The sequence below is a fragment of the Terricaulis silvestris genome, from assembly GCF_009792355.1.
GTDB classification, from domain to species: Bacteria; Pseudomonadota; Alphaproteobacteria; order Caulobacterales; family Aquidulcibacteraceae; genus Vitreimonas; species Vitreimonas silvestris.
On the sequence record NZ_CP047045.1, the window covers coordinates 107,905 to 164,046 of the forward strand.

The 56,142-nt window shown below is 62.2% G+C and carries 53 protein-coding genes, 1 tRNA gene and 1 pseudogene (2 of these 55 cut by a window edge); 34 read left to right on the plus strand and 21 right to left on the minus strand.

What is annotated here, in order from left to right:
* Together DSM104635_RS00580 and DSM104635_RS00585 are read left to right on the plus strand one after the other, a co-directional pair.
* Positions 1 to 1,245: the 3' portion of an elongation factor G gene (locus DSM104635_RS00580; RefSeq protein ID WP_158764318.1), read on the plus strand. Its footprint begins 756 nt before the window's first position; 1,245 of the gene's 2,001 nt are visible here — the last part of the coding sequence; its start codon lies off the left edge, out of view; its stop codon occupies positions 1,243 to 1,245.
* 143 nt (positions 1,246 to 1,388) lie between these two features.
* Positions 1,389 to 4,199 carry a M16 family metallopeptidase gene (locus DSM104635_RS00585; RefSeq protein ID WP_158764319.1) on the plus strand — a complete coding sequence of 937 codons (2,811 nt, stop codon included), beginning with the start codon at positions 1,389 to 1,391 and terminating at the stop codon, positions 4,197 to 4,199.
* Here DSM104635_RS00585 and DSM104635_RS00590 read toward each other — a convergent pair.
* The 12 genes from DSM104635_RS00590 to DSM104635_RS00645 all read right to left on the minus strand — a co-directional run bounded on the left by DSM104635_RS00590 (position 4,196) and on the right by DSM104635_RS00645 (position 17,153).
* The gene (locus DSM104635_RS00590) at positions 4,196 to 4,984 is read right to left on the minus strand and encodes an alpha/beta hydrolase (RefSeq protein WP_158764320.1); all 789 of its coding nucleotides are present in this window, start codon (positions 4,982 to 4,984) and stop codon (positions 4,196 to 4,198) included. The genes DSM104635_RS00585 and DSM104635_RS00590 overlap by 4 nt on opposite strands.
* Positions 4,981 to 5,265, minus strand: a complete 285-nt coding sequence (locus DSM104635_RS00595; RefSeq protein ID WP_158764321.1) for an Lrp/AsnC ligand binding domain-containing protein — start codon at positions 5,263 to 5,265, stop codon at positions 4,981 to 4,983. Before DSM104635_RS00595 ends, DSM104635_RS00590 begins: the two co-directional genes overlap by 4 nt.
* 21 nt (positions 5,266 to 5,286) lie before the next feature.
* On the minus strand, positions 5,287 to 5,679 hold the full coding sequence (locus tag DSM104635_RS00600; protein ID WP_158764322.1) for a RidA family protein: 393 nt from the start codon (positions 5,677 to 5,679) through the stop codon (positions 5,287 to 5,289).
* Positions 5,676 to 6,092: an acyl-CoA thioesterase gene (locus DSM104635_RS00605; protein ID WP_158764323.1), complete on the minus strand. Its 417-nt coding sequence runs from the start codon at positions 6,090 to 6,092 to the stop codon at positions 5,676 to 5,678. Before DSM104635_RS00605 ends, DSM104635_RS00600 begins: the two co-directional genes overlap by 4 nt.
* The gene (locus DSM104635_RS00610) at positions 6,089 to 7,666 is read right to left on the minus strand and encodes an AMP-binding protein (protein ID WP_158764324.1); all 1,578 of its coding nucleotides are present in this window, start codon (positions 7,664 to 7,666) and stop codon (positions 6,089 to 6,091) included. The genes DSM104635_RS00605 and DSM104635_RS00610 overlap by 4 nt, the downstream gene beginning before the upstream one ends.
* Position 7,667: 1 nt before the next feature.
* Positions 7,668 to 8,486 carry an enoyl-CoA hydratase family protein gene (locus tag DSM104635_RS00615; RefSeq protein WP_158764325.1) on the minus strand — a complete coding sequence of 273 codons (819 nt, stop codon included), beginning with the start codon at positions 8,484 to 8,486 and terminating at the stop codon, positions 7,668 to 7,670.
* Entirely contained in the window at positions 8,483 to 8,941 is a 459-nt protein-coding gene (locus DSM104635_RS00620; RefSeq protein WP_158764326.1) for a MarR family winged helix-turn-helix transcriptional regulator, read from the minus strand. The genes DSM104635_RS00615 and DSM104635_RS00620 overlap by 4 nt, the downstream gene beginning before the upstream one ends.
* On the minus strand, positions 8,941 to 9,693 hold the full coding sequence (locus tag DSM104635_RS00625) for an SDR family NAD(P)-dependent oxidoreductase (protein WP_158764327.1): 753 nt from the start codon (positions 9,691 to 9,693) through the stop codon (positions 8,941 to 8,943). Before DSM104635_RS00625 ends, DSM104635_RS00620 begins: the two co-directional genes overlap by 1 nt.
* Positions 9,690 to 12,032, minus strand: coding sequence for a bifunctional salicylyl-CoA 5-hydroxylase/oxidoreductase (locus tag DSM104635_RS00630; protein ID WP_158764328.1), 2,343 nt, complete (start codon positions 12,030 to 12,032; stop codon positions 9,690 to 9,692). The genes DSM104635_RS00625 and DSM104635_RS00630 overlap by 4 nt, the downstream gene beginning before the upstream one ends.
* Before the next feature lie 116 nt (positions 12,033 to 12,148).
* Positions 12,149 to 15,238, minus strand: a complete 3,090-nt coding sequence (locus DSM104635_RS00635) for an efflux RND transporter permease subunit (protein ID WP_158764329.1) — start codon at positions 15,236 to 15,238, stop codon at positions 12,149 to 12,151.
* 6 nt (positions 15,239 to 15,244) lie between these two features.
* Positions 15,245 to 16,558 carry an efflux RND transporter periplasmic adaptor subunit gene (locus tag DSM104635_RS00640; protein ID WP_158764330.1) on the minus strand — a complete coding sequence of 438 codons (1,314 nt, stop codon included), beginning with the start codon at positions 16,556 to 16,558 and terminating at the stop codon, positions 15,245 to 15,247.
* Positions 16,551 to 17,153 carry a TetR/AcrR family transcriptional regulator gene (locus DSM104635_RS00645; RefSeq protein WP_158764331.1) on the minus strand — a complete coding sequence of 201 codons (603 nt, stop codon included), beginning with the start codon at positions 17,151 to 17,153 and terminating at the stop codon, positions 16,551 to 16,553. The genes DSM104635_RS00640 and DSM104635_RS00645 overlap by 8 nt, the downstream gene beginning before the upstream one ends.
* Positions 17,154 to 17,331: 178 nt before the next feature.
* On the opposite strand from DSM104635_RS00645, the gene DSM104635_RS00650 reads away from it, so the two are divergent.
* From DSM104635_RS00650 to DSM104635_RS00735, 18 genes are all read left to right on the plus strand, one after another.
* Positions 17,332 to 18,777 carry an efflux transporter outer membrane subunit gene (locus DSM104635_RS00650; protein ID WP_158764332.1) on the plus strand — a complete coding sequence of 482 codons (1,446 nt, stop codon included), beginning with the start codon at positions 17,332 to 17,334 and terminating at the stop codon, positions 18,775 to 18,777.
* Positions 18,778 to 18,860: 83 nt separating this feature from the next.
* Positions 18,861 to 19,229, plus strand: a complete 369-nt coding sequence (locus tag DSM104635_RS00655; protein WP_158764333.1) for a BlaI/MecI/CopY family transcriptional regulator — start codon at positions 18,861 to 18,863, stop codon at positions 19,227 to 19,229.
* A complete protein-coding gene (locus DSM104635_RS00660; RefSeq protein ID WP_158764334.1) occupies positions 19,219 to 20,697 on the plus strand; it encodes a M56 family metallopeptidase in 1,479 nt (492 codons plus the stop codon). Before DSM104635_RS00655 ends, DSM104635_RS00660 begins: the two co-directional genes overlap by 11 nt.
* Positions 20,698 to 20,732: 35 nt before the next feature.
* Positions 20,733 to 22,262, plus strand: a complete 1,530-nt coding sequence (locus DSM104635_RS00665; RefSeq protein ID WP_158764335.1) for an FAD-dependent oxidoreductase — start codon at positions 20,733 to 20,735, stop codon at positions 22,260 to 22,262.
* Positions 22,259 to 22,582 (plus strand): hypothetical protein, encoded by a 324-nt coding sequence (locus DSM104635_RS00670; RefSeq protein WP_158764336.1) that lies wholly within the window; start codon positions 22,259 to 22,261, stop codon positions 22,580 to 22,582. The genes DSM104635_RS00665 and DSM104635_RS00670 overlap by 4 nt, the downstream gene beginning before the upstream one ends.
* 62 nt (positions 22,583 to 22,644) lie before the next feature.
* Positions 22,645 to 22,734, plus strand: a tRNA-Ser gene (locus DSM104635_RS00675).
* A 93-nt stretch (positions 22,735 to 22,827) separates the two neighbouring features.
* A complete protein-coding gene (locus tag DSM104635_RS00680) occupies positions 22,828 to 24,597 on the plus strand; it encodes a site-specific integrase (protein WP_158764337.1) in 1,770 nt (589 codons plus the stop codon).
* A 13-nt stretch (positions 24,598 to 24,610) separates the two neighbouring features.
* On the plus strand, positions 24,611 to 25,066 hold the full coding sequence (locus tag DSM104635_RS00685) for a hypothetical protein (protein WP_158764338.1): 456 nt from the start codon (positions 24,611 to 24,613) through the stop codon (positions 25,064 to 25,066).
* A 238-nt stretch (positions 25,067 to 25,304) separates the two neighbouring features.
* The gene (locus DSM104635_RS00690; protein WP_158764339.1) at positions 25,305 to 25,811 is read left to right on the plus strand and encodes a hypothetical protein; all 507 of its coding nucleotides are present in this window, start codon (positions 25,305 to 25,307) and stop codon (positions 25,809 to 25,811) included.
* Complete coding sequence (locus DSM104635_RS00695) at positions 25,812 to 26,423, plus strand: AICE-type RepA C-terminal domain-containing protein (RefSeq protein ID WP_158764340.1); 612 nt, start codon at positions 25,812 to 25,814, stop codon at positions 26,421 to 26,423.
* A gap of 164 nt (positions 26,424 to 26,587) precedes the next feature.
* Complete coding sequence (locus tag DSM104635_RS00700) at positions 26,588 to 27,133, plus strand: hypothetical protein (RefSeq protein WP_158764341.1); 546 nt, start codon at positions 26,588 to 26,590, stop codon at positions 27,131 to 27,133.
* A 154-nt stretch (positions 27,134 to 27,287) separates the two neighbouring features.
* Positions 27,288 to 27,746, plus strand: coding sequence for a hypothetical protein (locus tag DSM104635_RS00705; RefSeq protein ID WP_158764342.1), 459 nt, complete (start codon positions 27,288 to 27,290; stop codon positions 27,744 to 27,746).
* 347 nt (positions 27,747 to 28,093) lie between these two features.
* The gene (locus DSM104635_RS00710; protein ID WP_158764343.1) at positions 28,094 to 28,876 is read left to right on the plus strand and encodes an enoyl-CoA hydratase-related protein; all 783 of its coding nucleotides are present in this window, start codon (positions 28,094 to 28,096) and stop codon (positions 28,874 to 28,876) included.
* A gap of 42 nt (positions 28,877 to 28,918) precedes the next feature.
* A complete protein-coding gene (locus DSM104635_RS00715; RefSeq protein WP_158764344.1) occupies positions 28,919 to 29,494 on the plus strand; it encodes a TetR/AcrR family transcriptional regulator in 576 nt (191 codons plus the stop codon).
* A 23-nt stretch (positions 29,495 to 29,517) separates the two neighbouring features.
* Positions 29,518 to 30,306 carry a crotonase/enoyl-CoA hydratase family protein gene (locus DSM104635_RS00720; RefSeq protein WP_158764345.1) on the plus strand — a complete coding sequence of 263 codons (789 nt, stop codon included), beginning with the start codon at positions 29,518 to 29,520 and terminating at the stop codon, positions 30,304 to 30,306.
* 90 nt (positions 30,307 to 30,396) lie between these two features.
* A complete protein-coding gene (locus DSM104635_RS00725; protein ID WP_158764346.1) occupies positions 30,397 to 30,831 on the plus strand; it encodes a hypothetical protein in 435 nt (144 codons plus the stop codon).
* A 300-nt stretch (positions 30,832 to 31,131) separates the two neighbouring features.
* Positions 31,132 to 31,662 carry a hypothetical protein gene (locus DSM104635_RS00730; protein WP_158764347.1) on the plus strand — a complete coding sequence of 177 codons (531 nt, stop codon included), beginning with the start codon at positions 31,132 to 31,134 and terminating at the stop codon, positions 31,660 to 31,662.
* A gap of 290 nt (positions 31,663 to 31,952) precedes the next feature.
* Positions 31,953 to 32,303 (plus strand): hypothetical protein, encoded by a 351-nt coding sequence (locus DSM104635_RS00735; RefSeq protein ID WP_158764348.1) that lies wholly within the window; start codon positions 31,953 to 31,955, stop codon positions 32,301 to 32,303.
* 613 nt (positions 32,304 to 32,916) lie between these two features.
* Here the strand turns inward: DSM104635_RS00735 and DSM104635_RS00740 are convergent.
* The gene (locus tag DSM104635_RS00740; RefSeq protein ID WP_158764349.1) at positions 32,917 to 33,351 is read right to left on the minus strand and encodes a hypothetical protein; all 435 of its coding nucleotides are present in this window, start codon (positions 33,349 to 33,351) and stop codon (positions 32,917 to 32,919) included.
* A 421-nt stretch (positions 33,352 to 33,772) separates the two neighbouring features.
* On the opposite strand from DSM104635_RS00740, the gene DSM104635_RS00745 reads away from it, so the two are divergent.
* The 5 genes from DSM104635_RS00745 (at position 33,773) to DSM104635_RS00765 (ending at position 38,520) form a co-directional block, all read left to right on the plus strand.
* Positions 33,773 to 34,225, plus strand: a complete 453-nt coding sequence (locus DSM104635_RS00745) for an EF-hand domain-containing protein (protein ID WP_158764350.1) — start codon at positions 33,773 to 33,775, stop codon at positions 34,223 to 34,225.
* A 246-nt stretch (positions 34,226 to 34,471) separates the two neighbouring features.
* Positions 34,472 to 35,227, plus strand: a complete 756-nt coding sequence (locus DSM104635_RS00750) for a hypothetical protein (protein ID WP_187448160.1) — start codon at positions 34,472 to 34,474, stop codon at positions 35,225 to 35,227.
* Positions 35,228 to 35,898: 671 nt separating this feature from the next.
* The gene (locus tag DSM104635_RS00755; protein WP_158764351.1) at positions 35,899 to 36,447 is read left to right on the plus strand and encodes an outer membrane protein; all 549 of its coding nucleotides are present in this window, start codon (positions 35,899 to 35,901) and stop codon (positions 36,445 to 36,447) included.
* A 14-nt stretch (positions 36,448 to 36,461) separates the two neighbouring features.
* Positions 36,462 to 37,844, plus strand: a complete 1,383-nt coding sequence (locus DSM104635_RS00760) for a class I adenylate-forming enzyme family protein (RefSeq protein ID WP_158764352.1) — start codon at positions 36,462 to 36,464, stop codon at positions 37,842 to 37,844.
* A 487-nt stretch (positions 37,845 to 38,331) separates the two neighbouring features.
* Complete coding sequence (locus DSM104635_RS00765) at positions 38,332 to 38,520, plus strand: hypothetical protein (protein WP_158764353.1); 189 nt, start codon at positions 38,332 to 38,334, stop codon at positions 38,518 to 38,520.
* A 132-nt stretch (positions 38,521 to 38,652) separates the two neighbouring features.
* Here DSM104635_RS00765 and DSM104635_RS00770 read toward each other — a convergent pair whose 3' ends face one another.
* Positions 38,653 to 39,330 carry a hypothetical protein gene (locus DSM104635_RS00770; protein ID WP_158764354.1) on the minus strand — a complete coding sequence of 226 codons (678 nt, stop codon included), beginning with the start codon at positions 39,328 to 39,330 and terminating at the stop codon, positions 38,653 to 38,655.
* Positions 39,331 to 39,796: 466 nt separating this feature from the next.
* Between DSM104635_RS00770 and DSM104635_RS00775 the strand changes: the two genes are divergently transcribed.
* Positions 39,797 to 40,576, plus strand: coding sequence for a hypothetical protein (locus DSM104635_RS00775; protein ID WP_158764355.1), 780 nt, complete (start codon positions 39,797 to 39,799; stop codon positions 40,574 to 40,576).
* Positions 40,577 to 40,709: 133 nt separating this feature from the next.
* Here DSM104635_RS00775 and DSM104635_RS00780 read toward each other — a convergent pair whose 3' ends face one another.
* A complete protein-coding gene (locus DSM104635_RS00780; protein WP_158764356.1) occupies positions 40,710 to 41,378 on the minus strand; it encodes a thioredoxin domain-containing protein in 669 nt (222 codons plus the stop codon).
* A 189-nt stretch (positions 41,379 to 41,567) separates the two neighbouring features.
* On the opposite strand from DSM104635_RS00780, the gene DSM104635_RS00785 reads away from it, so the two are divergent.
* Positions 41,568 to 41,999: a hypothetical protein gene (locus DSM104635_RS00785; protein ID WP_158764357.1), complete on the plus strand. Its 432-nt coding sequence runs from the start codon at positions 41,568 to 41,570 to the stop codon at positions 41,997 to 41,999.
* An 868-nt stretch (positions 42,000 to 42,867) separates the two neighbouring features.
* On the plus strand, positions 42,868 to 43,329 hold the full coding sequence (locus tag DSM104635_RS00790; RefSeq protein WP_158764358.1) for a YybH family protein: 462 nt from the start codon (positions 42,868 to 42,870) through the stop codon (positions 43,327 to 43,329).
* A gap of 160 nt (positions 43,330 to 43,489) precedes the next feature.
* Here DSM104635_RS00790 and DSM104635_RS00795 read toward each other — a convergent pair whose 3' ends face one another.
* Positions 43,490 to 44,833, minus strand: a complete 1,344-nt coding sequence (locus DSM104635_RS00795; protein WP_228445783.1) for a hypothetical protein — start codon at positions 44,831 to 44,833, stop codon at positions 43,490 to 43,492.
* Between the two features lie 102 nt (positions 44,834 to 44,935).
* Positions 44,936 to 45,349: pseudogene (locus tag DSM104635_RS20125) on the minus strand (adenylate/guanylate cyclase domain-containing protein); the annotation flags it as partial.
* 398 nt (positions 45,350 to 45,747) lie between these two features.
* On the opposite strand from DSM104635_RS20125, the gene DSM104635_RS00800 reads away from it, so the two are divergent.
* The 4 genes from DSM104635_RS00800 to DSM104635_RS00815 all read left to right on the plus strand — a co-directional run bounded on the left by DSM104635_RS00800 (position 45,748) and on the right by DSM104635_RS00815 (position 51,121).
* Positions 45,748 to 46,323, plus strand: coding sequence for a hypothetical protein (locus DSM104635_RS00800; protein ID WP_158764360.1), 576 nt, complete (start codon positions 45,748 to 45,750; stop codon positions 46,321 to 46,323).
* A 1,034-nt stretch (positions 46,324 to 47,357) separates the two neighbouring features.
* Entirely contained in the window at positions 47,358 to 47,738 is a 381-nt protein-coding gene (locus DSM104635_RS00805; protein WP_158764361.1) for a hypothetical protein, read from the plus strand.
* A 124-nt stretch (positions 47,739 to 47,862) separates the two neighbouring features.
* Positions 47,863 to 50,505, plus strand: a complete 2,643-nt coding sequence (locus DSM104635_RS00810; RefSeq protein WP_158764362.1) for a hypothetical protein — start codon at positions 47,863 to 47,865, stop codon at positions 50,503 to 50,505.
* Positions 50,506 to 50,905: 400 nt separating this feature from the next.
* Entirely contained in the window at positions 50,906 to 51,121 is a 216-nt protein-coding gene (locus tag DSM104635_RS00815; RefSeq protein WP_158764363.1) for a (4Fe-4S)-binding protein, read from the plus strand.
* A 139-nt stretch (positions 51,122 to 51,260) separates the two neighbouring features.
* On the opposite strand, the gene DSM104635_RS00820 is transcribed toward DSM104635_RS00815, so the two are convergent.
* The 3 genes from DSM104635_RS00820 to DSM104635_RS00830 all read right to left on the minus strand — a co-directional run bounded on the left by DSM104635_RS00820 (position 51,261) and on the right by DSM104635_RS00830 (position 54,272).
* Entirely contained in the window at positions 51,261 to 52,325 is a 1,065-nt protein-coding gene (locus DSM104635_RS00820; protein ID WP_158764364.1) for an endonuclease/exonuclease/phosphatase family protein, read from the minus strand.
* A gap of 1 nt (position 52,326) precedes the next feature.
* Positions 52,327 to 53,373, minus strand: coding sequence for a hypothetical protein (locus DSM104635_RS00825; protein WP_158764365.1), 1,047 nt, complete (start codon positions 53,371 to 53,373; stop codon positions 52,327 to 52,329).
* A 191-nt stretch (positions 53,374 to 53,564) separates the two neighbouring features.
* Positions 53,565 to 54,272 (minus strand): hypothetical protein, encoded by a 708-nt coding sequence (locus DSM104635_RS00830; protein ID WP_228445785.1) that lies wholly within the window; start codon positions 54,270 to 54,272, stop codon positions 53,565 to 53,567.
* Between the two features lie 495 nt (positions 54,273 to 54,767).
* Here DSM104635_RS00830 and DSM104635_RS00835 point away from each other — a divergent pair, with 495 nt between their 5' ends.
* Positions 54,768 to 54,986: a DUF4279 domain-containing protein gene (locus tag DSM104635_RS00835; protein ID WP_158764367.1), complete on the plus strand. Its 219-nt coding sequence runs from the start codon at positions 54,768 to 54,770 to the stop codon at positions 54,984 to 54,986.
* 156 nt (positions 54,987 to 55,142) lie between these two features.
* A complete protein-coding gene (locus DSM104635_RS00840) occupies positions 55,143 to 55,502 on the plus strand; it encodes a hypothetical protein (protein WP_158764368.1) in 360 nt (119 codons plus the stop codon).
* A gap of 638 nt (positions 55,503 to 56,140) precedes the next feature.
* On the opposite strand, the gene DSM104635_RS20130 is transcribed toward DSM104635_RS00840, so the two are convergent.
* On the minus strand, positions 56,141 to 56,142 hold a 2-nt sliver of the coding sequence (locus DSM104635_RS20130; protein WP_158764369.1) for a phytase. It continues 220 nt past the right edge of the window; just 2 of its 222 coding nucleotides fall inside the window; its start codon lies beyond the right edge, outside the window; its stop codon straddles the right edge of the window (only 2 of its three bases are visible, at positions 56,141 to 56,142).

Sequence of the window (56,142 nt, forward strand, 5' to 3'; positions counted from 1 at the left end):
CGGCTGTTGAAGGCGTTCCGCCACGATACGCCGGCGCCGCAATACGCGGCCGAACGCTTGGGGCTGAAAGGCGTGGGCGCGTACGTGATGAAGATCTCGCACGCGGGGCAGGCGGGCAAGCTCGCATACTCGCGTGTGTTCGGCGGCAAGCTTTCCGAGTCCGATCAAGTTGCCCTGAGCGATGGCTCGTCTGGCCGGGCGGCGGCGCTGTTTTCGGTCAGTGGCGCGCAGACGAAGAAGATCGCGACGGCGCCGGAAGGCGATGTGGTTGCGATCGGCAAACTCGACCCCGTCGCGGCGGGCGACATTCTGGTCGCCAGTGGCAAGGCCGAGGCGATCAAGATCGAGCGCAAGAAACGTTTTCCTGTCTATCAGCTCGCCATCGCCACCAAGGACCGTAAGGACGACGTCCGGCTTTCCGGTGCGTTGCAGAAACTTGTGGAGGAGGATGCCGGCCTCGAAGTCGTGCACGATCAGGTCACGCATGAAATCCTGCTGCAAGGGCAGGGCGAGCCGCATCTGCGTTCGGTGATCGATAGACTCAAAGGGCGCTTCGGCGTGGATGTGTCTTCGACGCGGCCTTCGACGCCGTACAAGGAAACCATCCGCAAGAGCGCCGAGAAGCGCGGACGTCACAAGAAGCAGACCGGTGGTCACGGCCAGTTCGGTGATTGCGTCATTCAAGTGAAGCCGCAACCGCGCGGGCGTGGCTTCGAGTTTGTCGATAAGATCACCGGCGGCGCCATTCCGCGGCAGTGGATTCCGGCGGTGGAAGGCGGCGTCAAAGACGCGATGGCGAAGGGGCCGATTGGCTTTCCGGTCGTCGATGTGTCGGTGACGTTGATCGACGGCTCGTTCCACGCCGTCGATTCATCGGAGCATTCGTTCCACTCAGCGGGCCGCATCGGCATGAACGACGCGCTGGCGGAGTGCGAGCCGGTGTTGCTGGAGCCCATCGAGAAGCTTTCAATCCACACACCGAGCTGGGGCACGCCGAAGATCAACTCGGCGGTGTCGAGCCATGGCGGACAAATCCTCGGCTTCGAGCCGCGCGATGGCTGGAACGGTTGGGATCGCGTCGATGTGTACCTGCCGCATGCGGAGCGGCAGAACTTCATCATCGAGCTGCGTTCATTGACTCAAGGCTTGGCGACGTTCGAGGCGTCGTTCGATCACATGGTCGAAGTCACCGGCCGCCGCGCCGAAGACGTTGCGAAACGCGCCGCGCAGCAGGCCACGACCTAATGCGCTGACCCGCGCCGGTTAGGGCCGGCGCGGGTCCCTCGCGGCGTCGCTGAAACGGCGTCGCTCGTCGCTCTTTTGTGTCAAGCGGCTGGACATTGCCGCCGCGCGCGTGTGGTTTGGCCCCTCAAACTCGGGAGTGGGCGATGAGATCATTCGCGGCGATGGTTGGCGCGTTGGCGCTGGCGGCCTGTGCGACAGCAAGCGTGGACGGGCCTGCGAGTTCCGCACAACCGGCGTCGGTCGCTGAGCTGATGCAAGATGTGCAGCTCGGCTACGAGACGTTCACGCTGGACAACGGCTTGACCGTCATCGTGCACGAGGACCGCAAGGCGCCGGTCGTGGCGGTGGCGTCGTGGTTCAATGTCGGCTCCAAGGATGAGCCGCAGGGCCAGACTGGTTTCGCGCACCTGTTCGAACACATCATGCTGTTCAACGGCACCGAGCACATTCCGAACCTGATCGTGCCGCTCCGCGAAGTGGGCGCCACCAATTGGAACGGCACCACCTGGTTCGATCGCACCAATTATTTCGAAACGGTGCCGACGCAGGCGCTCGATCTCGCGCTCTACATTGAGAGCGAGCGCATGGGCTATCTGCTCGGCGCGCTGACGCAGACGAGCCTCGATGCGCAACGCGGCATCGTGCAGAACGAAAAGCGCCAGGGCGACAACCAGCCGTATGGTCTGAGCGAATACGCGCAGCTTGAAGCGCTGTTTCCCGATGGCCACCCATATCGCCACTCCACCATCGGGGCGATGGCGGACCTGGACCAAGCGTCGTTGGAAGACGTGCGCCAATGGTTCCGCGACAATTATGGACCGAACAACGCGGTTCTGGTGTTGAGCGGAGATATCGATATCGCCGAGGCGCGGCCTTTGGTGCAGCGCTATTTCGGCGCGATCCCGCGTGGCGCGCAGAACGTCCCAGCGGACGCCGATGTGCCGACGCTGCCGGCCGCGATCAACGAAGTGCTGCACGATCGCGTTTCCAACACGCGCATTGAGCGCAGCTGGGTGGTGCCGGGGCAGGGCCATGCGGATGAAGTCGATCTCGCCATCGCAGGCCAAGTGCTAGGCGGACTGGCTAGCTCACGGCTCGATCGCATCTTGGTGCGCGATGAGCAGACGGCTGTTGCCGTGACCGCTGGTCTACAGCCGTTTCAGCGGCTGAGCTTTTTCAGCGTCACGGTGGACGTGAAGCCTGGCCAAGACGCTGACGCGGTAACGCGACGGCTCGATGAGATCATGGCGGACTTCATCGCCAACGGACCGAGCGAGGATGAAATCCAGCGCGTCGCCACCACGCAGATCGCGCAAAGCACGTTCGCGATCGAGCAGATCGGCGGGTTCACCGGCGCCACTTGGGTGCTGGCTGACGGCCAGATCATGACCGGCGACCCCGCCTATTTCCGTCGCAATCTACTTGAGTACGGCGAAGCGACGCCCGCAAGCGTGCGGGCGGCGATGCAACGTTGGCTGACACGGCCGGCGCACACCTTGCGCACCGAACCAGGCGAGCGCGAGCCCTACGAAGAATCCGTGGCCACGCGCCGTCCGCCGCCGGACACATCGCCGCCGACGGCGCAGCCGCGCGATCCGATGCCGGCCGTCGGCGAGATCGCGGATCTCGATTTCCCGAGCGTCGAGCGCGCTACGCTCTCGAACGGCATCGAGGTGGTGTATGCCAACCGCACTTCCATTCCGGCCACTTTGGTCGCGATCGATTTCGACGCTGGCGTCGCCGCCGATCCGCAAGGGGCCTTCGGCACGCAACGCCTGATGTTGGCCGCGCTCGATACCGGCGCCGGCGGGCGCGACGCAATGCAAATCGCCGAGCAACAGGAACGCATCGGCGCAACCATTGCGTCAGCAGGTACGCTTGATCGCACCTCGGTGACGCTCACGGCGCTCTCGGCCAACTTGCCGCTGGCGCTCGACTTGTTCTCCGACATCGTGATCCGACCCGATTTCGCCGACGCGGAAGTGTCGCGGCTGCGCAATCAGCAGCTCGCGGCGGTCTCCGCCGAATTGACCCAGCCAAACGGCCTCGCGCAGCGCGCTTTGCCGCCTCTCATCTACGGCGCCAACCATCCGTACGGCCGCGCGGCTTCGGGGGTCGGCACCGCGGAATCCGTGGGCGCACTGGATCGCAACGCGCTCGTGGCGTTCCACCAGACTTGGGTGCGGCCTGAAACGGCGCGCATCTTCGTTGTCTCGGATCGTCCGCTCGCGGAAGTGCGCCGTTTGCTCGATGCGCGCTTCGGCCAATGGCGCGGTTCGACGACGGTTGCTGCGGGGCGCAAGGACTTCACCGCGCCGATCCCGGAGCCTCGCTCACGCATCATCGTAGTGGATCGTCCGCAATCGCCGCAATCGGTGATCTATGCCGGCAACGTCCTGCCGATCAGCGGCACCGATGATACGCTGACGCTGGCGGCTGCGAATGAAGTGCTCGGCAACAATTTCCTATCGCGCCTCAACACTGAGATCCGGGAGCGCCGTGGTTGGTCGTACGGCTTGGGTGGCAATGCGCAGCTGCGTGAATATCGGATGCCGTATATCATCAACGCGCCGGTGCAATCGGACCGCACCGGTGATTCCATCCGCGTGTTGATCGAGCAGATCAACGCGTTCAATGGCGCTAACGGCGTGACCGAGGCGGAGCACACGCGCACCATCAACGGCAACATCCGCCAGTTGCCGGGTGCGTTTGAGACGGCTGGGGCTGTGCTGAACGCACTTCGCCAGAACGATCTCTACAACCGCCCTGACACGTACTGGGAAAGCGTTGCGGCTCGCTATCGCGCGATGACGGCAGCCAACATGGATTCCGCTGCGCGCGCAGTGGTCGATCCGCGGCGGTTCGTCTGGGTTGTGGTCGGCGACGCGTCGGTGGTGCGGCCCCAGCTGGAAGGATTGGGCTTGCCGATCGAAGTGGTGCAGCCTGCGAGTTAGCGGGCGGCGTCCACCAGTTGCTTCAAGCGTTCACACATCGCGCTGCTCGGATCGACGAGCGGCGCGATGACGGTGAAGTGGTTGGCGCCGTCGATTTCTTCGTAGCGCGTGTTCACGCCGTCCTCGCCCCAGGCCGTGACGATCGCAGCACTCTGGCGCAAGAACTCGCTCGATTCATCGGCGCCGACGACGGCGTCTAGCGTTTTACCTTCCGGTGCAGGCCAGAATATCGGACTGTACGCTGTTGCCCGCTCGGGAGTGAGTTGCAGTTTCTCGTTGAGACTTGTTTCGATCAGCGGCGAAAGTTCAAAGAGCCCCGAAATTGAGTAGGCGGCGGGGACGTAATCCTCCGAGGCGAGCATACAAACGGCTAGGTGCCCGCCCGCTGAGTGTCCGCTGGCAATAATCGGCGCGCGCACTGCTTCATGAAGCGAGATACACGCATGCCGCAATTGGCGGATGATGTCGCCGATCGCAACGGCGGGACATAGATCGTAGCTCGGTACGGCGACGGTGATGCCTAGTTGGTTCAAGCCGCGCGCGTGGATGCTGTGAAAACTCTTGTCTAGCGCCTGCCAGTAGCCGCCGTGGATGTACATGACGACGGGGCCTTCGCCGGCCTCGAACAGATCGATGCTGTGGCGTTCGCCGTCCCCGTACGCGATCATGCGCGGTGGCTTGATTTCACGATACGCAGCGGCGTCGCGCGCCCAGCTTGCGATGATCGCCGCGGAGTCGGGGACGCGGGCGCGGTTGTTGTATTGTTTTTCGAGGTCGAGGCTCATTCCGTGTCGGGATAATCAAAGCCCGGCCATTTGGAGCCGTAAATTTGATAGCCGAGGATGGTGTAGGTTTGCGCCACGTTCGGGTGCGCGCGGATGGTGTCGGCGACGACTTTCTGGATCGTGTTGAGATCGGGGTGCTCAATGCGCACGAGCAAATCCCATTCGCCCATGATCGAATAGATATCCATGATCTTGTCGCTGCCGTCCCGGAGCGCGTTGCCGACGGCCTCGGGCGACGCGCCGTGGACGCGGACGAAGGTGAAGAGGCTGTGGTCTGCCATCGCGGAACTCCTCAACGCACTCTAGCGCGGCACGACGGCGGTTGTCTCGATTTCGATGAGCGCGGCGTCTTCGATCAGCGCCTTCACTTCGACGACTGCCATCGCGGGGTAGTTCTTCCCCATCTTGTCGCGCCAGATCGCGCCGATCTCGGCGAGCGATGCGAGGTAGGCGCGCTTGTCGGTGATGTACCAGGTCATGCGCGCCACATGTTCGGGGCCGGCATTGGCCTCGCGGAGAACGGCGAGCGTGTTGTCGAGCGTTTGTGCGAATTGCGCGGGCAGGGTTGTCGCGCCGAACTTGCCCTCGGGCGTCCACCCGATCTGGCCGGCGACGAACACGATGCGGCCCTCCGCTTCGATGCCGTTGGCATATCCCTTGGGCCTCGGCCAACCTTCGGGGAGCAGCGTTCTCATGCCTCGATCCCCGCGAAGTTGGCGACGGCGTCGCGCAGGTCGCTCGGCCACGGCTCGGCCTTCATCGTCGCAAGATCGGTGAACACGATGGTCTGATCGAAACGCGCCACCGCGCGATCGCCGACAGCGGCGAGGTGTTTCAGATTGAGCGATGACGTGCCGATCGCCTCGACGCCAAGACTTTGGCGTAGCGTATCGCCCATGCGTACAGGCGCGACGAACTCGGATTCAAACCGCACAGTCGGCACGCCCTTGCGCTGATCGACGTGCAGCGACTTGAACGAGTGGCCGAGACTGGCGAACCAATCCTCCACCGTTTCATTCACCAGCGCGAAGAAGCGCGGGTAGAACATGATGCCGGCGGTGTCGCAGTGTTCGAAGCGTACGATGATGTCGCGTGTGAACGGGTTCATGAAGGCTCGCGGAGTTTGAAACGCTGCAGCTTGCCGGTGTGTGTCTTCGGCAGCTCAGCGACGAATTGGATCGCGCGTGGGTATTTGTAGGGCGCGATGGTTGCCTTGACGTGATCCTGCAGAGCGCGCTCGTCGGCGCTTACGCCGGGTTTGAGCACGACAAACGCTTTGACGATCTGCCCGCGCTGTTCATCCGGCGCGCCGATCACGGCGCATTCGGCGACGGCGTCGTGGGTGAGCAGTGCATTCTCTACTTCCGGTGCCCCGATATTGTAGCCGGACGAGATGATCATGTCGTCGGCGCGCGAGACGTACCAGAAATAGCCGTCGGCATCGCGGCGATAGATGTCGCCGGTGACGTTCCAGCCGTTGGCGACATAGTTCTTCTGCCGCTCGTCCGCGAGATAGCGGCAACCCGTTGGCCCGCGGATGGCGAGGCGGCCTTCGCCTTCGCCATCAAACGGCTCGTCGCTGTCGCTGAGCAGCGTCGCTTCGTAGCCGGGCACAGCCTTGCCGGTGGCGCCGGGGCGAATGTCGTCGGCGCGTGCGGAGACGAAAATGTGAATCATCTCGGTCGAGCCGATGCCGTCGATGATGCGGATGCCCGTGCGCTCGAACCATTGGTCCGATGTGGCGCGCGGCAGATGCTCACCGGCGGAGACGCAGGTGTGGAGCGAGGCGAGCTTCGCCATGTCCTGCTTCATCAGCGCGCGATAGCCGGTGGGGGAGGTGAAGAGCGTTGTGGCTTTGTGCTGCGCGATGGTGTCGGCGAGAACGTCGAAGCCGGGCTTGTCGCAGATCACCGTTGCGGCTCCGGCGCTTGCCGGGAAAATTACGCCGGCGCCGAGTCCAAACGTGAACGCCAACGGCGGCGTACCGATGAATATGTCGGCGGGCTTTGGTTGCAACACATGGCGCGAGAAGGTTTCGGCCATTGCCGCGATATCGCGATGGAAGTGAACACACCCCTTTGGCGTGCCGGTTGTGCCGGAGGTGAAGGCGATGAGCGCGGGATCGTCGGCGGCGGTTGGGACCGCGTGAAAATCGTTAGGCGCATTCGCCATGCGCCGCTCTAAGTCATCGGTGGAGATGATGTGCTTCAACGGCGGCGCATCGGCGCGCGCTTGCTCAAGCTCCGTGGCGCGATGCGAGTCCACAATGGCGTGGGAGATCTGCGCCTTGTTGAGGATCAGGGCGAGTTCGTGAGGACGCAGCATGGGCATCGTGCCGACAGCGACTCCGCCCGCGCGAAACACGCCCCACCAAACGGCGATCGACAATCGGGTGTTGGAAGAGTGGATGAGGACGCGGTTGCCGGGGACGAGCCCGTACTCGTGCATCAACACATGGGCTATGCGAGACGCTTCTCGCAAAAGCATCTCGTAGGTGAGCGTGGCCGATGAAAACAGCACCGCGTTTCTGGCGCCGTGGCCGCTGGCGATCGCCGCGTCGAGGATGCTGCTCGCGTTGTAGCGCGACGGAAATTGCAACTCCGGCAGTGTAAACCTGAACTCCGGCCATTGATCTCGGGGCGGGAGATTGTCGCGGACGAAAGTATCGACGTGCACGCTCATCTCAGTCGCCCCCGAACACCGGTTTCTGCTTCGATGCGAAGGCGACGTAGGCGCGCTCGAAGTCCTTCGTTTGCATGCAGATGGCTTGCGCCTGGGCTTCAGCTTCGAGCGCCTGCTCGAGGCTCATACTCCATTCCATGTTGAGCTGGTTTTTGGTCATGGAGTGCGCAAAAGCGGGGCCATTGGCGAGATCGCGCGCGAAAGCTTGTGCTTCGGTGAGCGGCGTTTCGGTGAGCTTATTGAAGAAGCCCCACGCAGCGCCTTCCTCGGCGCTCATGGAGCGGCCGGTGTAGAGCAGCTCACTCGCGCGGCCGTGGCCAATGATACGCGGCAGGATTGCGCACGCGCCCATATCGCAGCCAGCGAGGCCGACGCGCGTGAACAGGAACGCGGTCTTGGCATTTGCCGAGGCATAGCGGATGTCGCTCGCCATCGCGAGAATGGCGCCGGCGCCGGCGCAGACGCCTTCGACGGCGGCGACGATCGGCTGCGGGCTGGCGCGCATGGCTTTGACGGCGTCGCCGGTCATGCGGGTAAAGCGCATCAGCTCCGGCATGGTCATCTTGGTCAGCGGCGCGATGATGTCGTGCACGTCGCCGCCCGAGCAGAAATTGGCGCCTGCGCCGGTGATGACGATGGCGCGGCAATCGTCGGCGTAGCTCAGGCGGCGGAAGAGATCGCGAAGTTCGGCGTAGCTTTCGAACGTCAGCGGATTTTTGCGTTCGGGACGATTGAGTGTAACGGTTCCGACGCGATCCTCGACGCTCCAGAGGAAATGCTCGGCGCGGTAATCGGCGCTCTTCCAGGCATCGTTGATCACGGCGCCGCTCCCTTTGTCAGCTTGCGGCGGATGGACGATTTGGCGCCGTCCAGCAGCCGCGTCAGCGCTTGTTTGTCGGTTTGCGTGAGTTCGCCCAACAGCGAATCGACGCGCGCTGCGTGCGCTTTGGCCATTTGCTTAAATACGCTTTCGCCGCGTTTGGTCAATCGCACGCGCTGGATGCGGCGGTCGCTCTTGTCCGCCTCGGTTTCGATCAGGCCGTCTTCGTTCAAGCGCGTTCGCAATTGCGTGACGTTGCCGTTGGACACGAGTAGGTATTGCGACACCTCGCCCAGTGTGAGCGCGCCATGTCGGTCGAGTGCGGAGAGAAAATCGAAGCGCGCAATGGTGCTGTCGAAGCGCGCGCGGAAGAGGGCGTCGACTTCGCGCTCGATCAGCCGGCTCGTGGTCAGCAACCGAAGCGAGAGCCGGACGGTGTCGCGCGCGTCGGCCATCAGATTTCGCCGCCCGACATCGGAATTGCAGCGCCATTGGTGGCCGCCGCTCCGTCACTGCAGAGCCAGGCAATGGCGCTCGCGACTTCGTCGGCGGTGATCAACCGGCCTTGCGGGTTGCCGGCGTAGAGCGAGGCGCGCGCTTCGTCGCCGCTGAGCTTGGTTTTCGCCGCGATGTTCTCAACGGCGCGCGTGACGATATCGGTTTCGACATAGCCGGGGCAGATGGCGTTGACGGTGACGCCGTGCTTGGCGGCTTCTTTTGCCAATGCGCGCGTCATGCCGACCATGCCGTGTTTGGAGGCGCAGTAGGCGGCGATGTACGCGCTGCCCATCAAGCCGGCGATCGAGGCGACGTTGACGATACGGCCCCACTTGGCGTCGTACATATCCGGCAAAGCTGCGCGCGTGCAGAGGAATGCGCCGGTTAGATTGATTGCCAGCACTTCGTTCCAGGCCGCGAGCGATGTTTTGTGCAGTGGCGCCGATGGCGTGATTCCGGCATTGTTGATGAGAATGTCGATGGCGCCGTAGCGGTCGCGCGCCTGGGCGAAGGCAGCTGTGACGGATGCTTCGTCGGCGACGTCGCAGACGACGCCTTGCGCGTCCTCAAATGCTTCCGCCGCGCCTTGCACGCGTGCGCCGTCGCGTCCGACCAGCGTGAGCCGCACGCCAGTTTTTGCCGCGAGGGCGCGCGCCGTTGCCAACCCGATGCCGGTGCCGCCGCCGGTGATGAAAGCGTGTTTGGTCATGCTTGCTCCGCGGCTTTGCGTGCGAGATTGCGCTGCATTTGCTGCTGGCCGGGCCGATACTGCTTTGGGCCAGCGAGGCCAGCATAGCCCAGCTCCGCGGCGGCGCGCAGCGACCAGTTCGGATCCATCAGGTGCGGTCGCGCCAGTGCGCACAGATCGGCGCGGCCGGCGGCGAGGATCGAGTTGACGTGATCGGGCTCAAAGATGTTGCCAACGGCCATCGTCTTCACCCGCGCTTCGTTGCGAATGCGGTCGCAGAATGGCGTTTGGAACATGCGGCCGTAAACGGGACGTGCGAGTGGCGTGGTTTGGCCGGCGGAAACGTCGATCAGATCGGCGCCGGCGTTGGCGAAGGCCTGTGCGATGGCGACGGAATCTTGGGTGCTCAAGCCCTCATCGTGCCAATCGGTGGCGGAGATGCGGACGCTCATCGGCTTGTGCTTCGGCCAAGCGGCGCGCATCGCTTCGAACACTTCAAGTGGGAAGCGCAGTCGGTTTTCAACGCTGCCGCCATACGCGTCGGCGCGTTGGTTGCTGATCGGCGTGAGGAACGAAGAGAGCAGATAGCCGTGGCCGCAATGCAGTTCTAGCATGTCGAAGCCGGCTTCCTCGCCCAAGAGTGTGGCGCGGACGAAATCGGCTTTGACTCGCTCCATGTCGGCGCGCGTCATCTCGCGCGGGGTGGCGTTGCGATCCGACCAGACGATGGCCGAGGGGCCGATGATTTCCCAATTGCCCTCAGTCAGCGGCTGATCGGCGAAATCCTCTTCCCACGGCACGCGGGTCGAGCCCTTGCGGCCGGCGTGCGCGAGTTGCAGCGCGAATTTTGCGTTGGTGTGCGTGTGCACGTAATCGACGATGCGCTTCCAGGCCGCGACGTGCGCGGGCTTGTACATGCCAGCGCATCCGGGCGTGATCCGTGCGTCTGCGGAGACATCGGTCATTTCGCTGAAAATGAGCCCGGCGCCGCCGCCGGCGCGGGCGCCGTAGTGCACAAGGTGGAAGTCGTTCACTTCGCCGTCGACGGCGGAGTACATGCACATCGGCGAAACAACCACGCGGTTGGCGATCTCCATCTCGCGGAGTTTTAGAGGGACGAACATTGGGGGAGTTGGAGCGCGCGCCTTCAGGCGCGCATCGGTGCTAGCCGCTGCGTCGTTGGCGCCAGGCGGGCCTGAAGGCCCGCGCTCGGCGGCGCCAGCGAACCAAGATTCCACGCGATTGAGGAAACCGTTATCGCGCAAGCGCAGGTTCTCGTGGCTGACACGCTGGCTGCGGGTGAGCAGGGAATATGCGAACTGCAGCGGTTGTAGATTGGCGTAACGATCGATGTTCTCGAACCACTCAGTTGAGTTACGCGCGGCGTTCTGGAGCTTCAGCACCTCGACTTGCCGTTCGGCGTGGTACTCGGCCAGCGCTTCCGCGAGCGGCTTTCCGCTGTGCAGCACTTGCGCCAGCTTAATCGCATCTTCGATCGCGAGCTTGGTGCCGGAGCCGATCGAGAAGTGCGCCGTGTGGGCGGCGTCGCCCATCAGGATCAGGTTTCCCTTGTGCCACGTTTCGCAGACGATGCGCGGGAAGTTGAGCCAGGCTGAGCCGCGCAAATGCTTGGCGTTGGTGTCGAGCGTGGCGCCGTCGAGGTATTTGGCGAAGAGCTTCTCTGCCGCGCGGCAGGTTTCGTCTTGGCTCATCGCGTCGAAGCCGAAGCTGCGCCAGGTGGCTTCGCTGCATTCGACGATGAAGGTGGAGGCGCCATCGTCGAACTTGTAGGCGTGGGCCCAAATCCAGCTGTGTTCGGTTTGCTCGAAGGCGAAGGTGAACGCGTCGAACGCCTTGTTGGCGCCGAGCCAGATGTATTTGTTGGGGCGGATGTCGATGTCGACGCCGAAGTGTTCGGTGTCTGCGGAACGCAGCTTTGAGTTGGCGCCGTCGCAAGCGAGGACAAGATCGTAGGCGGCGAACAGCTCCGGCGAAGGCTCGACCTCGGTTTTGAACTCAAGCCGCACGCCGAGTTGGCGGGCGCGGTCTTGTAAGATGTTCAGGAGACGCTTGCGGCCAATGCCGACGAAGCCGTGGCCGGAGGAGGTGATAGTTTGACCGTGGATGTGGACGTCGATGTCGTCCCAATGCGCGAAGTCGGCTTCAATTTCGTCGGCGCTTTTGGGATCGTTGGAGCGGAGGTTCTCCATGGTCTGATCGGAGAACACGACGCCCCAGCCGAAGGTGTCGCCAGGATCATTGCGTTCGAACACGGTGATATCATGCCGCGGGTCGCGCAGCTTCATGGAGATCGCGAAGACGAGGCCGGCGGGACCGCCGCCGACGCAGGCTATGCGCATGAGTTAGTTTATATATGAAGTATCGATGCGAGACAAGCCGAAAGGAGCGCGGGTCTTCAGACCCGCATTTTCCCGTAGCCTGACTAGGCGGGTCCGAAGACCCGCGCTCCTTTGTTTTACTCCGCTGGCGTGCGGACCGGATCGTCGGCGTCCGGGATGTGCGGCTTGGGCAGGAAGCCCTGCACCCAGCGTTCGAGCCGGTCGATCAGCACGAACATGGCGGGCACGAACACCAGCGAGAGCAGGGTGGAGAGCATCAGCCCGCCGATCACGGCGGCGCCCATGCCTTGACGCAATGTACCGTCGACGCCCCAGCCCAAAGCGGCCGGCAACATGCCGCCCGACATCGCGAAAGTCGTCATGATGATCGGCCGTGCGCGTTGCATGCCGGCTTCCATCAGTGCGGCGTTGCGGCTCATGCCGTGGTGCATGCGCTCGACCGCGAAATCGACCAGCAGGATGGAGTTCTTCGTCACCAAGCCCATCAGCATCAGCAGGCCGATGAAGGCGAACAGCGACAGCGGCTGGTTGGCGATGATGAGCCCCAAGAACGCGCCGCCGATCGAAAGCGGTAACGCCGTCATGATGGTGATGGGCTGGAAGAAGTCGCGGAACAGCAGCACCAGCACGATGTAGATGAGGATGACGCCCCATAGCATCGCGCTGCCGAAGCTCGCGGTCATTTCCGCGAAGTCTTCGGTTTGTCCGGCGGACGCGAGGCGCGCACCGGGCTGGTTCTGCGCCTCGGGCAGATTGGTGACAGCGGACTGCGCGGTAGAGAGCTCCACGCCGGGCACGACGTTGGCGCCGACGGTGACAGCGCGCTCGCGGTCGCGCCGCTCGATGGCGGCTTCGCCCAACGAGAACTGAACGTCGGCGACAGCGTCGAGGCGTACTGGTTCGCCGAGCTGCGATTGCACCGGCAAAGAGCGCAATGCGTCGAGATCGGAGCGGCGGTCGGGCCGGAGCGTGACACGGATCGGAATCTGGCGATCGGCTAGATCGTAACGCGGCAGAAATTGCTCCGCGTCGCCGCTTGTTGCGATGCGGATGGCGGACGCAAGCGCGGAGGCCGAAACACCGAGGCGCGCCATGTCTTCCTGACGCGGGCGAATTTGCAGTTCCGGCCGACGCAGAGCGGAGGTCGAACGAACGTCGGTCAGCTGCGGCAGACGGCCCATTGCGGCGGCGAGACGGTCGGCGGCCGCGTTCACGGCGGCCGGATCTTGGCCGACGAACTGCACGGTGATGTCGGAGCCGGAAGACCCGCCCTGATCCTGCACGAATGCGGCGCGGTAATCAGGAAACTCAGAAAGCACCGGACGCAGCACTTGCTGGATCGCGTAGGCGGACTTGTTGCGATCGCCGCGATCAACCAGCGAGATGAACATGTCGGCGTTCGGCGCCGAGCCGTCGGAGCCGTTCATGGCGGTGAACACGCCTTCGACTTCCGGGGTCTGGCGAATGCGTGCGCTCATTTGCTGCAGCACGCGATCGGCTTGCAGCACGGGTGTGCCCGGTGGAATCTCGACGCGCGCCTGGATCACACCGGCGTCGAATCGCGGAATGACGACGGCGGGAATGACGCCGACAATCAGCAGTACGAGCGGCACGATGAAGACGCCAAGCCCGACGCCGATGGTCTTCCATGGATTGCGGATCGACCAGCTTAGCGTGTCGCGATAGGCGTGCGTCAGCACACCCGGCTTGGCTTCGTGGTCGTGCGCTTTGTTGGTGAGAAAGAAGGCAGACATCATCGGCGTGATCAAACGCGCGACAATGAGCGAGAAAAGCGCCGCGAAGGCGACGGTCAGCCCGAACTCCCTGAAGAAGACGCCCATGCCGCCTTCCATGAAGCTCACCGGCACGAACACCGCGATGATCGCCCCTGTGGTGGCGACGACGGCGAGGCCGATTTCGTCGGCGGCTTCGAGCGCTGCCGGGTAGGCGCCTTTGCCCATCCGCATGTGCCTGACGATGTTCTCGATCTCGACGATGGCGTCATCGACCAAGACCCCGGTCACCAACGCGAGCGCGATCAGCGTCACCATGTTCAAGGTGAAGCCCAGCACTTCGATGGCGGCGAAGGTCGGGAAGATTGAGAGCGGAATGGCGGCGGCGGCGATCAGCGTTGCGCGCCAATCGCGTAGGATCAGGAACACGACCAAGCACGCCAGCAGCGCGCCTTCGATCAAAGCGTGGATCGAGCTTTCGTGCATGCCGCGGATGAATTCCACGGTGGAGAAGATTTCGCGAACTTCGATTTCCGGACGCTGGCGTTCAATCTCTCGCAGCCGCTCGTCCATGCGGTCGAACACTTGCACTTCGCTGGCGCCGCGCGAGCGCAGGATGGCGAATCCGACGACAGGCTGGCCGTTGTACCGCGACACCGAGTTCATATCGCTGGCGGCGTCGGTAATTGTGCCGAGATCGCCCAAACGAACAGTGCGGCCGTCCGCGGCGGAGATGCGCAGATCATTGAGCTGGGCGATGGTTTCCGCGCCACCGAGCGCGCGAATGGACTGCGCCTGGCCGCTGATCTGGGCTTGACCGCCTGGCAAATCGACGTTCATGGCGCGCAGTTGATCGTTCACCGCGTCGGCTGAAACGCCGTAGGCCAGCATGCGCGCGGGATCGAGTTCGACGCGGATTTCGCGATCGACGCCGCCGGTGCGCTGAATGCCGCTGACGCCCGGAACCGCGAGCAATTCACGCTGCAGATCATTGTCGATGAACCAGGAGATATCCTGCGGCGACATGCCTTCGCCGACGACAGCGTAGTAGCCGATCGGTTGGCTCGCCGCGTCAAGCCGCGTGATCACGGGTTCGCTGATGTCGGCGGGCAGTTCGGATCGAATGCGGTTGATCGCGTCGCGCGCGTCCTCGACGGCGCGGCCGAGATCGCCGTCGCTCTCCATCTCGACAACGGTGTTGGAAAAGCCAGGCGAGATCGTCGAGGTGACGCGCTTTACCCCTTCGACCGACGTCAGCGCGCTTTCGATGCGCTGCGTGATCTGGGTTTCCATTTCCTCTGGCGCGGCGCCGGCTTGGCCGACGCCGACCGTGAAGCCGCCGAAGTCGACGTTCGGCAGTTGGTTGATCGGCAGCCGGCCGTACGCAGTCCAGCCCGCGAACACGAGTGCCAGAATGAGCAGGATCGGCGGGATCGGATTGCGGATCGCGCCGGCCGAGATGTTCCAAGCCATGACGGATCAGCCCTCCCGGCCGCGCAGTTCGCCGGAATTGTTCTCACCAGACTGATCGGCTGGCGCTGTCGTCGCCGCTGGCGTTGGGTCGGCCAGCGGCCGCACTTCGTCGCCGTCCTGCAAGAAGGCAGCGCCGGCGCCGACAATGCGTTGGTTCAACTCAAGCCCGGAGACGATTTCGACCCAATCGCCGTCACGCGCGCCGAGCGCGATGTTGGTGCGGTGAACGTTGTTCTCTTGATCCAACACGAACACGTAGGCTTGCCCGTTGTCGTAAAGGATCGAGCTTTGCGGCACGGCGAGCACGCTGCGCTCGGCGAGTTGCGCTTCTCCGCGCAGATACATGCCGGCGCGGACGCGGGTTTCGCGCGGCAACTGGAACAGCGCCTCGCCGGTGCGCGTGCGGCTGTCGATCGAGGCGGGCAGGCGGCGCAAGCGACCCTCAACGGTTGTGCCATCGACCAGCGAGAACGTTGCGGTCTGGCCCTGCGTGAGCGCCAGCGCTTCGCCTTCGGCGACTTGCGCGGCGACTTCGAGATCGTTGCCGGCGGCGATGCGGAAGAGAATTTGTCCGGCGACATCGCGGCCCACTTCAGCTGTGCGGTCGATAACGAGGCCAGCCGCGGGCGCGCGGACATAGCCGCCGCCGAGGCGCGCGTTGACTTCCTGCAGCTGCGCGCGCGCTGCGGCGAGCCGCGCATCGGCCGCGATCGCGGCGGAACGGCGTGTCTCGATTGCTTCGGTCGAGAGCGCGCCGGAGTCGCGGATCGATTCCGCGCGTTCGTACTCGCCACGAGCGCGCACTGAGGTAGACTCGGCTTCGGCGACGCTGGCTTGTGCGGCGCGCGTTTGCGCTTGCGCAAGATTGGTGTCGAGCCGCGCCATCGGTTGGCCTTCGCGCACGTACTCGCCTTCATCGACCAGGAGTTGAAGGATGCGCACGCCGGTCGCCGGCGCCGAAACCTGAATGTCGCGCACAGGGCGAGCCTCGCCATTGAGAGAGATCGTTGCGTGGAATGGGCGCTCGGCGGTCGTGATCACGCTGACGGCTTGCGCGGTGGAAACAGGCGTATGCACAGCGCCGTCACCGCCCAAGCGGCTCAGCACGAACATGACGGCGATTACCGCGACGATGCCGATGCCCAGCATTGTCAGAACACGGCGGCGATGACTCGGATCGTCGGGATCGCCCGCCGCTCGGCGCCAAGCGTTCTCGCCGGCGCCCTTAGCTGTTTGCAAAGCACGACCGCCAGCATCGGCGGCGCGTTTGAACAAACCCTCCGCGCGGGTGAACTCTTCGGGATTCTCGGGCTTATTCATGACGTGGGCTCAGATAGCGCTCCGCGAGCGCGCGGAATTGGAGGAGGGCGGCGTCTGGGTCCGTGTCGCGCAGAAATGCGCGCCTCAGACCTATGCCTTCGAGGGCGGCGAACAAGGTGTTCACCGTCATTTCTGCGTCGAGTGACGGATCAACTTCACCGCGCTCTTGCGCGGCCTTCATCGCCTTCGTGAAAACTTTGACACTTTGCGCATCGGTCGCGCGCAATGGCGTCGACACAGAATCGTCACGAATGGCTTCGGCGAAAATGTCCGCGATCAAAGATCCGTCACCGTCGGCGAACTTCTGCATGAAGCCGCGGCAGGCCAAGCACATCGCTTCGATGATGCCGTGCTCTTCGGCGGCGCGCAGAAACGCTTCGTCGCTTTCGCCGCGCGAGTCTTCGGCGATAGCGCCGATGATTTCCGCCTTGGAGGCGAAATAGCGATAGAGCGCGCCGGCGCTGATGCCGGCCTCGGCGCAGATCTCGGCCATCGTGGCTTGGTGGAAGCCGCGCTTACGGAAGCAGGCGATCGCCGCGTCCATGATCTGCCGGCGCCGGCGATCAGCCAGTTCGGGATCGGCAAGGCGGGCCAAGGATCATCCCCAAAACAAAATCAGCCCTTGCGGGGCTTCGCTGCAACGCATATAAAACGAATGTTCGTTCTATAAATGTTAAGGGTGGACGACGTCAAGTCGAAATCCCAAGTCCTGGACCAACAAACTCTTCGGCCGATCCGCTGAAGGAAGAACTAAGCTACTGAGGAGTAAGGGAATGGTCGCCTTCCGGCCCTGGATCGGCGGATCGGCGCGTGCCGTGGCTTTGGCCGCGCTGCTCGCGACGTCCGCCTGCGTGACCATGCCCAGCGAGCGCGCCGAAGCGCCGCTGCTGCCGTCGCAATGGCGCGACGCGCCCGCGGGCGCGGCGCTGCCGGTGACCGATTGGTGGCAGGGCTTCAACGATCCGGCGCTGACACAGCTGGTGGGCGAAGCGCTAGCCGATGGCCCAACGGTGCAGCTCGCTGTGTCGCGCGTCCGCGAAGCGCGCGCGCTTTCTTATTCAACGCTGACTCAATTCTTGCCGGAGTTGTTGGCGACCGGCAGCGGCCAATACACGCGCGTCGTCGAAGGCGCGGTCGCGCCTGGCGCCGAGCGCGAGCAGATGACTGGCGCATACGGCGCCCAAGTGTCGTGGGAATTGCCGTTGTTCGGTATCGGACCGGCGGCGGCCGGCGCTGGCGCCAACACGCGCGCCGCGGTCGCCGATCTTCGTGGCGCACAAGTCGCGCTCGCCGCGGACGTAGCGCAAGCTTATGTCGATCTGCGCACCGCACAGGCCAGCTACGCGGCGCTGTCGCAATCAGTGCAAACGTCGGACGAACTTGCGCGCATCCTGCAAACCAGTTTCGAAGCGGGCTTCGCGTCGGAAGCGGACGCCGCCGATGCGCGACGCTTGGCCGAAAGCACACGTACGCGCTTGCCCGGCTTGGTGATTGAAACGCGCCGCGCTGAGAACGTACTCGCGGTGTTGCGCGGCAAGGCGCCGGGTACGGAGGAGGCGGGCGTGCAGGCGGTCATAGCCGCTCAAAACGCGCCAATTCCGCATCTTGAGTTGACGTCAGCGCCAGCTGCGCCGGCTGATCTTCTCCGCTTGCGCCCTGATGTTGCGCGCGCGGAAGCGCAGACACTTGTCGCCGCTGCGTCGCTGGGTGCGGCGCGCGCTGACTTGTTTCCGCGCTTGAACCTCACCGGCTCGATCAATGTCACCGACGCGCTGATCGGCAATCCGGCTACAGCCGGGACGACACTCGCGAGCGCGACGCCTTTCATCTCAATCCCGCTCTTTGATTGGGGCCGCCGCTTTGCTGTGCAACGCCAGCGTGACGCGCAGTTCGACCAATCCTTGATTCAGTATCAGCAGACGGTGACGCAAGCCGTGGCCGAGGCGTCGAACGCATTGGTCTCGCTGGATCAGGGCCGTTTGCGCCTCGACTCTGCACGTCGCGCCGAACAAGCGGCGGAAACCACGGCGCGCGGTTCGCGCGCGGCGTACGGCGCTGGCATCCAAAGCTTGGCCGATCGGTTGCGCGCCGAGCAGCAGCTGATCGATGCGAACCTCACGCGCATCGACGCTGAAGCGCAATCTGCCCGCGCGGCCATCGCCACCTATCGCGCTTTCGGCGGCGGCCCGGCGATCGAAACCACTACCGCGTCGCGCTAGGACGAAAGCGCTGCAATCCGCGACGAAGCGCGATTGACTTTATCGATTACACCTGTAATTGTACGAAGATTACAGGTGTAAACATGCGCGTCAGTGGTGCGGAAAGTGTGATCATGGAGGCGCTTTGGAAGCGTCACCCTTTGAGCGCGGACGATATCGTCTCCGATGTCGCGAAAGAGCAGGGCTGGACCGAAGCCACGGTCAAAACGCTGATCAATCGGCTGCTCACCAAGGATGCCATCACCGCCGAACGCGATGGCCGGCGCTATCTCTACAGCCCGAAGATCGTGCGCGCCGACTACGTCAGCGAAGAAAGCCGCAACCTGATCGACCGTCTGTTCGATGGCCGGCTCTCATCGCTGGTCACGCATTTCTCAGAGCGCGAACAATTGAGCGCCGACGATATCGCAGAACTGAAACGACTGATCGGGGAGCTCGACAATGAGCGCTGATCTTCTTGGCCTCCTAATGCGCCTGGTCCTCGTCGTCAGCGCCGCCATCGCATTGGTGCTCGCGCTGCGCATTCCAATGCGAGCTGCCTTCGGCGCACGCGTTGCGTATGCGTTGTGGCTGCTCGTTCCGATTGCGGCGATTGCGGCGGTGATGCCAGCGCGCCTGGTTCTGATCGACGCCGCACCTTTGGTTTCAAGCGCCATAGTCGAACAGGGCGCGCCCACCGCAACCGTTGCGACGCCCCCAGCCGATGCGATGTCATCGGCCGCCACGTTCGCCATATCGCGCCTCGATGCCTACATCATTGCACTGTGGGCCCTTGGCTTTGCGTTCAGCCTTGCGGTGCTCGCGCTTGGTCAACACCGGTTCCTCCGCCGTCTTGGCGCGCGTCGCGCGGCGAACGGCGTACGCATCGCTGCAACAGACAGCGCCGGGCCCGCTGTGGTCGGCGTCTTTGTCCCCCGTATCGTCGTGCCAGTGGATTTCGAAGCGCGCTACACGCCCGCCGAGCGCGAACTGGTGCTGGAGCATGAACGCGCGCACATCAGAGCCGGCGATGTCCAAGTCAACGCACTCGCGGCGCTGCTGCAATGCGTGTTCTGGTTTAATCCGCTCGCTTACGTGGCCCGCGCCGCACTGCGCATCGACCAGGAGCTCGCCTGCGACGAGCGCGTGATGCAGCGCCATGGCTCGGCGCGCCGCGCTTACGCTGAAGCGATGCTCAAAACTCAACTCGCTGCTAGCGCCGTGCCGCTTGGTTGCGCTTGGCCGCCGGTGGGCGCCCAGCCGCTGAAGCAGCGCATTACCGCGCTCGGGCGCCCGCGCGTCGCCGCAACGCGCCGCGCGTTCGGTGGCGCATTGTGCCTCGCCGCCACGCTCGTGGTCGCGCTCACGGCGTGGGTCGCGCAACCGCCGCGCCGCGCCTACGCTGACGAAGTGCAAGACGGCGGCTGGTTGCAGCGCTCGTCCAGCGCACGCCTAGTGCACGCGCTGCAAAACGGCGACGTCGCTGAAGCGCGTGACCTCATCGCGGCTGGCGCCGACGTCAATCACTGGATCCCCGGTGACGGCACGCCGCTCATCATGGCCGCGCGGCTTAACGATCTCGATATGGCGCGCGATCTGCTCGAAGCCGGCGCCGATGTAGATCAAGTCGCGCGCGGCGAAGGCAACGCGCTGATCGTCGCCAGTCAGTTAGGCAATGTCGAGATGGCGCGCCTGTTCGTGCAAGCCGGCGCCGATGTGAACGCTATCGTGCCGTCCGACGAAACGCCGCTTATCAATGCTGCGCGCAGGAACCGCCTAGTAGTCGCGCGCTACCTCATCAATCACGGCGCCGATGTGAATCTCGCCGTGCGCGCGCCGATTGTTGACGGCAACGAACTTCGATCGCCATTGCAAATGGCGCGCAGGGGAGGTCACGTCGAAATGATCGATCTGCTCCGCCAAGCCGGCGCCCGCGGCTAGCGAAACACCCCGTAAATTCAAGAAGGAGTTGCGCGATGGCAATCATCGACGCCCGAGATTTGCCCGAAGCGACCGAGATCGAAGCCGATCTCGTCATCATCGGCGGCGGCATGGCGGGCATCGCCATCGCCACCGAATGGGCCGGCGCCAACAAGAGCGTTGCGATCCTCGAAAGCGGCGGCCTGGAGTTCGACCAGACCATCCAGGATCTCTACCGCGGCAGCGGCGTGATGCGCGCGCCCGACAATCCGGAAGCGTCGCTCGATGATTACACGTGGCAGTCGCGCATGCGCATCCTCGGCGGCTCGGCCGCGATCTGGGGCGGCAAGTGCGTGCCGCTCGACGAAGCGGACTTCACACGCCGCGATTGGCTCTCGCGCACCGGTTGGCCGATGACGCGCGCGCAGTTGCAGCCGTACTACGATCGCGCTTGCCGCTTGCTCGAGATTCCGCTGTTCGATCGCGACTTCGATTCCAGCTCGGAAGAGGGAAGGCCCGCGCTCACCGTGAACGGCGCGCGCGATTTCTTTTCCGCGCCGCGCTACTTTTCGCCGGTGGGCGGCGGCGCTGACCGCGACAAGTTCGATCGCTTCCGCACCGCGCCCTCGGAAGCCGCGAACGTCAACGTCTACCTCCACGCCAACGTCACTGAGATTCGCAAGCGCCGCCGTGGCCGCCGCATCAGCGATCTCGCCGTCGCGTGCCTGAACGGCAAACGCCACACCGCGCGCGGGCGCGCTTATGTATTGGCGACCGGCGGCATCGAGAACGTGCGTTTGTTGCTGGCGTCCGATCTCGGCAACGACAGCGATCAGCTCGGCCGCAACTTCATGGGCCACGTCACCTACGGCCAGTTCGAGGACGAAAAGCCGATCTCGATGTTCGCACTCAGCGACGCGCAGCGTGCGATGACGCTCTACACCGACAACGGCCGTGACAAAGTCCATTGCGTGCTGGCGGCGACGCTTGAAGCGCAGCGCCGCTTCAACATGGGCAATTTCACCGCCACCATGGTCAACGCCACGTTCCCGCCGAACGCTAACGTCGAAGCGGCGCGCATGCTCGCGTCAATGCTGGATCAGAACGGTCTCCGCGCCGAACCTGCGCAGCGCGTTGCAATCTATTTTATGGCCGAGCACATGCCTAACCCCGAAAGCCGCATCACGCTCGATATTGCGAACGTCGATGCGTTGGGCATTCCGAAAGTGCGGTTGGATTGGGTCTACACCCGGCGCGACCTCGACAATCTCGAGGCTGGCGTGAACGCGCTCGCGCAGGTGCTGGGCGAGACCAACACCGGACGTGTCTGTTGGCCGGTGCCGCGCAATGAATGGCTCGCGGGCTTCAGTCCGTCACGCCACCACATGGGCGCAACACGCATGAGCATTGATGCTGACGAAGGCGTGGTGAACGAACACTGCCGCGTGCACGGCCTCGATAATCTCTACGTCGCCAGCGTCTCGGTGTTTCCAACATCCGGTATCGCCAACCCCACGCTCACCCTCATCGCGCTCGCCATGCGCATGTCGGATCATTTGAAGCGCGACCTCGGAGTGCGGTCATGAGCCTGAACAAAAGAGAGCTGTTGTTGGCGCTGGCCGCGCTTGGCGCCGGCGCGATGTTGCCGGCCGCTGCGCAGCAAGCGGGGGCGCCCGATCTCTCCGCCGGCCGCGCGATCGGCGACGCGTACCGCGCCGCGAACGCCGGCGAGGATTGGGGGGCGATCCGCGCTGAACTGGCGCCGAGCGGGCTCGACGCTGCGGCCATCGCTCGCTTGCGCAGCTTGGCCGCCGCCGATTTCAGCGCGGGCAGGGTGTTCGTGCACGAGGGCTGGCGGCTTTCACGCACCGAGGGGCGGTTATTTGCGCTGCTCGCTGCCGCTTGACCGAGGAAATCCGGGGCCCGGACTTGCAACCGGACGCAACCGCCGCCATTAAGCGGGCCTCCGGAGAGGTGGCCGAGTGGCTGAAGGCGTCAGTCTCGAAAACTGGAGTACTCGCAAGGGTATCGAGGGTTCGAATCCCTCCCTCTCCGCCACCCGCGCCAAATGGCGTTGGAGGCAAAGAAAATCCCGCCGATAAAGGGTTTTTTCCTCTTCACGCACTACAAACTACCACTATAAATTGCCCCATGGCTCGGGGACAAAATCGAAAAAAGAAGGTGCCGGGTACGCGGGTTCTTCTTGATGGGACCTATGAGGCCATCCTCGTGGTTCCAGCGGATTGCCAGGACCGGGTGGGCAAGAAAAACCTCACCCGTCGGCTGGGCACCACACTCTACTCAGACGCCAAGAGACTGGCGCCGCCGATCTTGCGCGAATTCGAGCTTGTCGTTGAACGGGCGCGTGCTGGCGCATCGGCGCCGGCTGAGCCCGTCGATCCGAGAAAGGCCGTTCGGGCCATCGAACAATGGCGCGCTGCTGAGCTTTCGCGGGCAGAACTGCGAGCATTCAACCAACCTGACGAAGAGATTCCGGACCCCCAGACCTACTGGAGTGAGCATTCGGCGTATCGGCTGCGCTACTACGAGCTTCGGGACGGGCTATCTCGTCAAGGACGCTGGGCAGACATCGCAGGCTTCGACGAAAAGCTACTTGGCGTGCTCGATGATCAGGGGATTCGGCTGAGCGGCACCCACCCGGCAATGACACGGTTGCGTCCGATTTTTCAGGCCGCTTGGTGCGATGTCGTGAAATATGAGGATGATCTTAGAAGCGGTGCGGTCACACCTGGAGAAACGTCGAATGCGGCAGTGGCGCAGTCAGTCTCGACCGCCTCACAATTCTCAGACCACAACCTTGAAGGCACGGTGTGGGACGCATTTGTCGCGTGGCGAACTAAGCGTGAGCGGGACGGAGGCGATGCAGGCAAGACGGCGCGAGAGTTTGAAACTCAGGTTAAGCGTTTCATTGATGTGCATGGTGATCTTCGGCTCGGTCAGATCACGCGGCGACACTGCATCGAATTTCGTAATCTGATGGCTCAGTATCCGGCGAGCGTACCCACCGCCATGCGGTCCGAGTCCGTGCGCACTGTCGTCGCTCGATACACGGCGAAAGGTCAAGCGCCTTACAAGCGGCTGGCGGCAAAGACGCTCAACGAGAAGGTCTTCGCTGCGCTCCGAGCCGTATTCGCTGATGCGGCTATTGAAAGCGAAAACTTCGTCAATCCCATGCTGAACATCTCCGTGGAGACCACCAAAAGCGCACCAACTAAGCTCCCTTATAACGATCGCGAGGTGGGAGCATTGTTTGCGAGCGACGTATTTCGCGGAAAGCTTGTTCGCGACAAGAGGGCTGGTGGCGACGCCCAGAAATGGATTCCACTGCTGGCCGCTTATTCCGGCGCCCGATTGGAAGAACTGGGGCAACTCGCCGTCACCGACATCAAGGAAGAAGACGGCGTCCATTACATGCATATTCAGGAGCGATACGACGGCCCCGACCCGGGCTATCTTCGGAGCCTCAAGAATGAAGCTTCCCAACGGAAGGTGCCAATTCATTCCGCCTTGCTTGAGCTTGGCTTCCTGCAATTCGTCGACGCCCAGCGTTCCGCTGGAAATATCCACGTGTTTTCTTCGCTCAAGTGGGACGATAAAAAGAAGCGCGACAAAAGTTACAAGGTGACCGCATCATTGTCGAAGTGGTGGTCCGCGTACTCCAGACTTGTTGTTCCGGATACGCGGAAGTCGTTTCACTCGTTCCGCCACACCTTCAAAAACCGATTGCGAAACGCCGGTGTGGCTAAGGCGCTGGACGACGCTTTGACTGGCCACATTTCGTCAGACGAAGGCGACCGCTACGGGCGAGACCAAGAGGGACTGGGCTTTCGACTTCCGATTTTGGCCGATGCGATTGAACAGCTTTCACATCCGAATATCGACGTTCGGGCCATTCGGTAGGCGTAAATAGCAAATGCCAACTGCCGACGACGTCGCCACTTCTCTTGAACTTCGCTTCTTCCTCGATCGCTGTTTCGTCGCACACCAGACCAGACGACCAGACTTGGCTGACATTTATGCGCGTGCCGCCGAAGCCGTGCTGCGAGCAGCCTTTCCCCAACTCGCCGCCGACATCGGTCGCACCGCGAGCCGCAAAGGAAATGGCGACGTGATCGGCGCCCGGCTCGCACAACATCTCTCAGCACGATCGGCTGCGGTTGTGGCGACGGTACTGACCTTGCGTGGTGCCAGAAAACCGGTTGTGCAAGCGTTGTCGGCGGAGTTCGGAAGTCATCCGGAGTTCGTGGCGACGACCAAAATGTTGTGCCGGCGGGTGTTCGACCCGCTGCTGGCGACGACCTCGACGATGGCGCCAAGCTGTGCGCCGGTCTTGGCGTCGATCGAGGTTGCGGCGCCGGTTGGGCGGTAGATAACCAGCTTCGCGAATTCCAGCCGGTGCAACGGGCTTCAGGTGGTGCCTGGGGCTGAACCAACACCACAAGTTGCGGACCAGGAATGAGCAGTAATTCGGTGCCGGACTTAAAGTCAAATGCAGGTGTCTGCCGGCGCTGAAGCCAACTCCCTCTATCTGCATTTGCCGAATCGCGGTATAAACGCCGTTATTACTTTGCCGCACTCGTCCGGATAGATATTTGAGAGTATTGAGAATGTATAAGTGTAGTCCCGGCGCCAATGCGCCGGCACGGGCTGATTTGTGCCCGATTTCCAAGGTTGTGGCTGGCTCTACGCCGAGCGAGGACGTCCTGCCCCCCGGCGGCGACGACGATTTTCATCCCTGCCGGTGTCCGACCTGCCTTGCGGGGCTGACCAAGATCGAATGGCTGCGTCCGCCGCACTTCCTCTATGAGATCGTCGTTGAACCAATGGAAGACGATGCGAACGCCTCCGGAGGCGAAGCTTTTAGTCTGGTCCAGGATTTGAGGTACACGCTTCCGGCTGATCGCCCGGACTTGGTCCGCTTCATTCAAGGGCGTGAGCGCGGCGACGGCCATACCACGACAATGGTCACGCTGCCTTCATGCGTGGATGAGTTCGAATCGTTCTTGGAAGAGCAATTGATACCGGCGTTGACTGCGCTGGGATGGCGAAGCGACGTCATGGCCACGCGACGCAATGGTTCGAGCGATCCGATCCGCAATTTGGTTGGGATGTAGATGGCGAATTCGCCGCCCGCTCACGGTACGGACGTCGTCGGTACCGATGTCGATCGACCGCATTCGATTGTTGATCAGCATTGTGACGGAACTCTTGCTCGTGGCCACATCCGACGCAACCACATCGGTCGCGCGATATGCATGCTCATGTGTGACCGGTTGGAGTGGCAAGGAACCGCCGCGCAGCTTCTTGATGAGTTGAAGCGCCTTCACCCGAACGATCGTCGTCTTGCCGGCCAGACGCCGGGAGGGCTCGGCCAGCACTTAAGCAAGCTCCATCCTAAGCTCATGCAAGCGGGGTGTGTGGAAGTCGAGATGGCTAGGGTGGGGCACAACCGTACTCGAATGATCTTTCTAACGAGGCTCGATCAGAAGGCGTGTGCCGACGCGGCGATCGCGCTGAGGAATGCTGGCAGCGCGGACGAGGCGGACAGTGTTTGCGCCGAATCCACCGACGTTAAGCGCGCTCTTGGCTTCGGCCTCAGGCCTGCCCACGGGCTCCGCAATCGTTTTGGTAGGCATTTCAATTCGACGGCCTGGGCCAATGTCGAAATCGACGAGTGCTTCGGTGAGAGAAAGCATGGCACGGCCCTCTCGTCTGTGGGGCGCTGACCCCGCCGTCTGCGTTGTGAAAACTAAGGGCGCTTGGACCGTACGAACTGTTCGGCTGTGAGACGTTCGCCTGCAATGGCGTAAACAATTTCTAGGAGCCGAGGAAAAGCGGTTGCTGGCGAGCCTAACTACTTCGAGGCGCACAGGTCCTCGGAGTGCAACGCATGAGCCAAGTAAAATCGTATAGAATGCCGTCTGATCGACGGAGAACCGTTGCTGTGCTGGAGCCGATGCTTCGCGAGTTGCTGGCCGGTGTCCAGAACCAGGAAAACAAATGTACTTCTGTTGGGAAATGCCACGTCGAGTTCTGGCGGGGAAAACTGGGCATGCACTGTGCGATAACGCTTGAGTATCGACGCGTCTTCGAAGCCCTAATCGAGCCGGAGTTCAAGGGGCGCTATTGCGACGGGCGAGTAGAGGTTCGGCGCTGGACCCGTGGCCCGTGGGAGGCGGACTTCGGAGTCAAAGTGGAGGGCTTTGATCCACTCACCAACGATGTTCTGCCCGAAGAATTATTGAAGGCCCTGCGCAGTGGTTTGCGCTCTTACGCGATCATTGCTGACGGTTTGATCGAGGACATGTTTGCTCACACTTGGGTTGCCCCAATAAGCCGTGGGAATTTGATCGATCGCCTTGCGCTAGGTTTGCAGCGGATCGGTGTCGAGGTGGACGAGGACTTGGCTGACATCGGGGTCCTTCCACTGCTTTGATCGGATCGTGCCCTTCCGCTTTGGGGCAAAAGGCGTAATTGGGAGCGGCGTCGAACCGCGCCGAAGCGGACGCTCGTGTCAGCTCATGCCTGCGGCTAGCACTGGCCCGAAGCGGACTCTGGGCTCCGCAGCCTTCGCATGGCAAATCAGAGCAATGGCCGAGCTATTTACAGTTGAGATGTCGCCGCCGGTTCATAACGGCATGACGTTGGATTTCAGGTCTAGCGATCAGCATTTCCGACAGAACTTTGCGACTCATATCCACCCGTTCCTGGAGAGACTTGTCAGTGCTCTCCGGGTACTCCGAGACGGATTTGTCGATGAGAAGATCAGGCTCTTTATCGGCGCGCCCGAATGCGAAATTTGCCTTCAAGCAGAGGCAAATTCTCAAGTCGCCAGACTTCGTCTAGACATCTGGCCGGATTTCAAGCGCAGCACGATGAAGCCGCCCAAGACGGTCTTTTCCATTGAGGGAAGCCGCCAGGAGATAATCGAGCCCTTTGTCACCGCCCTGAAAAAGTTGCGCGCAGAAGTGGGCAACGCCGACTTTGAGCGAGGGTATGGTTCTGCCTTTCCGGATGCTGAGTATGAGAGGCTTACCAGCAACCGCTGAACGACCGTTCCCGGCGACCTCACGCCGTTCGACGGAGTAGGGCACCAGCGGCAGGATTGAAGCGCGCCCGCCACTCAAGAAAAATGTCGGAGGGCGCACGTCTGGCCCGAAGCGGACATTGGCGCAGGCGCCGTCACACACGGCCTTGATGGAGTAGCGCCGGAGCTTCCTGGTCTGTCGCCTCATCACCGGACTCATTGATCTGACGTGGTCCCTGAGCCCTTCTGACAATTCTCCCTTGACGCCAGCAATCAGGATGATAATCATCATCTATCTACATGACGAGTATAATCCACAATGTAGAACCACACAGCGCCTAGATCGATGCATCAACGGAGTTTGGAAACATGACGGAGCACGTCAAAGCCACCACGGCGAACGACATCCTCACTCTGGTGATCGACAGACCTGACAAGAAGAACGCCCTGACCAACGCCATGTACGGTGCGTTGGCGGACGCCCTGGAACGCGCCGAGAAGGATTCCGAAGTCGCCGCTATCCTGATCCGCGGCGAAGGCGACATGTTCACCGCAGGCAACGACGTCAGCGAGTTCGCGGCCGGCGCCTCGGACAACGAACCGCCACACGTCGGCCGTTTCCTGCGTGCGTTGATCGCGTCGTCACGTCCCGTCGTCGCCGCGGTGCAGGGCCGCGCCGTGGGCGTCGGCACGACCATGCTCCTGCACTGCGACTATGTGATCCTGGCAGAGGGCGCGCAGCTCACTACGCCGTTTGTCAATCTGGCTCTCGTCCCGGAAGCCGCATCGAGCCTGTTGCTGCCTTCGCGTATCGGCCACGCCCGCGCGTTTGCGATGTTTGCGCTTGGCGAACCCCTGAGCGCTCAGGATGCGCTCGCCTGGGGCATCGCCAACAAGGTGGCGCCGGCGTCCGAATTCATCGCCGTCGCCGAGCAAGTCGCGGCGCGTTTGGCCAAGCAACCGCTCGGCGCAGTCATGGCGACCAAGCGGCTCATGCGAGACGCCGCGGCGATGACCCGGCAGATGGAGGCGGAGAGCGAGCAGTTTCAAGCGCGCCTGGCGTCTCCAGAAGCGCAGGAGGCGTTCGCCGCGTTCGCGCAGCGGCGCGCACCGGACTTCAGCCGTTTCCGTCGGCAACAAGCGATGGCCTGACGCATCCTGCAGATGGGCAATCTAGCGAAGGAGGCGTGAGTCGTGGGTCACTCGCAGGCTGCGAAAGCGAAGAGTCGAGAGCGGATACTCGCGGAAGCCGCCGATCAGATTCGAGACGAAGGATTGGAATCCGTGAGCGTGGGCAAGCTCATGAAGAGCGTGAAGCTGACGCACGGGGGCTTCTACGGCCACTTCGCATCGCGCTCGGACCTACTCGCGCAAGCACTGGAGCGGGCGCTCGTCGAAGGCGCAAAGCGTTCCGCAGCGGAGGAATCCGTCCGCAGTCGCGGGTTCGCAGGCTTCGTCCGCAGCTATCTGAACCGGGCGCATCGTGACTCACGGAGTTCCGGATGCGCGATTGCAGCGCTCGTCTCTGACGTCGGTCGCGCCGACGAACAGTCCCGTGCCGTCATGGAAGAGCATGTTGAAGAGTACATCGCCGCTATCGAGCGACGCCTTGGCGACGCGGACGATGAACGGGCGATAGTCGCGGTCAGCGCCATGGTGGGCGCGCTCGCCTTGTCGCGCGTCATGACCAACGCCTCGCGCTCGGATGCACTGCTCCGCGTGGTGCGAGAACATCTGATGGCGAACAACATAGAGTCAAACGGCGAATAGGCCGCAGATCGTTAGGATGAGACATGTCGGAAAGTAGCGCTGAAGGCCGCGTTCGCCACGAACGCCAAGGCCGCATTCTGAAGATTGTCATCGACAACCCGGCGCGGAAGAACTCCTTCCAACCCGAGATGATGGCGCAGCTCTCCGATGCGCTGACGCTGCTGGATGGAGACGACGACCTTTGGGTTGGCGTGCTCTGCGCCGAAGGCGACCACTTCACATCCGGCCTCGACATGCCGAAGTTCTTCGGTCCTGGCGCCACGCCAGTCGAGCGTCCGCCGACGCACATCGATCCCTTCGGCCTACGTAACCGCTGCCGCAAACCGATAGTGACTGCTGTGCAAGGCATCTGCTTCACGGTTGGCATCGAGATGATGCTGGCGGGCGACATTGTCGTGGCCGCTGACGACTGCCGGTTCTGTCAGATGGAGTCGAAGCGCGGTATCGCGCCCTTGGGTGGCGCCCACTTCCGCTACATCGCCAACGCCGGCTGGGGCAACGCGATGTACCACCTCATGCTGTGCGATGAATTCAGCGCCGCAGAGGCTCACCGAATCGGCCTCGTGCAGGAAGTGGTTCCTGCTGGCCGGCAGATCGAGCGCGCCATGGAGATCGCTGCGATCATCGCCGCCAACGCCCCGCTTGGCATCCAGGTCACAAAGCAGGCCGGCCGCGCGTTTATACAAGCGGGCGAACAAGCCGCCATCGCCGCCATCCCCGGCATCCATGCGCGTGTGATGCAGAGCGCCGACGCGATGGAGGGCATCAAGTCATTCATCGAACGGCGTCCTGCTCAATTTCAAGGGCGCTGACACAGCGGTAGGGCAGGTCTTCCGCAAGCTGAGCTCAATGTCCGAGATCGGCGAAAAACAGACTCTCCACCCATAGGTAGGAGATGTCTCATGTTCGAACCCACACCTCGTTGGCGACGGTGGCTGGTGCCTCCGGAATGGTTTCGCACCATCCTGGCGTTCGGCCCCATCGAATCCATTCGGATCTGGCGCAATCTCGACCATCCCTTCTGGACCCGCCGGCGCATGCACGACTGCGGAGATGCAAGGGCGATTTACGCGCGGTGGTGGGGCTCATTGAAACTGTCGCAGCGGTCCCGCTTTATGTTCGGCCTGCCCACAGGGAAATGGCGTCCGACAGCCCGCATCATCCGGCCGCCGCAATTTCACCCCGAGATCGCACGCGTCAAACGCGAGCAGGAAGCGATGAGGGAGTGGAGCCGGCTGCACCCCGATCGCGACCCGATCGAATGCCCAATCTATCAGGAGCGCCTTGCGCGGGTTCGAGCGCGCATCGCCAATCCTCCGCATGACAGTGCGGAATGACCGTGTTCGGCGAGAGCGCGCCACTCTAGCGTGCATGGCGCCAGCGACCGGATATGAGCGCGCCGGCCACTCGAGAAAATTGTGCGACGGCCAACGGCTGGCCCAAAGCGGTCGCTGACAAATCTCACTGGTTTTCCGCCTAGCAGCCGCCAAGATGGACTTAGGATGCGGGTCAAGAGATCATCTATTTGCGCGGTGTTGGTGCCGCTTCTTGTCGGGTGCTTTGGGCCTGCTGTGCCAAACGACGACCTTGTTCGAGCCTGTCGCGACGAGCCTGCCCACTGGCGCAATCAGACCGTGATGGCGGATACCGTACTCACCGCGGACTGGGTGAACTTGCTTGCGCCGCCACTCCGGTGGACGAATACGGTGGGCGTTCAACCAGGATACAATCCTTGTGCGGCTTGCACCTCGTTGCTGCTCAGAGGGTTTTCGTCGGTGGAGTATCTTCCGACCTCAGCGTCTAGCTTGGACCGCGTTTGGCGCTACACCTTCGCCAACGATGGTGATCCGCGTTGTCAGTTCAACGAGAATCGCGCGGCGCCCATCAATCATCCTCCCGCCGGAAGGTGCTTGGCGGTCGAGCGCAATGTGCCGCGCGCCGCTCGATACGCAATCGCCCTTCACAATACCGACCGCAACGATCAGGGGATCGATGTCTGGACATATGAGCTGGTGGATCTGAATGAGCGCTCTGTCGTCGCTCGCGCAACAGAACTCTACCAGACCGGTTGGGAGACCATGATGTATAGGTGCAGCGACGTCAGCGTCGAAAGAAGCGAAGCTCGGGAGTTCGTCGAGCAATCAATCCGACCAAACGCCGTTCGATAGCCGTCGGTCGAACGTCCGTTCCCGGCGAAAGTGCTCCGTTGCTGCAGCCGCTAAGCGATTGGCTGGATTGTATCGACTACGCCGTTGACGGAATTTGTCGATCGGCGCGCTGCTGGCCCAGAGCAGCCATTGGCTCTAAAGCCGAGGGAGGCCCAATTCGGCGTAAAGGGCCGCGACCAATGCTCCACTCATTTCACCTGCTATCGACCAAAGAATATCCACCGTCAGATTACTTGCGGTGGCCACTGGGAGCCGAGGGCGTCCAGCTACATGACGACCTTATGACATACATGTGGGACGCGCTTTCGTGGTCGCCGTGCTTCTACCCTCAAGCTGGAATGCGAGAAGCAACAGCGCTCGACAGATGCGGCCCCGCCGTTTTTCGCGGAAGCGGCGCGCGCAAGTTCGCGGAGATCATGGAGGCATACGCTCAGCTTTTCGTCATCGGTCCGAACGTGTTGCGCCTGAACTGCGGTCTGTGGTTTGCCGCCGATGAACCTTCGACCTTTGAAAACGCCCAAATCAACTTCCATACGTTTGCGCGTGACGAGACCGTGGGCAAGTTGCGCCAGATCGCAAGTTGGGCGAGGGAGGCCAGCCCCGCTGACGCGACTGACTATCTTGCATTCAAAGGGCTCTAAGGGCCGTTATCGGCGAGAGCGCGCCGTTCTGGCGGGCAGGCCGCTAACGACCGGTTCTGCGCTCTCTGGACATTGGGGATGGCGCGGCGCTGGCCCGACCGCGACATTGAAGCCAGAACTACCGACACACTGGTGGCTCGAATGATGCGCATGTCCGACGACAAGAAAAACCCGCTCTGGTGGACTGTGGCCTTCTGGCTAGCCGTCGTCGTACTGATCGTGTGCGCCGGTGCGGTTGTGTTCGCGTTTCTGATCGGCGGCGTCTGGTGAGCGGACCTTCTGTTCTTGGCTGCAAGCAGGCTCTAGGTCGATTGCGCTGAGCCACCGGCCTTGGGATGGCGTGGTGTTCGCCGCAGAGCCGTGATTGAACATCGGAATGTCGCCTTCCGGCGAGATCGCGCCGAATTTACGAGCAGGCGGGAGTGGCTCGATTGGAGCGCGCCGGCCATTCAAGAAAACAGGCGCCGTGACCTACGCTGGCCCATTGCTGACTTTCGAGAGGATCGTTCGGCGAAACACCGTCGTGTGTCGGTTCGACGAAGCGGCTGCGACCAAAGTAAATGATCGGCCACAGCCCGAGGCCGCCACGAGCATGTGGCGGCCTCGATTTCAGTTAGCCGCGGCGGCGATCGCGGTCGTTCAGTGCGATCTGCAGGTCCGCGGTCAGGCGATCAAACCGTCGATCGAGATCACGCCGCTCCTGGTACGATAACCCGTTGCGGCGATAGCGCGCCTCGACTTGGGCGATGTCGCGGAACTGCGCCCGGAGATGAAATGCTTCGTTGCGGGAAAGGCGCCCGTTGCGCATGCCGGCCCGAATGCGGTTCTCGATCATATTCTGCCGCTGATTGATCGGCTGCCAGTTTCGATTGTAGCGGTCGTTGTCGCCGCGATCGTAACGATCACCGTCGCGTCGATCGTCGCCGCGGCGATCACGGTCATTGTCATCGCCACGTTCGTAACCTGACCGATCTTGAGCGTAGGCAGTGGTCGCCAACGGGCCCACGAACATGAGCGCGGCGACGGTCGCCAGAGCAATGCGTTTCATCAGATGGTTCCTTTCAGTAAGCGAAACGCGGGTTGTGGGAAAACGTTTCGTTCGCTGGAAGGTGATGTCCAGCGCATGATCGCCAGCTGAATGCGCGCGCAAGGGAGGCGCCGAACCGTGTCGCGAGATCGCGTGGACATACGTCGACACAACTATCTCGCATACGTGAAAGCGGATACGAAGACTCGTAGCGGGTAGACGGGGCGTTCTAGATTGACGCGACAGCGAGCAGCGCCTGTAGCACCGCACTCCGCCGACGTGAGTCCGCGTCAGGAGGACCTGTTTGCGTGACGCATTCTGCGCACACATGCCGCGAATACGGGGATCGGTGACGACGGGCCCGACACAATTTGTCTAGGACTCGACAAATTGTGGTGTCGCATCGGCGCCATGCATTTCCTGGGGCCTTAAGGAGAATTCGATGAGCGTCCGCATCCTGATGGCGACCCTCGCGACGGCCATCGTAGGCGCCGGCGCTTGCTCGCCGCAGCCAGAAGCGCAACCCCAGCAGCAAGCGGAAAACGAGCGGCAGGGCGGCCGTGGCGGTTTCTTGCGTCGCGCCGACGCCAATGAAGACGGGATCGTTACGCGCGCTGAATTCGACGCTTCGGCCGGCGACCGCTTTGTGCGCCGGGACGACAATTCTGATGGCGCCATTACAGAGGACGAGCGTCAAGGACGAGGCGGCGGGCCTGATAGCGGCGATCGTTCAGGCCGTGGAGGCGGCCGCATGATGGATGCGGACGCCAACGAAGACGGGATCATTACGCGCGCCGAATTCGATGCTTCGCAAAGCGAGATGTTTGCGCGGTTCGACGAAGACCAAAGCGGGGCCATCGAAAGTTCGGAATTGCCGGCGCGTCGGACGGATTGATAGCGGCGCACCCATCGGCCAGATCGAAGCGCCTGGTCTTGTGGCCGTCACTCAGGTCCGCTGAGTCTGCTTCCGGCGAGATCGGGACGAGTAACGAGAAGCAGAGTGAGCGACGCGTAACGGCGGCGCGGGCCAATCGCCCTGACGCCCAGTACGACACTGGCCGTGCGCGGGAACTGGCGCCGGTCAACCCCGTTGATCTGACGGTGTTCCCGCGAGGCCGGGAGGCCAAGGTAGGTACCAGTTATGGAAACGATCACAGCGACTGTCCTGGGTGTCGTCGTAGTTCTCGCCTTGTTGGCGGTCGCGATTGTCGTTCTGAGAAGGCGCCGTGCCGACAGACTTCGTTTGCGATTTGGCCCTGAGTATCAGCGCGCCGTCGTCGAAACTGGTGGGCGACGAAAGGCGGTAGCTGAGCTTCACCAGCGCGAAAAACGTGTTCGGGGGTTTGCGATCAAACCCCTGACGTCCGGGGAGCGCGAGCGCTATGTGCCCATGTGGACGGCAATCCAAACGCAGTTTGTTGACGATCCCAAAGCGGCTGTGGCCGATGCGGAGCAATTGCTCAGCGAGGTCATGGGGAGTCGCGGTTACCCCGACGGAGACTTTGAACAACGTTCGGCGGATCTCTCCGTCGACCATCCGGTTTTGGTCCAAGATTACCGCACAGCCCACGACATCTCTGTGCGAGACGCACAAGGTGAAGCCAGCACAGAAGAGTTGCGACAAGCCATGCTGGGTTACCGCGCGCTGTTTCGAGAACTCACTGGCGAACCTGTGGACGACAACCTTGCGGATCGCGAGCCTGCGGCCGAGTCTGTAATCGATGAACCCATACTCGCAGATGAATCTACGGTGGATGCGCCGGCGCCGATTGATGAGCCAGACGCCGTTGAAACTGAGGCAAGCACCGATGCTGCGATAGATGAATCCGAACCAGTCGTTGAGCCGGTCATTGAAGATGAATCTGTGAGAGTCCCTGCTGAGGCGGTCAGCAGGTAATCGAAGTCAGCCAGCGACCGGTTTCGGCGATTGTGAGCCGATCGAGCGGCCAGCGGCTGATCTGGAGCGCGACAGCCGTTCGAGAGAATTGATGCCGTGACCTACGCTGGCCCGAAGCGGGAGTTGCGAGTGAGGGAGATGTTCGGCAGTTGCTTCCCGATCAGCCCGTCAGGACTGGACTAAATGCGCGCCAACTCTTCGCCGCACTATTCGTTGCGGCCTGTGCGAACACCGACGCCAGTCGCATCGCCGTGCGCGATGCGGCTTCTGCAATTCGTATCGGAATCGCAGCCTGTGTTTCACCAAACGTGCTCAACCGGCTCAGTCCGTGATGCGAGCTAGCCTACGCGGTAATAGTTGGCGCGTGTGGCAGCAAGGGCGAGCATGCGAAGTGTTCGCCACGGACGCTGACGCCGTCACTGGCGCCGCTGGCCCATGCTCGATCTGCGTCACATGATGTCCGCTATCGGTGACGATCAGCCCGGTCCCTGTCGTCATCAACACGCGACGAGTGATGCGGGCAAGCCACAGGACTAGCCTCGGGGTAAGTCGCAATGCGTTGGAAACACGATAGTTTCCGCGAGGCGCTAAAATTCCGCAGGCCGCGCATAGGGGTGACGACAAGTGAGCGCTCGTGCTATGCAGTCCGCTGGCGTTTTGGGGGAGGTCTCATGTCCATTCGTGGTCCACTTGCGATCTCCGCGTCGCTCCTTGCGATTGCTGCGGGTTCGCCCGCTGCCGCGCAGAATTTTTATGTGGGCGCCGGCGTAGAAACGAGCGTCGAGAGCGAATTGAGCGCCCTCGGCACCGACTACTCCAACGATTTGACGATGGGCTCCGTTCTTGGCGGCGTCCGCTTCAATCACAGCAACTTCTTCTTCGGCGCCGAAGGTGAGACCAGCCTGTTCACCGAATACGACAGTGATTGGTCGACCGCGTCTGAGCTCGACCGGGTTTCGCGTTTGCGCGCGATCGGCGGCTACGACTTCGGCGCCTTCTCTGCGTTCGGCGCCGTGGGCGGCGTCTGGACCGAAGGCGAACTGGCGGGCCCCGGGCTCGCCGATAGCGCCGACGGCACGACGTGGGGCGTCGGTGGCGAGTACTCGATCAACGATCGCTGGGACGCTCGGCTTGAGTATATCCACGACGAAGCCGAATTCGACGGCGGGTACGAGTGGCAGAACAGTTCCGTACGCGCCGCGGCGATCGTCAAGTTCTGATACCGGGGCCTTTCGTGGCTCTGAACGAAGCTCTGTCCGACGCTTTTGACCGGTACGGCGACGCACCTGCGCTGCTCAGCCAAGACGGCCAAGTTCTCTCGTTCGCTAAACTTGGGCACACCGTCGCGGCGCTTGCGACACGCCTGCGTGACGAGGGCGTTGGCCCCGGACAATGCGTGGCGATCGTCACCGATAACCGCGCGCTTAAGATAGCGTTGCTTCTCGCACTGGCGCGCCTCGGCTCAGACGTCGCCCTTGTGTCCTCGATCGGTGCGCTGGCGCGGCGGGGGCAGAAGATCGACTCCGCCATCCGCTTTTCCGACCAGAACGCGGAAGGCGCAGAGCGCTCTATCGTGTTTTCGCAAGATTGGCTGAACACGCCGCCCGATCTGACCATGGCGTTCACAGCGCCCGGAACGCTTGTCCTCTCCACGTCGGGCTCGACGGGCGCGCCGCGCTACGTGCGGATTCATCCGCAAGCATACGTGGACATGGTCACTGCGCTGCCCGATGGCGTCGGCGAGAGCATCGGCTCGGTTCTTGTGTCGATCCCTGAGACGGCGCCATTTTCGGTCTTCCTCCTGTTGCGCGCCTTGCTCGGCGGCCACGGCTTTGCCGGCATGAGCCCAAGCGGCGGCGAAACCCTCGACGAAGCCGCGCGCTTCGGTGTGCGCGAGATGATGGTGACGCCGCTGGCGCTGAACGAACTCGTGGCCGCCACTGAAATGGGAGCACCCAAAGGTGATCTTGCGCGCCTGTGCGTGTTCGGCTCCGTCGCGGAGCCGCCGCTGCTGGCGCGCGCGGAAAAGGCGTTCGGCTGCGGCGTTTACATCTGCGTGGGCGCGACCGAAATTGGACAAACCACTTGGGGACGCTTCGATTCGGCGAGCTACGTCACTGGCTGGTCGGGCAAGATGGTGGCTTCGACCGAAGCTCGAATTGGCGAGGGCGGACGCTTGTTGCTGCGTTCGCCGTTCAGCAGCCAAGTCGAGGCTTATATCGGCGGCCCGCCGGCGTTCGACGCCGAGGGCTGGTTCGACACCGGCGACATCGCGCGACTGACCGAAGACGGCGTGCTGATGATCGATGGCCGCGCCGACAACATGATCAATCTGGGCGGCTCGAAATTCGCCGCCGAGCTGATCGAAAAACTGGTTGGCCAATGTCCGGGCGTCGAGATTTCGGCGGCGGTGCGCATTCAGTCGCCCGGCGGACTAGCGCCAGAGCTCGGCGTCGCCGTTGTCGCGAGCGCAAATTTCGACGCGGCCGCGGCACGTCGCTTGTTGGCGGAAAAACTGCATACGTCGGCCCACATTCGCATCATCACGTGTCCGCAGTTGCCGAGTTTGCCCACGGGAAAAGTGGATCGGACCGCGGTGGCGGGGCTGTTCGCGTAGGCGCTCCGCGAGCGGTACCACTGAATCGATCTTCGACTGTCCGCTTTCGGCGAGATCACGCCGGTCGGGCAGAGCTTAAGGCGCTGACCGCATTGGAGCGACTACGCCGCTGACGTTAAGGGGTCCACTTCGGATGCTCTACGCTAAGATGGTGGCTCACTTGCGCTGGATCGGTCCTGTCGTACATCTGGCCGCAGGCAGCGCAAGTGAGATGGCGACGGCTGCCTCGTGGGCTCATCACGGCGCTGCGCGCACCTGCGATGAGTTCAGCGATGGTTTGCAGTTTCTCGGTCATGCGTCCCGATACGCCTATTTCATGCGCGCGTCTCGGGATTCGGGGCAACGACTGCTGTCGGCGAAAGCGCGCCGCTCCCGCGGTTGAGGCGGACGCTGTCATTTAGATCAAAGGCGGCCAATCAAACATCTTTGCGACACACCCTGAACATGCGGTGCGAGCGAAGCTCGCTGTCGAACGAGGCACACCCAGATGACAGAGCAAATTTCTTCCGTGGCGATGACCACCTACCGATTCTTCGCCGTGAACGAACTGGACACGGTCATGTCGGTCCAAGAGATTGAATGTACGGATGACGGCGGCGCAAGGGAGATCGCTGAATCTCTGCTCACCGACGGGTGTGGCATCGAGGTGTGGGACGTTGGCCGTCGGGTCTGCTGATACGCCGCTTGGCTCTATTCTGGGCAACACTTGAGTGCCCGCAATCGGCGATCGTGAGCCGTTGCGACGAGCAGCGCGCCACCGGCCGGATAAGAACGCGGCGGCCACTCGCGGACCTCAAGTGACCGAACTTCAATCGGACAAACTCGCCCGCAGGGCGTTCATATCGCGCGTATCCTGACGTGTGATCAGGACGCCGCTTATGACGGTCAACGCCAGATGAACGGAGACGAACGCGGTGGCGTACGGCCAGTCCGGCGGCATCGCCAGAATCCAAACGGTGAGGATCAACGTGAGCAATAGCGCCGCGACGCCTTCGAAACATTGCTGGCGGATCGAGGCGTACAGGCCAGTGAAGACGTGGGCTACATCCTCAGCATACTGGTCCGCCTTCAGCGTGCGCAGACTGAGCCAGTTGGCGCCAAGGCCGAAGGCGAAGACGAGAGTGTCCGCCACGTACCAGTACCGCCACCCGGCCTCGCCCAGAGCCGTCGACGACAGAACCGCAAAGGGGATGATCTGGAACAGACACATGAGCGGTCCGACGAACAGCACTTCCAAGCCTGCCTTCATCAGGTACAGCGCGCGGTGACACAGGCGGAAGAACATCAAGAGGCCGATGATGACGCTGGTGAGCCACAATATGAGGCGTATCCATGTTGCGTCTTCCGTTTGGAAAATCCCGATCACCGAGAATGCCGCCGCCGACAGGACGCCGCCCTGTAACAGAACGGCGATCTGAAGCATGAGATCAGCGGCTTGATTTTTTATGCGTTGCGACAGCTCGGCTCGGTCCAATCGCGGCGACATGGCTGCCCCTTCGTCTGGCTCAAGACGACATAGCGAGGACAAGTCGCAAGTGTCGACCGGCTAGTATCGGACCAGCGTCGCTTTTCGGCGAAAGCGCGCCGTTGTGACGGGCAGGGCGTCAATGACTGGTGTTGATCGAATGCGCCAGTAGATCACAATCGCCGGATGGCGCCGCGTGGTCCTTTCCGGCCACGCGCCGCAACCCCAAGCCAGTCCGTTGCGATCGATTCCGCGTACGCTTGGATTCGTGATCACACATCGAACCCGAATGAAATTGGCGCGAGTGGATCGCGGCTGCCGCTCGACGAAACTGGTGCTACAGCGCTGGGTGGCTCTGCGCGGTCGCGAAGGGCGATCCTTCTTGAAGCACTCGGGCGCGGGCACGGGTGACTACGCTCACTGCGTGTGTCGACGTGGAAGCTTGGCCCGATTGCGCGTACGGTTGTAGGCAATCAGGGGGATCGCCATGCGGATCGTGTTTTTCATCTTGGCGCTGTTGGCGCTGGCGTTCTGGGGTTTCGGCGTCTTCGATATGTGGGCCACATTGACCGGATGGCCCCCCTATGTGGACCAGTACGGCGCAGACATGGTCGCTTGGATTCAGGGCTTCCCAGTTTGGCGCCAAACCATCTGGGGTGCGAGCCTTGGCTTCGGCTTGATTGGCTCGCTTTTGCTGTTTACGCGCGATCGTCTGTCTGGGCCTGCGCTGTTGATAGCGTGGCTGCTGTTTGCATGCGGCTTCGGCTATGACCTCGCTTTCCGAGACGGCGTCCGAAACTACGGCCAAGACGGTATGATCGCCTCCGGTGCTCTTGTCGCGCTTGCGGCGTTTTTCGCTTGGATTGGCTACGCCAGCTCTGGACCTGCGAGGGCAAAGCCGCCTGTCATGAGGGTTGCTCCCGCGTCCGTCGCGCCTCAGGCGTTGACGGAACCAAGCGCCAACGCACCTGCGTCAAGCGAAATCACGACAACGGCCTCCGCACAACAATCAGAAACGCCATCGTCCGAGCCCGCGCTAACGCAAACGGGTCCCGCCGAACCTGGGCCACCTGTCGCCGAGGCGGCGCCGCCAACGGATCCTGCGTCACCGGCGGAAGCCGAAGAAGCCAGCTCGCCGGCCGGCGGGTCTGAACCGACGGCTCAGACCGCGAACGAAGCGGCGTCGCCAACGGAAAGCGAAACCGAGGATGGCCACGAACCGGCCGCGCCAGCACCGCGGCCGGAGGACAAGCCGACCGCCGAATAATCACGAGCAATGTCTCGCATCGGCGATAAGCGCGCCGCTCTAGCGGGTAGGGCGCCAATGACGCCATTGGATCGCTGCCGCCGTTCGGCGAAATCGACAGTCGGCATACTGAGTGTTACTCGGACTCGGCGGCTCACGGCGCGGTTGACGGCGCGCTTCGCGCTATGTTGCGAACCCGACGCAGTTCAGCGAGCAAGACCGCGCGATCGTAACCTTGATAGAAGGGCGCCGCCTGCTCCGCGTCGAGATGTTCAAGGTCGACCGCCGCCCCGAATCGACCTTCGGGCGTGACCGAAAAGATGAAGGGAAGACCGCCGCTGAAATGAGTTGCAGCGCCTGTCGCCTCCAGCACTGCTCGACCGTCCGGCGATTTGTCGCCTTCGATGTGAGCCAGGATGATATTCTCCGACGCGAATTGGTTCAGGGCTCTCGCGTCTCGCGGCACGTCGCGCCTGGATCGTTCCACCGAAGTCCATGAGGGGGTGTTCGGATAATTGAATCGGCCCGTTGCTCCATTTACGTGACTGTCGAATACGTGACACCAGACGCACCACTCAGCGCCGTAACTCACGATGACTGTTTTCCCAGTCGCTTGAGCCTCCTCAAGCGCCCTCTGAAAAATATCCATCTGCGAGCCGCACTCATCGTAGATGCGCGCGGCGCGTCCCGCCGGGCGGCCCCCGCATAAGGGATCGAAATTGATCGGAAAGGAGGAAACAGGCAAAGCTTCAGACGACGACGCTGTCGGCACTTCCGGTGCACATCCGTTCAGAAGCAGAAGTGCAACCAACAGCGGCGCCACATATCGCATCGAGCCAGTCCGACTTCTTCGTCTATAGTCAAATTCAGCACTTTTGCCGCCATAACGCCAGTCCGTTCACGCCGGCGTTGAGCACCCGCCAGCGGAAAATCAACCGCTGCATTGTGAAAGCCCGATTACAGACTGGCGATCTCCTCTCGCGGCTGTAGCATCCCCGAGCGGGAGAAAATCATGTCTGAATCCGCTGTGAAAACGCCCTGGCACCTGTGGGTGCTCGGCGTCGTCGCGCTCCTATGGAACGCGTATGGCTGCTATGACATCTACATGTTCAAAACAGGCGCATATGACTATCAGATGAGGGCGAAGCAGGTCGCCTTCTTCCATTCGGTACCGGCGTGGGCATGGGGCGTGTGGGCGACCACTGTGGGAGCCGCGCTTTTGGGCGCGATCCTCCTGTTGCTACGAAGCAGATGGGCGTTCCACGCCTTCGTCGTCTCGCTCGCTGCAGGCGTGCTCAACACCATCTATCTCTTTGGCCTTAGCGAAGGCGGCGAAGTGATGGGGCGCGACATCGGCATGATCTTTTCCGCAGTGGCTGCGGCCGTCGGCATCTTCTACATCTGGTATGCGCATTCCGCCGCGAAACGAGGCATCTTGCGATGACCTTGAGACGCCCGGCGGTCCACAAAATGTAGGGTCGCCGCTCGCGCCGTACGCCGGCACGGCGGGGAGTCTTGCGGTTACGCCCCTTCCGCCAGCCGCGCCGACCGCTACCCTTGCACGACAAAGATGCGGAGTCATTGCCGCGGACAGTGTAGCCTCACAATCTGAGCGATCGGAGTGGGATGGACTGAACTGCGTGCAGTACACAGCGCGTAACGAGCACGAGCTTCTCTTGTTCGTCTGCGTTCGGCGACATCGCGCCGCTCCAGCGGGTAGGGTGCCGGTGACCGGATCGGAGCGCGTCGGCTAGGCAGGAATGACTGCTTCGGGAGCAGAACTTACAAAGAGGCCGTCCCGAAGCTGCCGTTCATGCGTTCAGAGGAAATCAATCAGTGCTGAACAGGCTTGGCCTGCACAACGACCTTCAGCTTGTCGATGAAGGAGCTTCCCCGCGCGCGCTCAGAAGGGTGCGTTCACAACGCTAGACTCACTTTGCTTCTTGACGCGCGCAAATATTGTTCGAGCTGGCGCGGCGTACGCCTCGGAGGGGCAACGTTGACCGCCAGATATTTACAAAACCCTCGCTGGGGGACACGAGACGTGGCGATGCGCTCGGGAGGTGCGGCGAATGTTGGCTGGGTTAGTCCGCCGCGCTCACGCCGACGCCGATGTCCGCTCCCGGCGATGGCGGGCCGCTCCCGCGGGCAGGGCGCCAATGTCTCGTTTGAATCGAGCGCGCCGTTTAGGAAGTATGCTTCGGATCGCTTCCTACTTTGGTTGTAATCGAAGTTACGGCGCATCGGAAGATATTGACGCGCGGAGTGATCGCCAGTTGTTTAACGACGCTTGAGACCTCGGGAGATTGACGATGAAAACGCTCTTGGTAGGTGCGCTCGCGTTGTTCGTGACGACATTGGCGTCATGCACGCCGCCCAGCGAAACGTCCGGCGACACGATCATAGCAGCGCGCAATGCCGCTTTCGCGCAAGCATTCGCGGCTGGCGATGGGACTGCAGTCGCGGCGATGTACGCTGACGGTGCGATTGTCATGCCTGATGGCGCAAGTCCGGTGCAGGGACGAGAAGCGATTATGCAATTCTGGCAGGGTTTCATCGACTCCGGCGCCGCGCGCCTCGAATTGATGACGGATGAGACAATCTCGGCAGGTTCAACGACCATCTCAGAACGCGGCAGATTCAGAATCTTCGATGCCGCCGGTGCATCAATTGCCGAAGGCAAATATGTGGTGGTCTGGACCCTTGAGGGCGGCGAGTGGATGCTGAGATGGGATATCTGGAACGCAAATGCTGGGCCAGCGCCGGCTGGCTAGAGCTTGGCCCAAGCGGACGCTGAGCTTGACTCTGACCCAGTCCGCACTCGACGAGGGATAGTGGCGCCCGGTTCACCCTCGCGGACGGCCAGCGCGTTGACGCGCGTTTGGCACCGGACAGCACACCGCAAACTTGCCGTTACGAAGGCGGCGGTGCTTTCTAACCGCCCGTCGCCAGCCGCTCTTCAGCTGCGGCGATCATTTCTTTGTATCGGGGATGATCACGGATGGGGTCCATGTCTGGATCGTTCGCGTACCAGTTCAGCCTTTCTCTGACCGCTGTAGCGACAACAGTCTCGAACAGGTCTAATGCTGCATCGAGTTCGCCTAACGCGACAAGCGTGCAAGTACAATTGTATCGCATGTTGGCGTTATCTGGATCGAGCAGCATGGCGCGTTCGATCCATTCCTTGGCGCGTTCGCGCTCTCCCATCGCCGCCAACCCGCCAACGATGAAGCTCATAGCCGACCCATTGTCCGGCTCGACAGCGACGATCCGTTGGGCCCGCTCCAGCGACCGCTGACCGGAACGGCGGGCCCCCTCATTGTCGCCGATCGCGACATAAAGACTCGTAGCTAAACCAAGTGACCTAAAGTCCGTTTCCAAGAGGTCGGCGGCTTTTTCGAAGTAAGCGATCGCGTCCCTCGTCCGACGCACCTGGTAACAAAAATTTCCCGCCGCGAAGTTCACGTCGTAAGATTCGGGGTCGAGGCGCAGCGCAAGCTCGATCTCGCGTTGCGCTTCATCGTAACGGGCCGCGTATGCTAGAACTCTGCCCTTTACCGCGTGGGCCTCGGCGAGCGAATCGTCGAGCGCAAGTGCTCGTTCTGCGGCGGCCAAGCCATCCTCCTCCATTCTGGCATGATGAAAGCGCAGCGCTGACTGTGCGCTGGCGATCATGGCCCATGCGCGCGCATAATTCGGGTCGATCTCGGTAGCACGCCGACACAAGCGGATAATCGCTTCGCTCCGCCGCGCGCTGCCAATATTGCCGGCGACCTCGTATTGACGCGCCATCAAAAGGAGCTTGTAGGCCTCGGCGTTGGTCGTCCCGCGCTGCTCAATGGCTTTCTTTTCTTCGGGAAGGAGTCTGAGTTTTAGCGCGGCTACGATCGCTGTCGAAATTTCGTCCTGCAGGGCGAAGATGTCGCTCAGGTCGCGGTCGTAGCGTTCGGCCCAGACGTGACCGCCGGTTGCGTCGACGAGCTGGGCGGTGATGCGCACACGCCCGCCCGCCTTGCGCACGCTGCCCTCGAGTAGGTGGCTGACCTTCAACTGCCGCGCCACCTGCGGCACGTCCACGTGCTTGCCTTTGAAGGTGAAAGCGGTGTTGCGTGCGGCCACCCACAGGGCCGAGACCTTGGACAGGTCGGTGATGATGTCTTCGGTGATGCCATCGGAAAAATATTCTTGCTCCTGATCGCCGCTCATGTTGGCGAAGGGCAGCACGCAGATCGATATTTTGTGAGGCTTCTCTATCGCCTGAGACGGCGCGACGATCACAGATTGCGGCCGAACGGCGAAGACGTGTACGGGGTTTTCGATATTTTTCACCGCGTGCGGGCCCATGTCCTCGAATTCCGCGGCGACTTTGCCCGCGACTTGATCGCTAACATTGCGCGACACGGCGACGCCGCCCACGGGCGCAAGCGCTTGCAGGCGCGCGGCGACGTTGACGCCTTCGCCATACATGTCGTCACCGTCGACGATCACATCGCCCAGATTGATGCCGATGCGATAGCGAAAGCGTTCGGCATCAGGCCTGTGGGCTTCGGCAGCACCCATCGCCGCTTGAATGTCGAGAGCGCAGGTGACGGCAGCGGAGGCGCTGGGAAATTCAACCAGCACGCCATCGCCCATGAGTTTAAACACACGCCCGCCCTGTGCGACGACTCGCGGATCGAAAAGAGATTTGCGGTTCTCCTTCAGTCGCGCGAGCGTCCCTGCCTCGTCGCGCTCCATCAGGCCGCTGTAGCCGACGACGTCGGCCGAAAGGATGACGGTCAATTTTCGCTGCATGGGCGTCCGGGGTCTACCAAGCCTACATGAACCCTAGGGACTCTTTGCGGCGCCGTCAGCGGCCGAAGTCCGATTGGTCGAACGAATTGAGCGACCTTTGGTCTTAGCGAGCGCCGAGGTCGCGCCAAGATCGGGCGACCCGGCGCGGTGCGACGCGCGGCTCATGTGTTTTCCGGCCAATGATCGGAACCGGCGAAAGCGCGCCGTAGCTCACCGATTGTGATCTACGTCTCGCTTTGAGCGGCCCAGACATTCGCTGATCACAGCGTTGCGAGCACGTGCCGGCCATTCTCCGACGTCGCCGGTGACATTGCCTCGGATTTCGCTGGCGTTTTGGCGATATTGAGCGCGTCCTGGCCCGCCAATCGCTGTCTTGAGGCGGGTTCGGGAGGTGCGAGTTGAAGAACGTTGAACGGCTAGCGGTGATTGCTGCCGCAATGATTTTGACGACGCCTTTGGTTCTCCCTCCGGGGTCGGCTCTGGCGCAAGACGGCGTGAACGCCATGCAAGTCGCTAGCGAGCGCATGCAAGCAGAGCAAGCGCTCGCGCAAGCCAATGCCGCGCGCCCCGGCGATGAATTGCTAACGTGCGAGCAGATCCAAACCGAAATGGGCACGACAATGAACACAGACGCCATGCGGACTCAACGGTCGGAGATCGAGGCATCGGCGCAACGCCAGCAAGAACTTCAGCAGGAGGCAAGCGAACGAGCGCGTGGCCAGATGACGACTGGCATCGTCACTGGGGTGATCAGCTCATTCGTTCCGGGCGCTGGCTATGCGCAAGCCGCCGCGATGCAGGCGCAGGCAGCCCAGCAACAGGCGGACGCGGAGGAGAGTCAGAGCGAAATGGCGGGAATGATCGGCAACATGTCGAACATGATGCCGGCGATGATGCGCGGTCAGCGCCTCGGTGAATTGGCACAGGCGAACGACTGCGCGTTCGCGCAAGACATGCCTCGGACAGAACGGTAGCTGGTCGATGACATCAACGCCGCGCTGGTCGGCCCTAATCGCTTTATCAATCGTTACGTGCCGGCGAATGACTACAACCGGCGAAATCGCGCCGTTGTCGCGGGTAACTCGTGGATGTCGTGACTGGATCGACCGCGCCGCACGCCTTGATCGATCGGTGACCCGCCTCTGCCCTTCGCCCAATCACTTCCATCGAAGCGTCCGCTTCAGTCTAGAGAGCGGCCCCGCGCGTGGAGCCGCTCTCATGATGAACCGTTTCAGGGGTAATCGCCGAGGCTCAACAGCCAAGGGCGATTACCGAGACGCGGTTGACGAACAGGGTGATCAGCGCGGTCTGTCTTTGCGATCGAGCGCGTCTAACAGTGTCTGCCATGAGGCCGGAAGAGCGACGCTCACCGGGTAGATTTGCTTTAGCGGACGAGAGAGAGCTTCGCGCCATTGCGCGGGTTCGTATGTAGCTTTCGACGAAGCATCGCGGACATTCATGTGAGTGCAAAACCGTACAATCGGCTTTGTTCCGGAAAATGCATTGGAATAGTAGGGCGCTACCGTTTTGCTTACACTGCTGCCGCGCGACCATTCGAGCCAGCGACAACGCGCACAAAAAATACCGCCCGGCCTGCGTTTCGCACCGCAGGCTGCGGAGTGACCGGAACCGGCGATTAGCAGACTCTAGATGTCCGCTTCGCGGACGTAGCGGCTCGACGTCCGTTGTTGGGATCAATCGGCGGGTCGGTGAATTGGTACTGCCGTCCCTTCACATCGACACGTAGCCGTACCAGGGCACGAGCAGCACCGGACGCGCCGCGAACGACGAGCGATCGAATGACGCTATCGGCGATCTACTGTCTTCGCGATCGCAGCATTTTGAATGGCGGGAGCGAAGGGCGACGTTACAGAAATGCCGCACGGGCAGAGATTCGGTTGCGCTCGTTCGCTTATGAGTGACTCGCGCCGAACACTGCCCCCTTATCACGCCGCCTCGATGTGGGGTTATGTAGTGGGGTGATCCAATGCCTACGTCCAAGAAACTGATGAGTTCAGCTCTGGCGATTGCTTTCATGGCGTCACTGGCGTTAGCGCCGACGACCGCATGGGCGAAGGCCGAAAACGCTGCAAACGTCACACAAGATCCATTTGGCGGTTGTCTGGTTGCAGACGCAAACGGCGTCTATGCATTCGACGCCGCTTGCGAAGCTCAGGTCGTGCAAAGAAGTGATAGAAACGGCAACTTGGTCCTGTGGAACTACCAGGATCACGGCCAACTTCAGCCAGGTCAGCCAGTCCCGACATCCGCACGGACGGCGCCCGTCTCGTCTAATATTGGCGGCGGACTAACCTGCAGTGGCACTGAGACGACCACGCCGAGCGGCGAGTATAGATCGAACTGTTTCTACAACGCCAACCGCAACTAATGATCGCGTCGCGGCCGCGTACCACTGAAGTTTGATTGGATGGGACGCGGCCGCTGACATTGGCCCAATCTGCCTCTCCGGTGGCAGCAATGGGTGGGGCATTGTGAAGGTTCAATCGCTGCTCTTGGCGTTCGCCGCATGCACGGCGGCCGCCGCCAACAAGGGCGCGGAAGCACAGCCTCCAGCGCCGCAGTCGGCGCTTGGGGATGACGGTGAACAAGCGGCGCGAGCCAGCCCGATTTCCACGCTGAGCAATCAGCACCCTCAGGCGCTCACGCCGCCTGACTCGTCTTCGACCGAGGTCCGCGCAAATAGCGCATCGGCGGACTCACCAGAAGGCGGCAAAACGGATCTTGAAAACGAGCCATTCGAGATCGTCGTGATCGCCGCGCGTCTGGCGGATTTCACCCCGGAGCAGATCTACGATTTCGATAGCGTCTTATCGTATGGGGTGAACACAACTGGCGATGCGCTCGACGCTCTGGCCGCCGAAAACGGCGATATCGACCCTACCTTCTTTGTCAACGGCGAGCCCATAACCAATCGGGGCGACATCGACGATTATCCGGTTGAGGCGATAGAACGGATTGAAGCATTGCCCCGCGGGTCTGCCGCGCGGGCTGGCGGGACAGGCAGCGAGCGGGTTTACAACATTGTGCTGAGGCCCTCGGCGGTGGTGCGCAGCGTGAGCGCCAGCCGCCGGTCGTCCACCCAAAGTGGTTGGAGCTCGGCACAAGGAGAAGCGCAAGGGACCTACATCCGCGGGCCCGACCGCGTAAACCTTTCGCTGCGCATTTCTCAGTCGGACCCGCTGTTGGACTCCGACCGTGGTCTGACGCAACCGACTGACAGCTTGACTGCGACGCTGCGGGGCAATGTGCTGCCCATTTCATCCGCATTCGAAATCGATCCCCTGCTGAGTGTGTTGGCCGGCGAAACCGTGAGCATCGCCGCTGTACCGCTGGACATCGCTTTCCCCACACTCTCCGATTTTGTCGCTGGCGCTAATGCGCCGAGCACAATGGAGGCGGGCCGATACCGTACGCTGCGCTCCGAATCCCGTGGCTACGAAGTGGCGCTAGCGGGCAATAAGCAACTGGCGCCGTGGCTGTCGGCAAGTTTCCAGGCGCAGTTGAATGGGCAACGTGATGAGTCCCTGAGCGGTGCGCCCCGGGCCCATTTCCTCTTGCCGGAAGACGTCGCCGCAAGCCCGTTTTCGAATGACGTGGTCATTACAGTTAGCGATCCCACTCGTCCGCTCAAGGGTCGCAGCGAATATGATACTGCCAGCTTTTCGACGACCCTGACCGCGACCGCCGGCGATTGGCGCTTTCCGTTTTCGCTGCGCTACGAGGATCGCAGGAGCGCTTTCGAGTTCCAGCGCGTCGACGCTGTGGGAAATTTGCTTGTCGACCCGGCATCCAACCCCTTCAACGGATCGCTTGCCGCAGCCATCCCGATTGCATCGGAGATGACCGAGAGCCACGCCATCGCGCGGAGCGTGACGATCGGCGCCGAAGGCCCCTTGGTTGAGCTCCCAGCGGGAGAGATTCGCGTCCGCTCAAGTGTTGGCTTCGGCGATTTGACGATGACGTCCAAGACCTCGCTCTCAGCCTTCTCCTCCCCATTCGCGCGCGAGGAAAGGTCAGGTCAGGTGGGTGTCACGATTCCAATCCTGAGCGAGCGACGGATGACGGGATGGGGCGACGCTGAGTTTAGTGGAGAGCTCGGGCGTATTGATTTCGGCGGCTTTGGAGCAGCGAACCATCAGCAGGCGAGCCTCAGCTGGAGGTGGGGCAATTGGCTCAGATTGGCTGCATCTGTCGTTCAAAATGAGATTCCGCCAGCTCCAGACACGCTTTCGGCGCCCATCCAAACCAACGAAAATGCTCGCGTGTTTGATCCAATTCGCGCCGAAACATTGGACGTCGTTAGCATCACAGGGGGCAACCCAGACCTGCTGCCAGAGTCGCAGCGGCAAGACCGGTTCTCCCTGGGGCTTGCTCCACTGGCGCGGATCAATCTCCAGTTCACCGTTGATTACTCTGAAACCGAGCGGCGGAACCTGACCGGCGGCTTGTTCGATGCCAATACCGCATTGGCGTCGGCATTCTCAGATCGTTTTCAGCGCGATTCCTCCGGACGCCTTATTGCGGTGGACTACCGGCCGGTGAACTTTGAGAGCTTAAGAACGCGTGACCTGCGCACCAGTGTTGGTTTCACGCTTCCGCTCAACGACGCGTCGCAGCCAACAAACGTAGACGAAGTGAACGCCTCAGGTTTGCGCTCGCGTCCCAATTTTCAGTTCAATATTTCACATACGCGAGTGCTCGACAGTTTCCTCTTGCCGCGCGCGGGCGCGCCAGAGATCAACCTCTTGAACGGCGGCGCTTTCAGTATGAGCGGCGGTGTCGCGCCGGAACATGCCGCTGCAAGCGTGGCGTTGACCGATCGGGGCAGCGGTGGCCGCTTGTCGCTCTTCTGGAGGGGAGCGTCCGCGCTGGATGTTGGAACTGCGTCGGCGCCGGATCGGCTTGACTTCGCGGCTTACGCCAAAGTTGACCTTGCGCTGTTCGCCGAGACCGGGGCGTTGTTTCCAGACGTGAATTGGCTGGAAAGAACTCGTGTCGCCTTGACGATTGAGAATCTTACTGACGCCAGCCAGACCGTTACAGATCAAGGCGGCGAAACGCCACTGAGCTACCAGCGTGCGTACCGTGACCCGATTGGACGGAGCATCCGCCTGGAGTTGCGCAGGTCGTTCTAGCAGTCTGTCGATGCGTCACATCCGAAATGGAGATTGTCGATGCGGGCGAGCCGGAATTGAAGGGCAGTGCCCGGAAGCCTTCGGCTCTTCGGCACGGTGACGCGTCCAGCCGTTCAGGGCTGAGGCGAAGGATTTAATTGCCCGTTCCGCACGTATCATGACTTCGCGCTCCTCCGAACGCGTTTTGTCCTCGCGCTTTTAGGAGTTGAAGACTTCACTTTTCTAACGTCGTTGGAAACGTGGGCTCAGCTCGCGATATGTCGTTTGGATGACCTTTCGGCGAGACCACGCCGCTGCGCCACTCGGTGAAATGGACGCTACGGCACGTGCTGGCCGTCGGCTTTGAACTCGAACGGCGATAGCCTCACGCGATGCGCTGCGAATGCTCTAGGAAGTCGCCATGGCGGCTAAGCAACACACCAACGGAACCATCACGATCACCTATGACGCCGAAGTCTGCACTCACGCCGCGCGTTGCGTGAAAGGACTGCCAGGCGTGGTTGACGCCAATCGCAAGCCCTGGATCGACCCTGACGGCGCAACGCCATCAGAGATCGAGGCACAGGTTGCGCGTTGCCCTTCAGGTGCGCTTGGGTTCTTACGCAACGCCGACTGAGTCCGAGGTCGGCGAAAGCGCGCCGCTCTAGCGGGCAGGGCACCGCCGGCCGGATCGGAGTACGCCGGTCATTCAAGAAACATGTCGGATGGCGTGTGACTGGCGCTTTCAAGCCTTTCAGCCGCGAGCGCTAAGAAGGTCAGCGCTCGCTTTGTTCGGTCTGCGGCGCACGCAGTGCGCGCATGCGCGCGCGCACCGGCTGGTGATCGGTGTTCTGAAAACCGAGATCGAAACCGGCCACGCTCTCAACCGCGACGTTCGGTGAAACGATGAAGCCATCGATCGTGGTCACGTAGTTTTCGCCCGCCACATACGGCTGATGATTTGTGCGCACCGAAGGCACACGCGCGTCGGCGGCGATGCGCCAGCCTCCGGGTAGCGCGTCTTGAGGAAACGGGAATAGCCAGAACAGGAAGCGGTCTTCCGTCGTGTTCGGGAAGGTGGTCTCGGCCAATTGGAAGTTCCAATCGCCGCCGATAACGATGTGCTGGCCGCTCTGGTATTCGCGCTCGGCCCACGCCAGCAGCTCGCGCAATTGCCGCGTGCGAACGGCGGCGTCGGGATCGAATGCGGCGAGGTGCACGCTGGCGACGGTCCAGCCGTGGGCGGCGCCGTCGATGGGAATGCGCGCAACAACGGATGCGTACCGCCGCTTGACGCCAAAAATACTCGCGTCTTCCGCCGGCAGAGCCACCACATCAGCGCTTTCGATTCTGTAGGTGGAATAAATCGCCTGGCCGTGCGTCATGGCGAGTGGCCACGGCATCAGGCGTGTCTTGAAATCAGCGAAGAAAACGCTGTCGCGTCCGTGTAGCGCCTGATCGATGCTAGATTTGAGATCCACCCAGTAGTTCACTGGTCCGCCGCGGGCGATCTCTTGAAACAAGACTACCTGGGCGCCAGCGCCCTCGTCGCTGACGAAGCGCTCGATCGCTTCCACATTGCCGCGCACCGCCGCGCGAGAGGGTGGAAAATAGTGCGTGCCGCCGTCGGCGATGAAATCGCTCTCGCGCCCGAGTCCGCCATAGCCCAGGTTCCAGATCATCAGATCGAGCGTCTCGCCGGCTGCGCCATTGGTGTCCGAGCCGCGCACCACGAGATCGCGCGACGAAGCGACAGCATTGCCGTTCAGCACGGAGAACGCTCCGGCGTAGAGCGCGATCGCCACGGCCAGTGCGGCGAGCGCGATGAAACGAGCGCCCATTTCACGCCTCCGCCTTGCGCTCGCCGCGGCCCGGTATGCGGCCGACCGTGAACTGGATCGCGGCGGCGAACAGCGCCAGCCCCGAGCCTTCCCCGCCGATCGCCTGGGCGAAGCCAAGCAGATTCTTCGACCTGTTCAATTGCACGACCATCTCATTGTAGCGCTGCGACAACTCCCACGCCCCCAACGTCGCGTTCGGACGCGCCGCCTCCATGCGCGCCAGCGTGTCCTGGATCACGTCGGCGTAGGAAAGGAAATAGCTGACAAAGCCCGCAATCAGGATGCCGGCGATAGCGATAGCGGTGAGGATGTGGGTCAGGTCGATCGCGCCCTGCATGAAGGCCGAGCGGATCGGCGACAGGACGATCAGGATGTTCACCGCGAAGATCACGGCGGCGAAGATGAAAACCGGGTTCATCTGATCCTGAAGGATGTTCTGCGACACTGCGATCTGGCCAATCGCGTCTTCCAAATAGGTGAGCGCATGACGCGCTGCATCGAGTGGATCGCCGGGCGCCTGCGCTGCCGCGACGGCTCGGCTGACCGATTGTGCGACGATGCGGGCTTGGGTGTTGAAGGCGTGTTGATCGTGGAGGAACTCCGCGCCGAGCAAGCCCAGCACGCCGATGCCGCCCGCGAACAGGATGGCCGAGTATATCGCATACGGCACGTAGGCCGCGCCAAGGCGCGCGCGGTAGGCGGCGTCCTTACCATCACGCTTGGCGCCGGCGACCACGCTGAGCGAATAAACGAGAACGATCAGTCCAACGGCAAGCAGAACGCCGAGCGCTACGCGCCAGTGGGGCACGAGGACGTCATCGACGATGGCGACGTCTGTGAAGGCGCGCACGGTGGCGACGACGCCGGCGCAAGCGGTGAACAGGGACCATTCGCCCCAAAAGCCCGAGACGCGGCGCGGCCGGCCAGGGCCGGCCAGTTGAATCGAGTGCCGCTCGACCCAGACGGGGCCGGCAAGCACGTAACCCATCAGCAACAAGGCGACGCCAACAGCGTAGGCCGCTGCAAGTGCAGTGAGATCGAGTGTCACAAGGCCTCCCGGGCACGCACTATCGGGTCTGATCCCAGGCCGGCGCAAGCGTGGAGCATCTTTGCAGTTGCCTGCAGACCAAGTCCGCCGCCAGGACGAAGCGCTCGCCCGCATGGGCCGCGGTGGACGGCCTGCCTCAGAAATCGCCGCGCCAGGTTGCGCTCAAAGTGATAGCGAGCGCCGGAGCCGACTCACTCTGAGAGCCAATACTGCATGAAGGTTATGGACGTCACATTGTCCGGGAAATATCGAATCGTGCACATCCTGGTGAGATTGTAGTGTCGAATAATGGCCAACGCCTGGTCGGCGAGCGCGCGATCGGTCCCAAAATTGAGAAGCAGCTCCCCGGCGGGCCCGGGGCCGTTGCCGCTTGCGACGTACCAATTCCCGTTGATGTTCACCACGCCCCTCGCGGTAGGATGAAGTGCGGCGCACGTCTCCGGGTTCGTTATGTTGCGGTCCAAAACGGGCACGCTATTGCCGCCGCGCCAATACATCATCGTAGGCCTGGGATTGGCGATGACTGGACTGATGAGCGGGACCGAACACTGTGACGTGAAGCCGTAGGATCGGATGGTGTTGAACGATAGTTCGGCGGGTGAGCGGTGAGGGCCGAATTGGAGAACCCGTCGGCTGCCGTCCATGATCTTCCACTGGCCGTTCACATTCACCAGTTGGAGATTGTCGGGATTGATGGCGACGCAGTTTTCACCCTGAAGCGCGGAGGCCCTGAGCGTCACGCTGGGGCCGGGAAGGCCGCGCAATTTGCAAGCGGCGTAGGCGGCCAGTCTCGAGGTGGCTTGCGCGCCGCTGCGTGGCAGTGAAGTCGGTGAAAACCTGATCGGTCGCGCCGTCGCTAGTGAGGCGCATGGTGACTGTTCTGCGCGGCGGCGACGCATCGTAGTGCGCCAGTAGCGCGATCGCGTCACGCTCTGGGTTTCCCAGAGCGCTCGGTGCAAAAGTCATCGCGGGAATCTCGCCCCATCCGCAGGCTTGCTGCGGCTGTTGAGGGCATCTGACGAAGACTTGAATGCGAACGCCAGATCCGCTCCGCGTCACTTGAATGCTCGTAACTTCGCCGCCGGCATCCTGTGCGGTCCATCGTCCAATCAAGTCGTCCACGCTTGCCGTGGCAGGTGAGGCCAGAGTGAGGAGCGCGATGGCAGCAGCGCAGCCGGCGATCAATGTGCCAAGCGTGACAACTCTCCACTGTCCCTCGGAGAGCCCGTTTATGCCATGCTCAACGCTGAGGCGCCACCGAATGGCACTCTGGCGCGGCAGGCGTGGCGAGGGGAGGAGAATGCGGTCAGGCGTGCTTGCCTGGCGGCGTGTAGTCTCGCGACCGCAGCGCCGCTGCCATCTGTTTATGAGATAAGAGCCGTAGTGATCAATGCTTGGATCGCCAAATCTTAGAATTGCTGGCGCAAATGACCGACGACTTGGACCGATGGGCTTCGGTAACGAGTCGGCATGAGGCGATGTTCTATTGTAGCGTGTTTATGCTGGAGACGAATGAAGGCGCCGAGATTGCTCCTGCAACTTTGATGGCACTCGGCGCGCGTGGGATCTCACTGGGAGTCGACATCTATGCGCCCGGCGACGACGCTGATTGAATGTCCGCACACGGCGAGCGTGCGCCGAATTGACGGTCGGGGCGCGAGCGCGCGGATTGGAGCGCGCCGGCCACTCAGCAAATTTCGCGCTCGACGCGGTCCTGGCCCGAAGCGGACGCTGACTCGACGGCGAGTGACTGCGCGGAATGCCGAGTGATGAGTGAAGACGCGCCCGCAACCAAAGAGTCTTGGAAGAAGTTGCCGCTCCCCGCCGAGCGAGAGCATTTCAAGTTGTCGCTTTTGTTCACGGACGCGGATGGCGACCAGATGCGTCGCGGTTTCATTCCCGAAAGCATGGACGACAAGTGGTTCATCTTCTTCGAGAACGGCTGGCTTTATTTTCACCGCAGTTGGACGGGCGCGTGCATCTTTGGCGCAAGGCTCGACGTTTCGCCAGCGGGAGTGAGGGTTGTCGATGTCTGGGCCAGCCGAGACAAGTCACAGTACAACTCGGCGGGGATCGAATCCGACAAAGGCCTGGTGGAACACCTGATCAGGTCGTTGCTGTCTGCATAAGGCGAGGTTCGATCCCGCGGATCGGCGGCAGTTCGCCGTCAAATCACCATTTGGTTTAGCGATCTTGCCGGCATCGATTTCGCTCTGAGTGCCGGGAGCGTGAACGTTAGCGAAAGCGGCGAGGCCCGTTTAGAGCCTCGCCGAGACTTGCTTTATTGAGTTGTAGCGGTGCCTCAATTGAAAAGCGCCTGCGACCTCAGATTTTGTCAGAGGAGAGATACCCCATTTATGGTAGCGACGCGGCGGTGAAACGCGTTTCGGCGGCTAGAGCTGCATTATCAGTGCGCGCGCGTGAGGTCGCGTTCTAGCGTTCGGATTTCGCGCTCTAGGTCATCTAGCGTGTCTTTGGCTTGTTGCGGCGCGTGACGCCGCAAGCTCTCGCGTGCGAGCCGCGCGCGTGTCAGGCGGTCGCGAAGCACAGGCGCTGGAACAGCGGCGCGTGGTCTCGAACGCAAGTCCATCTGTGAGAGATGACCTACCAGAAAGCGACGGGCAACCCCGTTACACATAAGGTTCACACACCAGTCGTTGCACCAACGTAGTGCTTGAGTAGATTTGCCGAATTACCCGAATTTCAGCGACCAAAGTCCCCAATCAAAACTTGAAGCCCTGGTCTTCGTGCCGGGGCTTTTTCTATTTT

Bases quoted from the DNA above. Each gene is read 5' to 3' on its own strand.
- DSM104635_RS00595 (WP_158764321.1), bottom strand. From the start codon at position 5,265: ATGGCAGACCACAGCCTCTTCACCTTCGTCCGCGTCCACGGCGCGTCG.
- DSM104635_RS00640 (WP_158764330.1), bottom strand. From the start codon at position 16,558: ATGAATAAGCCCGAGAATCCCGAAGAGTTCACCCGCGCGGAGGGTTTG.
- DSM104635_RS00790 (WP_158764358.1), top strand. From the start codon at position 42,868: ATGAAAACGCTCTTGGTAGGTGCGCTCGCGTTGTTCGTGACGACATTG.
- DSM104635_RS00630 (WP_158764328.1), bottom strand. From the start codon at position 12,032: ATGCGCATAGCCTGCGTCGGCGGCGGTCCCGCCGGCCTCGTCTTCGCG.
- DSM104635_RS00625 (WP_158764327.1), bottom strand. From the start codon at position 9,693: ATGACCAAACACGCTTTCATCACCGGCGGCGGCACCGGCATCGGGTTG.
- DSM104635_RS00670 (WP_158764336.1), top strand. From the start codon at position 22,259: ATGAGCCTGAACAAAAGAGAGCTGTTGTTGGCGCTGGCCGCGCTTGGC.
- DSM104635_RS00820 (WP_158764364.1), bottom strand. From the start codon at position 52,325: ATGGGCGCTCGTTTCATCGCGCTCGCCGCACTGGCCGTGGCGATCGCG.
- DSM104635_RS00700 (WP_158764341.1), top strand. From the start codon at position 26,588: ATGAGCCAAGTAAAATCGTATAGAATGCCGTCTGATCGACGGAGAACC.
- DSM104635_RS00685 (WP_158764338.1), top strand. From the start codon at position 24,611: ATGCCAACTGCCGACGACGTCGCCACTTCTCTTGAACTTCGCTTCTTC.
- DSM104635_RS00600 (WP_158764322.1), bottom strand. From the start codon at position 5,679: ATGAGAACGCTGCTCCCCGAAGGTTGGCCGAGGCCCAAGGGATATGCC.
- DSM104635_RS00735 (WP_158764348.1), top strand. From the start codon at position 31,953: ATGTGGGACGCGCTTTCGTGGTCGCCGTGCTTCTACCCTCAAGCTGGA.
- DSM104635_RS00690 (WP_158764339.1), top strand. From the start codon at position 25,305: ATGTATAAGTGTAGTCCCGGCGCCAATGCGCCGGCACGGGCTGATTTG.
- DSM104635_RS00660 (WP_158764334.1), top strand. From the start codon at position 19,219: ATGAGCGCTGATCTTCTTGGCCTCCTAATGCGCCTGGTCCTCGTCGTC.
- DSM104635_RS00785 (WP_158764357.1), top strand. From the start codon at position 41,568: ATGTCTGAATCCGCTGTGAAAACGCCCTGGCACCTGTGGGTGCTCGGC.
- DSM104635_RS00775 (WP_158764355.1), top strand. From the start codon at position 39,797: ATGCGGATCGTGTTTTTCATCTTGGCGCTGTTGGCGCTGGCGTTCTGG.
- DSM104635_RS00705 (WP_158764342.1), top strand. From the start codon at position 27,288: ATGGCCGAGCTATTTACAGTTGAGATGTCGCCGCCGGTTCATAACGGC.
- DSM104635_RS00650 (WP_158764332.1), top strand. From the start codon at position 17,332: ATGGTCGCCTTCCGGCCCTGGATCGGCGGATCGGCGCGTGCCGTGGCT.
- DSM104635_RS00770 (WP_158764354.1), bottom strand. From the start codon at position 39,330: ATGTCGCCGCGATTGGACCGAGCCGAGCTGTCGCAACGCATAAAAAAT.
- DSM104635_RS00720 (WP_158764345.1), top strand. From the start codon at position 29,518: ATGTCGGAAAGTAGCGCTGAAGGCCGCGTTCGCCACGAACGCCAAGGC.
- DSM104635_RS00840 (WP_158764368.1), top strand. From the start codon at position 55,143: ATGAGTGAAGACGCGCCCGCAACCAAAGAGTCTTGGAAGAAGTTGCCG.
- DSM104635_RS00830 (WP_228445785.1), bottom strand. From the start codon at position 54,272: ATGCGTCGCCGCCGCGCAGAACAGTCACCATGCGCCTCACTAGCGACG.
- DSM104635_RS00755 (WP_158764351.1), top strand. From the start codon at position 35,899: ATGTCCATTCGTGGTCCACTTGCGATCTCCGCGTCGCTCCTTGCGATT.
- DSM104635_RS00740 (WP_158764349.1), bottom strand. From the start codon at position 33,351: ATGAAACGCATTGCTCTGGCGACCGTCGCCGCGCTCATGTTCGTGGGC.
- DSM104635_RS00605 (WP_158764323.1), bottom strand. From the start codon at position 6,092: ATGAACCCGTTCACACGCGACATCATCGTACGCTTCGAACACTGCGAC.
- DSM104635_RS00695 (WP_158764340.1), top strand. From the start codon at position 25,812: ATGGCGAATTCGCCGCCCGCTCACGGTACGGACGTCGTCGGTACCGAT.
- DSM104635_RS00725 (WP_158764346.1), top strand. From the start codon at position 30,397: ATGTTCGAACCCACACCTCGTTGGCGACGGTGGCTGGTGCCTCCGGAA.
- DSM104635_RS00750 (WP_187448160.1), top strand. From the start codon at position 34,472: ATGGAAACGATCACAGCGACTGTCCTGGGTGTCGTCGTAGTTCTCGCC.
- DSM104635_RS00730 (WP_158764347.1), top strand. From the start codon at position 31,132: ATGGCGGATACCGTACTCACCGCGGACTGGGTGAACTTGCTTGCGCCG.
- DSM104635_RS00805 (WP_158764361.1), top strand. From the start codon at position 47,358: ATGAGTTCAGCTCTGGCGATTGCTTTCATGGCGTCACTGGCGTTAGCG.
- DSM104635_RS00620 (WP_158764326.1), bottom strand. From the start codon at position 8,941: ATGGCCGACGCGCGCGACACCGTCCGGCTCTCGCTTCGGTTGCTGACC.
- DSM104635_RS00745 (WP_158764350.1), top strand. From the start codon at position 33,773: ATGAGCGTCCGCATCCTGATGGCGACCCTCGCGACGGCCATCGTAGGC.
- DSM104635_RS00765 (WP_158764353.1), top strand. From the start codon at position 38,332: ATGACAGAGCAAATTTCTTCCGTGGCGATGACCACCTACCGATTCTTC.
- DSM104635_RS00610 (WP_158764324.1), bottom strand. From the start codon at position 7,666: ATGAGCGTGCACGTCGATACTTTCGTCCGCGACAATCTCCCGCCCCGA.
- DSM104635_RS00590 (WP_158764320.1), bottom strand. From the start codon at position 4,984: ATGAGCCTCGACCTCGAAAAACAATACAACAACCGCGCCCGCGTCCCC.
- DSM104635_RS00710 (WP_158764343.1), top strand. From the start codon at position 28,094: ATGACGGAGCACGTCAAAGCCACCACGGCGAACGACATCCTCACTCTG.
- DSM104635_RS00585 (WP_158764319.1), top strand. From the start codon at position 1,389: ATGAGATCATTCGCGGCGATGGTTGGCGCGTTGGCGCTGGCGGCCTGT.
- DSM104635_RS00680 (WP_158764337.1), top strand. From the start codon at position 22,828: ATGGCTCGGGGACAAAATCGAAAAAAGAAGGTGCCGGGTACGCGGGTT.
- DSM104635_RS00665 (WP_158764335.1), top strand. From the start codon at position 20,733: ATGGCAATCATCGACGCCCGAGATTTGCCCGAAGCGACCGAGATCGAA.
- DSM104635_RS00635 (WP_158764329.1), bottom strand. From the start codon at position 15,238: ATGGCTTGGAACATCTCGGCCGGCGCGATCCGCAATCCGATCCCGCCG.
- DSM104635_RS00815 (WP_158764363.1), top strand. From the start codon at position 50,906: ATGGCGGCTAAGCAACACACCAACGGAACCATCACGATCACCTATGAC.
- DSM104635_RS00655 (WP_158764333.1), top strand. From the start codon at position 18,861: ATGCGCGTCAGTGGTGCGGAAAGTGTGATCATGGAGGCGCTTTGGAAG.